Below are 57,671 nucleotides of genomic sequence, written 5' to 3' on the forward strand. Positions count from 1 at the left end.
GCGCCAAGACCAACAAACCCTAACAGCATGTTCTTACCTCGTTGAGTAAATTGCCGGGGCATAACGCCGCCCCGGCAAGCCAGAGGTTTATGAGGCGTTAGCTGCCGGTTTAGTCTGCGCATTTTCCAACATGCGGCGTACCGGAACAATGAGGACGATCAGTACCGCGGCACAAATCAGCAGCGCGACAGAGCAGCGCGCAAAGAGATCCGGCAGCATATCCAGCTGGTCGGCCTTCACATGGCCGCCAATCAGACCCGCCGCCAGGTTACCCAGCGCGCTGGCACAGAACCACAGCCCCATCATCTGACCGCGCATTCTCTCCGGCGCCAGCAGCGTCATGGTCGCCAGGCCAATCGGGCTCAGACACAGTTCGCCGAGCGTCAGCATCAGGATGCTGCCCACCAGCCAGAACGGCGATACGCCCGCCCCACCGCTGCTCAGCACGTTCTGTGCCGCCAGCATCATCAGGCCAAAGCCCGCTGCGGCACACAAAATACCGATAACAAACTTGGTGATGCTGCTCGGGCGAATGTTCATGCTCGCCAGCTTCGGCCACGCCCAGCTGAACACCGGTGCCAGCAGGATGATGAACAGGGCGTTGATTGACTGGAACCACACCGCCGGGATTTCGAAATCGCCGATCATGCGGTTAGTGTAGTCGTTGGCAAACAGGTTGAACGAGGTTGGCTTCTGTTCAAACGCGGACCAGAAGAACGCCGCGGAGATCAGCAGAATAAAGCAGACCAGCAGTCTGGCGCGCTCTTTACGGTTCAGGCCCGCAAAGACAAACAGATAGATAAAGTAGAGGGCCACGGACGCCGCAATCACGTAGACCAGCACGCTGGCTACCGCGACCGGGTTAATCACAATCACGCCCTGCGCAATCAGCGTCACGAGCGTTGCCACGCCTGCCGCCAGCGCCAGCAGCCAAACGCCCACTCCGTTACGCTTCACCACCGGGCTGTTCCAGGTGGAGTCGAGGCCGACTTCGCCGTCATAGCGTTTCATGGCCGGAACGGCAAACACGCGGAAGATAATCAGCGCCACCAGCATCCCGATACCGCCAATACCAAAGCCCCAGTGCCAGCCGTGGGTTTTAATCAGCCAGCCGGAAATCAGCGGCGCGATGAGCGAGCCCATGTTGATACCCATATAGAACAGCGAGAAACCGCCGTCGCGACGCGCGTCGCCTTTTTTATACAGGGTACCGACCATGACTGAAATACAGGTCTTGAACAGCCCGGAGCCGAGCACGATGAACATCAGGCCGATAAAGAACAGGTTGTTGCCCATCACCGCCGAGAGCGCAATCGACAGGTGACCGAGCGCAATCAGGATCGAACCGTACCAGACGGCTCTCTGCTGACCGAGCCAGTTATCCGCCAGCCAGCCGCCCGGCAGTGCAGCCAGGTACATGGTACCGGCAAAGATACCGACAATCGCCGAGGCGTTTTCACGCGCCAGGCCCATCCCGCCGTCATAGACGGTGGCGGCCATAAACAGGATCAGTAACGGACGAATGCCGTAAAACGAGAAACGCTCCCACATCTCGGTGAAGAACAGCGAACCGAGCGGATACGGGTGGCCGAAGAACGTTCGGCTCTCTTTTTGATTAACAGTGGATTGCATAATTCTCCCGAAAGGTATGTCGTCGTGCTTGTAAACACCAGCAGGTACGCCGGCCAGTTACGTATCTGGCCGATTTTTTACATGCGGCGAAAAGTTAGTTAACCATTTGATAACCAGGCGCTAGTTTTGTCTAGTACCGGACCCTGGACTTTAAGATGAAAATTCGACGATTGTCTACTTTCTTAGATTTAAACATGGTTAAAAGTGAATAGTGATTGACTTCACACAGGGAAAACCGGCGGTATGATTGGGCAAAAAAAAGCCCGCGATCATCGCGGGCTTTCGTGAGAGCAGCAAAGCTTATTTGCTTTTCTTAATGTGAAAAACCATTAAAACAACAAACTATTATTTTTAATGCATTTTTAAATTCTTATCACATGTATGTGTACACCCTTGGGTACACAAAAAAGGACCATCGATAACTTTTAGAGGTCTAGTTGACCGATGACACCGTCAGTCCGTTAAGAGCGAGGAGCGGAAGTTCGCAAGGCATTACTTATATCGCACCGTCTTGATCAACTGGGAGCAGGTCACATGCAAAACAAGCACGACAATGCTTTCAACTCCATAGCTTAAACAGGGGAAAGGGTATGGTGGTTATGAAAAAGATGCGACAGGCAGAAGCCTCAAGAACAAATCCCCGCCGCAGCGGGGAACAATACATACTCTCGCGGAAAACCAGGGCGGTTAACTAAATCCTCCCTGCTCACGTTAATCAATATTCAGTTCAATGGGCAGAATGCGGAAACTTTTGCTGGTCGCATCGTAGCGTGCTACCAACCCACGCCAACGCGCAATAACGTCACTCAGATACGCTTCCAGGCGCGGGCACTCCACCGAACGTTCATACGAACGGTCTTCATAAGGCACCAGCTTATTGAACTGCAGCTTACGCCAGCGTTCACCGTCGTAGATGCTGGCAAGGTAGTAACCCGAATAGCCCCAGTTGGTATGACCGCCCCAGCGCGCTTGCTTGCCCGCGCGGTCATCGCGGCGATAGACGCGAATCGCCCCTACTGCAGTATGAAATTCATCGCGAACCATCTGGCCACTGACCACAATGCTGTCAATTTTATTATTCATGTTCACTCCTTATTGACTGAAAGAAAATGCCTTTATTGGCGCCTCGCTTTATAGTGGTAGTTTTATCCATCTGGGCCGATGCGTCTGCCGCGAAATTGGGGTAAGCGATGTTCAAACCACCTAGCATGCTAGAAATTATTGCCGCGCTATATGACTCTCTGGATGTGGCACAGAAGCTGCCGCGTCATGAAAAGCTGGCATACAAAGATCACCGTACGCTGCCCAGGCATCAGTTGTCCTACGCTACAATGACGCCACGTCTGCTTTCTTACCTTGTGCATGAGGAACATGCGGGCTTAAAAAATTATCTTGGCAACGTGCAGCGTTTTTTCTGCACGCTGAATGAAGCCGCCTATGAAACCGATCTGGAACCGGCTAGGGCGTTGGAGGTTTACTGGCAGTGTGTTTTCGGGCCGATGCTTGCCGCGCTGCTCTACCATTTTCGCAACGAACGCAATCAGCCTTATGCCATCCATCATATCGGCACGTTATTGTTGAGTTGGGACGTGCAGGAAGCGCCCGCGGAACGTGCTCGTTGGGCAAAAGAGGCCATAAAATCCCAATATGAAGTGAAGGTGCCGCAGTTCACGCAGGCGGTAAACAATATTCGTGGCGATAACATTCAAAGCCGGAGGGTGATTAACAACAATCTGGCGATCCTTGACTTGGAGCTGCAGGCTTTATCACATCCACAACACGAACAAATTCTGGCGGCGGTCTCTGCCCGTTATAACGCGGTGATGATCATCAGGCGTCTCGAAGAGGAAGGGAAAAGTGAATATCTTTTGCAGGTTAGTGAGCTGTTGCAGGCATGTAGCCAGAACCCAGCCAGTGATTTAATGGTCCTGCATAACCGTATCGCGGCTGTTTTACTGCAGGATCACAGCACGAGTTTCTTCCAGTGGACGGGGCATGAGCTGTTATTAGCGCTGGATGAGCATATTGTTCCTAACCTGCAATCGCTTTATCCGGGTATTTTGGATGTCGCCGCAGAGTTTGGCGTCGATGCAGAGTGGCCGGAAATCGAAGCACTCGATGACTTCCTGTTTGAAATCGAGATTTTTGCCTCCGATTTGTCCCTGCTGGGTCATGGATTTATGCATTACTGGTTAATGCATCATTATATTGAACATGGTGATTTAGAAACGGCATTTCGCTTCAGCCAGAAGTTTGAACAGATTGCTGAACAGGTGCATACGGGGCGTTTCCGCGCCTACAACCTATTACATAAAATTGTCCTGCATTGGGCGATAGAAAGAAAAATGCAGCATAATCAATTTGATAATGATGTCTCGCAGTTGATAATGACGCTTCCTGATGAGATATTCTTCCTGTCGTTAAAGAGTGAGAAAGGATTCACATTTTTTTCCCGGCTGGATGACAATGAGCAAATGCTATTACGCCTGTTCAGGGAGTTTAACCTGCACCATGTCAACCATCAGGTCGACCCGTTACAGAAACTGACGGAAATAATGCAAGTGGCGCTGACTGTCTGCGAAGACAATCGCAGCACCACAACGGAGTTATTCCCCGCTTTTAAAAAAGGGTTGAGTAAAAACATCCTACGTACGCAACATGCCCTGCCTTTCACCAAGCGGTTAACCTATAGCGATGCGGTTGAGATACTGGAAGATCTTTATTTCCTGGCGGGGTTAAACCTTGATGACACGATCATGAGATTTCAGCGCGATCCCCGCTGCAAAGAACTGGTTCTGGCATTAGGTAGTCAGTAAATGCGCGATTTTATATTCCCCTTTTGTGGCAATCAACTGCTTATTATTTGGAAATTTAATGACAGGATTTTATGCGGCCACTGAAATTCATCTCAGCATCACTACATCCAATCCCTAAATATTGGTAAAGATGGGGTCAGCTTGGAAAATGGAAAATATCCTATGTTAAGCATGTTTCTTAAGCAGGAATAACAGATCGGTTTGAGCGAAGAGCGGAAGTAGTCACTTTTATGGTCTGCTCTCACGAAAGTGACTACAGAAACAGTTGCAATTCATAGTGACTTATCAATCAGTTGTTGTATTATCGGGTCACTCAAAGCTTCATTATGTAAATAGTTATTGTATTCATTAGATTTCTCTATTTCTGAGAACATATCCCCAAAGATCAAGCCTGCTGTATCCACATTTGGTAATAATTTATCTAGGTACAACTTCGTAATCCCCATACTATTTGTTATCAATTTTTGAGTTTCAATTTTCAGATGAGGATACCCATCTGAAATAAACACAATGAAGCTATCCAGCAAGTTGAGTGCTCTAATCGTGGGATGAGGATGCCAGTTCTTTTTGGTATAAAATTCCATCGGGTTAGGTTTAAGAGGTTCTTGCCATTGCCCAACTAAGCCATAATTGAACAACACTCTAGTAATAAATAAACTACCTAATGCACAATATATTAATGCTAAAAACTCACCATCACTTCGAAAGCCAAACTTTCTAAGAATACTTGCAGCATATAGCACAACTTTGTTAGCGGCACTTTTATCAGCATCGTATTCTAGAATATGTTTTTTAAGATCGAAAGGTCGTTCAAAACAATTCTCTGTAAGATGATTGTCTGTTTTATCTTTGATTGCATTAAACTGGAGTAAATGACGAAATTCATGATGGAACGTAAAGTGAATTGAGCAATCAAGCATGAACTTACTAAATGAGAAGTTTTCGTTTTTATATAACGATGCAAAGCCATCTGAAACACTTTCATTATTTAAAAATGCAGCAAATATTAAACTATCAAAAAAGTCTTTCTTGAATTTATTTCCAATAAGAATAGGATAACCTTTAGTGATTCCCATAATATTATAACCATTACGTTTTGTAGCAAAAGCGTTACATGTCGTAGAGTTATCTATATAAAAAATGACAGGTTCTATCCCATAGAGTTCAGCATTTGTACTGATAAGTTTCTCAAACTCACCTTCGAAATACTTGTATACTTCGAAATTGTTGCCTTCATACTCATTGATATTTAACGTATCCAATCCCAACCCTTCGATAATTTCATTTTTGCTCTTAATCAAAGTTTCACCATTTGAATTTGTCAATAAAGAGAACAGTTTGTTCGTCAGTGTGCGTGTCTGTCTCATTATATCAGAGATCACGAAAGCAGTTAACTTTTTGCATCAAGAAATCGTCAGACCTCTATAAAGCATACTGCTTGAAAATGAATGGTCAGTTATTTCCTTTACTAACTTAGCATCGCACACATATATATGTTTAGTAATACCATTAAATATAATGATAGCACTATTTCTGGCCCCCTCGGATTTCTTGACACTAGTTCTGCGACACGTGCTATCAGTGCATCAATTCAAGCCATTAACGCCTCATAATGTAGCGCTGACCAGCTACCCGTTGATTAACATATTGTGATGCCTGCAATGTCTGCTCATGGCACAGAGCGGACATGTGCATTCCAGCAATCTAAACTAAGCGTTAACAGGTGTTGAAGACGTTCTGTTCCTGTTTGAGACGTTCCGGAACGCAAACTTCAGGTCCCACGATCAGCGGGTTGAATCCGAACCCGTACGGAACGGGTTCTGAGAGATGAACGGAATAGGACGAGGGCAAACGAGAACCACCTTCTTTTTCTTAGCTGCCCGCCCGACCCGACATCAGCTGTCTCTGGATTCAGTCATCAGCACTCTGACGATTTTGTCCACCAGAAAAGGCATCGCCTGATTCAGCTCCGGATCGCTTAAAAGCTTCCCGGCGACCCTTAATGCAAAATGGCGAACGGCATCGTTGTTTTTGCTGCACGGTGTGCGGCTGTAGTCTTGATGCGAATCCCGTAAGCCGGGAAGCGTTTGGCTGTTGTCCTTTGGTACCACCCGCTTAACCCTGTCAGGAAACGGAATCACCGCCATGCACACTCTCCATGCAGGAATAGACTTTGAATTTCACCCATCCTAGTAGTAGGATGGGTGCATGTCAATCCTGCCAGCCGCCTATATCGGGGTCGTGGTCCTCCGGGCCTGTGATTTGACCATCTAGCGTCTTGTCTGCAGGCCATCCCGGCAGGATGCTATCAGACACTGCCCCCCTGTTTCACAGGGTTAAAGACTGGAGACTGAAATGAGCGAACGTTCGCCGAAAGCGCGAGAAATTATGGCAAACACCCGGCAACTGCTGACAGCCGGAGGGTATAAAAGCTTCAGCTATGCCGATCTTGCTGAGCGTGTCGGTATCCGCAAAGCCAGTATCCACCACCATTTTCCCGGCAAGGAAGATTTAGTGAAGGCGGTTGTGCAGGAGTACCGCGCAGAAGCCCTGGCGGGTATGGCGGCCATGGATCGGCAAATCGACGATCCCCTGGCCAAAGTGAAAGGATATGCCGACTTCTGGTCAGCGTGTATTAAGGATGGCACTTCGCCATTTTGCATCTGTGTAATGCTTGCCGTTGAGCTTCCCACCTTGCCTGCTGAAATAGCCGCCGAAGTCACCGGCCATTTCAGCGATCTCTCTGACTGGCTCGCCACCTTACTGAGGGCCGGCGAAGCCCGTGGCATTTTCCTGCTAAATGAAACGGCGGAAGCCGAAGCCCGGACGCTGATGGCGGGCATTCATGGCGCCATGCTGGCCGCACGCGCGTTCAATAATCCGGCGGTGTTTGATCAGATTGCCTCGCCGCTGATTAACAAGGTGGTCAACGTCGCCTGACGGTAGCCCGGTTTACCTGCCGGGCCGCTTTTATTTCAACTCGTCCCCTCCTCTTCCGTCCCCGGACGATCCTTTTACGAATTCACAGACTCGCACGAAAACAGGTTGATCTTTTACCTACCTACTAGTAGGTTTACTGACAAAGAGAAGCTCACGCCGATGCTTCGTTTGTTCAGCCTGCCGGGTTGAGAGGGTTAACATGTCCGATAATCATTACTATGTGCACCAGCAGCACTGGCTCCAGCACTATTATTTTATCCGCACCGCCTTCTCCGTTTTATGGGTGGTTGCCGTGTTTTCCGTGGGCCAGTCTTCACTTGTCTGGACGTCGGTACTGCTCATTCTTTACCCCGCCTGGGATGCAATGGCTAATTATATGGATGCCCTTAAAAGCGGTGGATTCGGCCGCAGCCGGATGCAGACCGTCAATATTATCGTCAGTACCCTCACCACACTGGCCGTGATGGTGAACATAGACAGCATGTATGAGGTGATCCGTATATTTGGTGGCTGGGCAATACTGTCCGGTCTGCTGCAACTGGGGGCGGCGGTACAGCGCTGGAAACATTATGGTGCGCAGTGGAGCATGATTTTAAGCGGCGCGCAGTCTGCACTGGCGGGCGCCTTCTTCCTCGTTCAGTCCCGGCTACCGGAACCCCCGTCGGTAAACACTATTGCGGGCTATGCGGCGTTTGGCGCCGTCTATTATTGTCTGTCCGCCGCATCGCTAACGGTTCGAAAACAAAATGAGCTCACCCAATGAAAATCACATCGCAGATAAACAGAAAGACGCTGGTGCGCCTCGCACTGGTAGGCCTGATCCCCCTGATACTGTGTTTATTATTTCTGTGGACTGGCGGCTGGTTTACGCCCGAACGGCTGACGTCGGATAAGCTCGTCAACGTGTTGGAACAGTCGGGTGGAATTCATGAAGGCTATCGCCGAAATCACGCGAAGGGCATGTGCGTGCTGGGCACCTTTGTCTCGAACGGCAATGCCAGCACGCTGTCGCGAGCTTTAGTGTTCAGCAAAGGTGAAACTGCCGTAACAGGCCGATTTGCGATTGCTGGCGGTAATCCGGGGGCGCCGGATTATGCCGTTCCCGTCCGGAGCATGGCGCTGTCCTTTCAGCAGGCTAATGGTGAGCAGTGGCGTACCGGCATGAACGCCATGCCCTTTTTCCCCGTCAGCTCCGTTGAAGGTTTCTATGAGCTCCAGAAGGCCACCCTGCCGGATACGGCCACCGGAAAACCGAATCCGGAGAAAATGGGGGCCTTTGTCATGAAGCATCCGGAGATAAAACCGTTTTTTGCCTGGGCCAAACAAACCGTTCCCTCTTCCAGCTGGGCCAGCGATCGCTTTAACAGTCTGAATGCGTTTCGCCTGATTGATAAGGCCGGCAATGCACACCTGGTACGGTGGAGTATGGTGCCGCATGCAGCGTTTACGCCTGTTACCGATCCCGATAAACAGAACAAGGATTTTCTGCAACAGGATCTTCAGCGTCGTCTGGCGCAGGGCCCGCTGAAATGGGATCTGGTGTTCACGCTGGCTCAGGCGACGGATAACGGTAACGACGCCTCAAAAGCCTGGCCAGCCGACCGGAAGACGATGACGGCCGGCACGTTAGTCCTGACCAGCGCTGTCCCTCAGCAGCAAGGGCCATGCAATGACATCAATTACGATCCGTTAATTTTGCCCGACGGCATCGCGGCATCTGATGATCCGATACTTAACGCGCGCTCATCGGCTTATGCCAAATCCTACAATCTGCGCACCCATGAACAGGCACAACAGTCAGGAGAACATCTATGAAAAAGGTCGATTATTTTCATCCGGTCCTGCGCGTCCTGCACTGGCTGATGGCCACCGCGATCTTCATCATGTTGTTTATTGGTGTGGCGATGGTATCAACCGTTTCCTCCCTGCACAGCCTGCTGGTGTCGATCCACAAGCCACTGGGGGTGATGATCCTGCTCCTGGTCGTCGTTCGCGTGTGGGTACGCTTCACCACACCGGCCCCCGCTTTACCCGCCTCACTACCGGCCTGGCAGCGCGGGATGGCCCATCTTTCGCACTGGGCGCTCTATCTGCTGATGCTGGCCCAGCCGCTGACTGGCTGGGCCATGCTCTCAGCTGCCGGGTATCCCGTCACACTGGGTTACGGAATCGTCCTGCCCCCCATCATGGGCATGAATAATGACTGGTATGCGGTACTGCGGCCGCTTCACACCTGGGTTGCGCTGGCGCTGTTCGCGACCGTAATGCTTCATCTTGCAGCCGCGCTGCTCCATGCTTTTGTGCTGCGCGACGGCGTGTTCAGCAGTATGGCAGGCATCCGCAAAAAATAGATTTACGTCGCGGCCGTCGCCGGATCGGCAAACATCGCATCGGCGATATCCAGCATGACCCGGAGTCTGTCCATGTGCCGGAGGTCGGAGTGATACCCCACCCAGATATCTTTGGAAGGCGGGGGTTCCGGCATGCTGATGGGCTGCAATCCGGGGATGGCATCGCCAAGCGGGCGTGGCAGCACGGCAATGCCCATGCCCCGCTGACACATTTGCGCCTGGACGGCGCGGCTGGTGCTGGTGAACACTCGTCGTGACTGCGGAAACCTGTCGAGCAGCCAGGCGACGTCAGAAAAGTGGGACTGCGCCGTGTTCATCAGAATCAGCCCCACGGCGGCCGGGTCGCGCTGCGCGACATCGGCGATTTCCGGTACGCCGTACAGCGCATAGGGAATTCGCATCAGACGACGCTGAACAATATCCGGTTCGGTAAAAGGAACAATACGAAACGCGATATCGGCATCGCGGCGCGACAGATTGAGCAAGCGGTAGCTCGCGATGATTTCCGGTACAATCGCGGGATGACGTCGCGTCAGTTCGCTCAGAACAGGCGCCAGAACGTAGTTAGCAAACCACTCTGCGGAAGAGATCCGCAATAACCCTTCAAGACGGTCGTGATTCCCGGCCAGACGACGCTCCATCGCCAGCGCGGAGTTTTCCACGGCCTCTGCCAGCTTCAGCACCCTGTCGCCAGCGTCGGTGAGCACGAGCCCCTCCTTTGTCCGGCGAAACAGGGCTTGCTGCGCCTCATCCTCCAGCGCCTTTATCCGGCGTCCGACCGTCGGATGGCTCACGCCGAGACTGCGGGCCGCCTCCCCGAAAGACCCCTTACGCATCACTGCCAGAAATACCCGCACGTCGCCCCATTCCATACTGTCGCCTCACCGTACAAAAATGAACATCCAATATACAAAAGTGTCAGTTCCCAAACAACTTTGTCGGCTTCACTATAGCGTTCTCAACCCAATCCGCCCCCGGCGGGGATTTCAGGAGGCCTGCGCCATGAAAAAATTACACGACAAAGTTGCCATCGTAACCGGTGGATCCAGCGGTATCGGAGCCGCCATTGCCCGACAGTTGGCGGCTGATGGCGCAAAAGTCATTGTCAATTACACCTCCGGCAACAGCCGTGCCGGTAAGGTTGTCGCCGACATCGAGGCCGCTGGCGGGCACGCCGTGGCGTTTGCAGCGGATGTCACTCGCCAGGCGGACGTCAGGGAACTGATCGCCTTTGCCATCGACCACTACGGACACCTGGACATTGTGGTGAACAACGCCGGTGTCTACGAGTTCGCCCCGATAGAAGAAAGCACCGAAGCGCGCTACCGCAGGCAGTTTGACATCAATGTCCTGGGCCCACTGCTGGTGGCTGGCGCCGCCGCGCCGCATCTGACGAAAGGCAGCAGCATCATTAACATCAGTTCGTTCGTCACCCGCGTCTTTATCCCCGAGAGCGCCATCTACAGCGGCACCAAAGGCGCGATGGACGCCATCACCGGCGTGCTCGCGCGCGAGCTCGGGTCACGGGGCATTCGCGTTAACGCCGTCAACCCGGGCCTAATCGAAACGGAAGGGAGTCACAGTGCGGGCGCGATGAACTCGGACTTCCAGACATGGAATGAAAAGCAGACGCCACTCGGCCGCATCGGGCAGGTGCAGGATGTTGCGCCGATCGTTGCCTTTCTCGCCTCCGAGGACGCGGGGTGGATCACCGGCGAGGTGATTGTGGCCGCTGGCGGCATGCGCTGACATTCTCTGCATGACCCTCTGCCCAAACTGACCGAATACGTTCCTTACCCGGGACAGAACCGTTATCTGGAGTGTTCTATGTCAACACAACATCGCCCAGCGCCGAGCCCCGTCGCTGGGCGATGTTTATCATCCTGCTGGTGGGCGCGTTTTTGCCCCCGCTCGATTTTTTTATCGTTAATGTGGCGCTGCCTGCCATTCAGGGCGAGCTAGGTGCCTCTTCGTCCGCGCAACAGCTTGTCATTTCATCCTATGCTGCCGTCTACGCGGTCACGTTAATCACCGGCGGTCGACTGGGTGATATTTACGGCCGGGGGAAGATGTTCTTTCTTGGACTTATCGGTTTTGCTGCAGCATCGTTGTTGTGCGGCGTGGCCTGGTCGCCGTGGGTGCTGATTGCCGGGCGCGTGTTACAGGGTGCCACCGCAGCCATTATGGCACCCCAGGCACTGGCCTCCGTACAGGCGATTTTTCCGGAAGCGGAAAAACCGCTGGCGCTGAGCCTCTATGGCGCCGTCTTTGGTCTGGCCTCCGTTATCGGGCAGATACTGGGTGGCATTCTGATTTCTGCAGATCTGTTTCATCTGGGCTGGCGTGCGATTTTTATCGTTAACCTGCCAGTGGCGCTGCTGGTCATTCTCTTCGGTCTACCGCTGCTGAAAGAGACGCGGGCGCAGTCGGCACAGCGACTGGATCCCGTCGGCATGCTGCTGGCCACCGTCACCCTTAGCGCGCTGATTGTGCCATTAATTGAAGGCCGTGAAGCGGGATGGCCCTGGTGGACATGGGGATCATTTCTTGCGTTCCCGCTGCTGGTGCTGGGGCTATGGCGTTATGAACGTCGCCTCAGTCAGAACGGTGGTTCGCCGCTGCTCGATCCGACCGTCTTACGCGCGCCGGGACTGGGTCAGGGTCTGGCGATCGTATTGCTGTTTTATTCCATCGGTGCCTTTTTTCTGTTGTTTTCTGTTTATCTTCAGGATGCGTTGCATTTAAACGCCCTGACCGCAGGCCTGATTTTTCTGCCCTTTGGCATCGGCTTCCTGATTGGGCCGTTGCTGACACCCTACTTCAGGCGGTTTGCCGGAAATTACCTGAGCGCAATCGGAATGGGATGTGAGACGGCGGGTCTGGCGGGCCTTGCCGGGCTGATTGCCAGCACGCTGACGGGCACTCCTCCGGCCACGCTGCCGCTCGCGGCACTCCTTTTTATCACCGGTCTGGGTCAGGGGCTGGCGATGCCAACGCTGGTGAGAATGGTGACCGGCCGCGTAGCGCCCGCTTTTTCAGGCATGATTGCCGGCGTGACCAGCTCGACGCTGCAAATCAGCACTGCGCTGAGCGTCGCCGTCATCGGCGGCATTTTTTACAGCATGCTGGGGGGCGATAAAAGCGGCGCAACGATCACGCATGCCTTTATTGTCTCGCTGCTGACAATGGCGGTATGCCTCGCGGCTGGTGCCGGACTGAGTATCCGGCTTATCCGACGCGCCTCCGGAATAATTTCTGCTGCGGCCCGCCTTTCCATCAAGTAACGTAACGGGCGGCTGGCCGACCTGGTCTGCACGACATGGCTCATGTGCTTCCCCGGGTATGAGATGTGGCCGTTGCCTTTTTCCCGTGCTCATCCATTTGAGAAAAAAATATGAAAAAATCGATCGTTCCAGAAGCCTTTCAGCATTATTACGATGACTGGCACTTCTCTCCTGTCATCGATGCCGATGGCACCGTGTATCTTTCGGGCGTTACGGCAGCCCGAAAGGACAAACCCATCAGCAAGGATCCTGAAGAACAGTTTCACGATGCGTTTTATAAGCTGGGTGTGTACCTGAATGCCGCAGGCTTAGGCTATGACAATATTCTTGAGATGACCACGTTTCATATTGACCTTAAAACACATATTGACGTTTTTTCTCAGGTAAAAGATGCGTATATCAAGGCGCCCTACCCGGCATGGTCTGCCATAGGCGTATCGGCATTCATCCCGGAAAATGCCCTTGTGGAGATGCGGGTTGTGGCCAAAAGGTAGTCTTTGCCACATGTCTCAAAAGGATTATAACGTCCCCTACCGATAAAGAGCGGCCTGCCCTGCATGCAGTCAGGCCCGCTGCGTACGCATAGCGGACGCTGGCTTATACCCTTCCCCAAAAAGCCGGAATTATCCAGATGTAGGTTTGGGTAAAAATGGTGTCTCAGATTTTGCCAGGTAGAATATTTCAAATGCGGCGCAAGGAGAAGACGGGTTGACCCGGAGTAATAGTTTGTGATCTTCAGACTGAAGCAACTATAACTTAGACTGCCCTGCTCCGTTCCTCCCACTCATCCTGCCTTTGTGGGGGTAGCAGGAGCTTTAGACCAACCAGGCTAATAGACTGCTGCCATAGGTCAGCCTGGTCACCACACACTTTTGCTTTTTTCCCCGCTAAAACCTTAACATGCCTTAACATCACCACTTTACACTTTTCCACTAAGTCCTGACTTAATGCGGCTTTCAGCGTGGTTTACACTTTTCATTTTTTTGCGCAAAAACCTTAGCATTCCTTAGCATGCCCACTTGACACTTTTCTCCTGAAAGCCGCCTTTGACCTAAATAATTCTGTATATTTTAGGTTCGTATTTTTCATGGAGACCGCGATAGCAAGAGTAAAAGAATAGGTTTACCACTTTGGATGGGCGTTTTGATTGAGGCTACTCAGAGTTAAAACCTTTCCCCCTGGGTAATGGCTTACAGCGTACATTTCAACACTAACTTTCATCCTTCCCCATGTGTTCGTGGAAGCGCTTTAAACGAGCTTCATCTGTTTCAGTCGGCGTACACAATGCCTTCAGCCCCTTCAGTTTGACGAGAGTAATACTCCGCTGTAAGTTTTGAAACGTGCATAGCGTTCTTTTCAGCTTCAATTTTTGCTATCGCCTCAGCCTTGCGTTGTTGCTTCTCTGCAGCCACGTCATGCCTAAGAGCGACACGTGCTGCAAGTTCTTTAGCAATCTCCCTTGCTTTAGCAAGCGGGATAACACATAAGAACCAATCATCAAGGTCCGAGGCTTGCCGGTAAGTTTGTATCGAAAACACCAGTATGGAGTTTTGTCTTCTTTGCGAAAGCGGAGATAAAGTCCTTCGCCATCGGACCTCCCCTCGAATCGTTCGCCACTCTTGAACCACGCTCGGATCTGCATATCGGTAAGTTTTGGCATGCACGTATACCTGGCAATCTACTCGTACATCTAAAAGTGTACCCAAAACGACATAACAGAATGCTGGGTACACCTAAAGGATGCACTTTCTTGTACTTTTATGACAGCTCCTGAAAACAAAAAAGCCCGAAATATTCGGGCTTTAGGATGCTTATAATAGCTAGCAAATCACTATGAAAGCTTATTTGCTTTTCTTAATGTGCTTAATCAGGCGCTTACGCTTACGCATCTGGTTTGGCGTCAGGGTGTTGCGCTTGTTGGCGAACGGGTTTTCCCCTTCCTTGAACTGAATACGGATAGGCGTGCCCATCACGTCCAGCGATTTACGGAAGTAGTTCATCAGGTAGCGCTTGTAGGAATCCGGCAGGTCTTTCACCTGGTTACCGTGAATCACCACGATTGGTGGGTTATAACCACCGGCGTGGGCGTATTTCAGCTTCACGCGACGACCGCGCACCAGCGGCGGCTGATGGTCTTCCGCAGCCATATTCATGATACGGGTCAGCATGGCGGTGCTCTGACGACGGGTGGAGCTGTCGTAAGCTTCGCGGACGGATTCAAACAGGTTACCTACGCCGCTGCCGTGTAGCGCAGAGATGAAGTGCACGCGAGCAAAGTCGATAAAGCCCAGACGGAAGTCGAGGGTCTCTTTCACCTGCTCACGAACCTCGTTGCTCAGGCCATCCCATTTGTTGACCACGATAACCAGTGAGCGCCCACTATTGAGGATAAAGCCGAGCAGAGAGAGGTCCTGATCGGAGATCCCTTCGCGTGCGTCGATAACCAGCAGCACGACGTTGGCATCTTCGATCGCCTGCAGGGTTTTGATAACGGAGAATTTTTCCACCACATCGGTGATTTTCCCGCGCTTACGCACCCCGGCAGTGTCGATGAGGACATACTCACGCTCATCGCGCTGCATCGGGATGTAGATGCTGTCGCGGGTGGTGCCCGGCATGTCGTAAACGACCACGCGCTCTTCACCCAGAATACGGTTAGTAAGTGTAGACTTACCTACGTTTGGACGGCCCACGATAGCCAGCTTGATCGGCAGATCCTGCGGGTTGAAGTCATCTTCAGGCTCTTCTTCTTCGCCCTCTTCTCCGTCTTCAAACTGCGCCCAGTATTCAGCGTCTTCGTCCACCTCTTCCGGCGGGTTCACTTCGTCAACCCACGGCAGCAGAACGGTTTCCAGCAAGCTGGTAACGCCACGGCCATGCGATGCCGCGATAGGGTAGATTTCACCCAGGCCCAGAGACCAGAAATCCGCGATGGCCTGATCGGCATCGATGCCGTCGGTTTTGTTCGCCACCAGGAAGGTTGGCTTTTCGCGTGAACGCAGGTGTTTAGCGATAGCGGAGTCCGCCGGCATCAGGCCAGCGCGTGCATCCACCATGAACAGCACCACGTCCGCTTCTTCAATCGCCAGCAGCGACTGTTCCGCCATGCGGGTTTCCACGCCGTCTTCTGTGCCGTCAATACCACCGGTATCAATACAGATGAACTCGCGTCCTTCCACCTCTGCACGACCGTACTTACGGTCACGCGTCAGCCCCGGGAAATCCGCAACCAGCGCATCACGGGTGCGTGTTAAACGGTTAAAAAGAGTGGATTTTCCAACGTTAGGGCGCCCGACAAGCGCGACCACAGGTACCATGTTTGAAGCCTCATAAAATTCAAAATAACGTCGCTTTCGCGGCGTTTTTAAAAATGTCAAAACGGCTCCTGAGTGAACAGGAGCCGTTTAGTATACTACAACCGCCGGGTAATTAACGCGTGATCGCGTACAGCGTGCCGTCTTTTGCCTGAATCAGCAGTTTGCCGTCGGCCACAACCGGGTCGGTCAGGAAACCGGAGCTGTCGACTTTTTGCTGCGCAACAAAGCGGCCGTTATCCGGATCGATCCAGTGCATATACCCTTCGCTGTCGCCCACAACCAGGCTACCGTTGTACAGCGCTGGCGCAGTCAGCAGACGGTGCAGCAGGTCGCTTTGCGTCCACAGCGTCACGCCGCCTTCGGTACTCAGGGCCAGCAGACGGTCGTTCTGGTCAACCATATAGATGCGGTTACCCTCAACGATGAAATCATTTACCGAGCCCAGCTCACGTTTCCACATGATCTGGCCGCTGCGCAGATCCAGCGCGGTCAGGTTGCCGTTGTAGGCCAGCGCGTAAACCACACCGTTAACGATAACCGGTGTTGTGTCCACGTCGCTCAGACGGTCAATTTCCGTTGAGCCAGTGGCCTGAGAGATACGCTGCTGCCAGATCATCTGGCCCTGCTGCATCAGCACGGCACTCACGCGACCGTTGTCACCGCCCACAATGGCAGCACCAAATGCGGTAGCCGGGGCAGATTCGCCACGCAGAGAGAGCGCAGGCATATCCAGGTTAACGGTCCATTTCACCAGGCCGTCCGCTTCGTTCAGCGCCTGCAGCTGGCCGTTGCTGGTATGAATCAGCACCAGGCCGTCGCTCACTACCGGACGCGACAGGGATTCACCCGCCACGGTTGTTTGCCAGGCAATGGAGCCGTCGCTGCTGTTCAGGGCATAAACCTGCGCTTTTTCGCTGCCCACGTAGACGTGACCACCGGCAACGGTCAGGCCGCCAGACAGCAGTGCAGGCTTACGGGAGAACCAGCCGTCTTTTTCCGCCAGGTTAACGGACCACACTTCTTTTCCGTCATCCGCGTTCACCGCTTTCACGGTACCTTTGCGGTCAGCCGCATAGACAACGCTGTCTGCATACGCTGGATGAAGGTTGGAATAGAAATCACCAATCCCATTGCCCACGGAGACATCCCACGCGGTGGATGGGGTAAACTGGTTTTCAACCGTCGGCAGTGGGGACATTTTCACAACGTCTTCTTCGCCACTGAACAGTGAACAACCACTCAATAACGTAACAGAAAGCAGTCCTGGCAGAAGTAATTTACGCAATTGCATCGGGTCCCTCTCAGACGGACAAATTATTTATTTTCATCTGCATCATTTCGCTCAGCGCAGGTGAAGCATTGCTCTCTACGCCAGCTTGCCACGCTTTACGCGCGCCCGCTTTGTCACCTTTGCTCAGCAGTGCTTCACCGCGGAGATCGGCAACGATGGCAGCAAAACCTTCGCCTTTGATGGTATCGAGCGTTTTCAGCGCATCGTCAGCTTTCTTCTGCTGAACCTGAATACGTGCCAGGCGCAGATTGATCACCGCTTTCAGGTTTTCATCACTGGCGGCAGCAAGGCCCTGAGACAGCTGTGCTACGGCTTTATCCAGTTCGTTCTTATCAACGTACTGCTGAGCCACTTCCAGCGCAGCCAGTGCACCGTAGGTGTTTTTGTTGTCAGCCGCAAATTTTTCTGCCGCCGTCAGCGTTTGCGGCTGATCGGCACGAATTGCGCTCACGGTATTTTCATAGGACAGGGACGCGCCGCGCGCGGAATCCGCCTGATGATTGTTCCAGTAACGCCAGCCTACCAGCGCACCGACACCTAAAATAACCCCAACAACCAGCGCTTTGCCGTTTTCAGCAAAGAAGCGTTTAATCGCGTCGACCTGATCGTGTTCGTTCTCGTAAATTTCCACGCAGTCCTTCTCCTTAGCCCAATAGAGTGCGCAAGTGCGCCGCAACGCCGTCCTGCGTTACCGTTGTCTGCTCACCAGAGCGCAGGTCTTTCACCACCACTTCGCCGTTGGCCACTTCGGACTCACCCAGCACCAGTGCGATACTTGCGCCCCACTTATCGGCACGAGCAAACTGTTTTTTGAAGTTGCCGCCGCCATGGTTGGTCATCAGCTTAACGCCCGGCAGCGCATCGCGCACACGTTCGGCAAGCTGCATTGCCGCAGACTGCGTTTCCGCGCCTGAGGCCACCAGGTATATATCGACAACGGAATCTGCTTTAAATTCCGGATTAACTGCCTGAACCAGCAAAACAAGTCGCTCAAGACCCATCGCGAAGCCTACAGCAGGTGCTGCGCGACCGCCAAGTTGCTCAACCAGACCGTCATAGCGACCGCCCGCGCACACGGTGCCCTGAGAGCCGAGGCTCGTGGTCACCCACTCAAACACGGTACGGTTGTAGTAGTCCAGACCGCGTACCAGGCGCTGGTTTACGGTGTAGGCGATGCCAGCCGCTTCAAGCAGCTTGCACAGGCCCGCGAAGTGTTCGCGAGATTCTTCATCCAGATAATCACCCAGCGCAGGCGCATCGTTCAGCAGTGCCTGAACATCTGCGTTTTTGGAATCCAGCACTCGCAGCGGGTTGCTGTACATGCGACGTTTGCAGTCTTCGTCCAGCTTCTCTTTATGTTGTTCCAGGAACGCCACCAGCGCATCGCGGTAGTTAGCGCGCGCTTCCAGAGAACCGATAGAGTTCAGCTCGAGGGAAACGTGATCGGCAATACCGAGCGCACGCCACCAGCGGGCGGTCAGCATAATCAGTTCAGCGTCGATGTCGGGGCCCTGCAGGCCAAAGACTTCCACACCCAGCTGATTGAACTGGCGATAACGCCCTTTCTGAGGACGTTCGTGGCGGAACATCGGGCCGATATACCACAGGCGCTGCTCCTGATTGTACAGAAGACCATGTTCGATGCCGGCGCGTACGCAGCCCGCCGTACCTTCCGGACGCAGGGTCAGGCTGTCGCCGTTGCGGTCCTCAAAGGTGTACATCTCTTTTTCAACCACGTCGGTAACTTCACCAATCGCGCGTTTGAATAACGGGGTCTGCTCTACAATCGGCAAACGGATTTCGCTGTAACCGTAGCTGCCGAGCACCTGCTTCAGCGTGCCTTCAATGCGCTGCCAGATGGCGGTTTCGCCAGGCAGATAATCGTTCATGCCGCGGATGGCTTGAATGTTTTTTGCCACGTTTATTCTCTTTCTATATACAAAAAAAACCCAAAGAATGGGTTCAATCATACATGGGAAGCTCGCGGCTTCCCATCACGTTATTTTTCAACCTGCTGAACGTTAATACGCTGTGTCTCGTCCATCATGGCGGCTTTCGCACGGATGCGGGCTTCAAGCTGGTCGATCATGTCGCTATTATCCAGACGATCTTTACGAACGCCATCTTCATAGAGACCACTTTTCTTGTTACCGCCGGTCACGCCCAGGGTTGACACCAGTGCTTCACCCGGACCGTTCACCACGCAGCCGATGATGGAGACGTCCATCGGGGTGATAATGTCTTCCAGACGTTGCTCCAGGGCATTCACCGTCCCGATCACATCGAACTCCTGACGCGAACAGGTTGGGCAGGCAATGAAGTTGATCCCACGCGCGCGAATACGCAGCGACTTCAGGATATCGAAACCGACCTTGATCTCTTCGACCGGATCGGCCGCCAGCGAGACGCGCAGGGTGTCACCGATCCCTTCAGAGAGCAGCAGCCCCAGACCGATCGCGGATTTTACCGAGCCGCTACGCAGGCCGCCCGCTTCGGTGATCCCGAGGTGCAGAGGCTGATCGATCTGCTTTGCCAGCAGGCGGTAAGATTCTACGGCCAGGAACACGTCGGAGGCTTTTACGCTGACTTTGAACTGATCGAAGTTAAGACGATCGAGATGATCGACGTGACGCATCGCGGATTCGAGCAGCGCCTGTGGCGTCGGCTCACCGTATTTTTCCTGCAGATCTTTTTCCAGCGAACCGGCGTTAACGCCGATACGGATAGGAATATTTTTATCGCGGGCGCAGTCCACAACCATGCGGATACGCTCTTCGTTACCGATGTTGCCCGGGTTAATACGCAGACAATCGACGCCGTATTCGGCCACTTTCAGTGCGATGCGGTAGTCGAAGTGAATATCCGCCACCAGCGGAACGCTGACCTGCTGTTTGATCAGTTTGAACGCCTCAGCGGCATCCATGGTCGGGACGGAGACGCGAACAATATCCGCGCCTACACGTTCTAATGCTTTGATTTGATTGACCGTCGCTTCCACATCGGTGGTGCGCGTGTTGGTCATCGACTGAACGGCGATAGGTGCCCCATCGCCGATTGGCACATTCCCAACGTAAATCCGTTTCGATTTTCTACGTTGAATCGGAGCCTGGTTATGCATGAAAAATCTCCCGCGTTGCCCGTCTGTTACTGTGCTGCTGATTGTTCGGCATTAACGGTAAGACGTGCAACCTGGTTAGTTCTGATAAAGCGGCTCAGGTCGACAGGTTTTCCTTGATACTGGATCTGTACCGCTGCCGGAGCGCCGATTTTAAGTTTATAGGGAGCCTGGCCTGTTAGGTTTAACGTGCCATCTTTGCGCTGCAGGCCGCTGAACAGTTTTTTACCTGTCGCGTCAGTCACTTCCAGCCAGCAGTCGGCGCTGAAGTTCATTACCAGCGCATTAGGGTCGGCTGCTGCGGTCGCCGTACCCGCCGGGCTGGTTGGCAGAGACGCTGCGGTATTGTCTGCAGGCTGAGTAGCTGCAGGCGCGTTCGCCGCCGTATCAACATTTGCCTGAGAAGGGGCAACCACCGCGTTTTGATCCTGAGCCTGCGGCGCAGCGGTGTTAGCCGTTGCTGCCGGGGCCTGTGCTGCACCAGTCGCCGATGCGTCTGGCGCTGCGGTCTGTGGCTCGCTGGAGGACGCCGCACCGTCGGTATTCAGCGGCACGCTCTGGGCGTTATCATTTCCGGCCTGGTTGAGTTCGGCGGAGGATTGATCGGCCATGGTGGTGATCTCTTCCTGCTGCGCCTTGTGGTTTTGCCACCACCATGCACCGGTCAGACCGACCACCACAAACAGCACCAGCCAGGTAAAGCTCATCAGCCAGCCATCACGTTTTTTACGACGTTTCCCCAGGGAGAAGGTCTGCATCGGCGCAACTTTTGCTGCACGGACCGGCGCCTGCTTCTCCATCATTGGCAGTAATTCGTTTTCGGGGATGTGCACCAGTTTTGCGTAAGAGCGGATATAACCGCGCAAGAACGTTGAAGCCAGATCGGCAGGCGCCTTATCTTCTTCAATATCGCGAACCGTGGAAACCTTCAGGCACAAGCGTTCCGCAACGGCTTGCTGGCTGAGTCCGAGTTGTTCACGGGCGTTGCGAAGACGAACGCCAGTGGAGAGTGCTTCATGTTGGTCGTGAGTGGCTTCAGTATTCATTCGCTACAACTACTGGTACGTGAAAAATAAGGGTTCAGGCGCCGGTGAGTCACAATGCCACCCGCACCGCGAAACTTCTGGTCAGTTAACCTTGAACAGAGAGTATAAGACTGTCAGCCCGGAGATGACAGTACAGCCCTGCCCGTACGGCTAAACTGTTGTTACGTCGTTACATACTGCCCGAAAGTCGGATGAAACGCACCGTAATTATTGATCAGTCTTCACGAATCTGACTGATTATTCAGTAAGGTTATGTCTCACGGCGCAGATAATGCGCCGCGAGTGCATAATAATCAAACAGCTTTAACCGCGATCGTCTCGCCCTGCATGCGTTTACGCAGAGTACGCTTGGTACGGTCAATGACATCACCAGCCAGCTGTCCACATGCGGCATCAATATCATCACCACGCGTTTTACGCACGATGGTGGTGAAGCCATACTCCATCAGCACCTTGGAGAAACGGTCGATACGGCTGTTCGAGCTACGGCCATACGGCGCGCCCGGGAACGGGTTCCACGGGATCAGGTTGATTTTGCACGGCGTATCTTTCAGCAGTTCAGCCAGCTGATGCGCATGTTCGGTGCCGTCATTGACGTGGTCCAGCATCACGTACTCGATGGTCACGCGGCCCTGGTTGGCGTTGGATTTCTCCAGGTAACGACGTACGGCGGCGAGGAAAGTTTCGATATTGTACTTTTTGTTGATCGGCACAATTTCGTCACGAATTTCATCGTTTGGTGCGTGCAGGGAGATCGCCAGCGCGACGTCAATCATGTCGCCGAGTTTGTCCAGCGCAGGCACAACGCCTGAAGTCGACAGCGTGACGCGACGCTTGGACAGGCCAAAGCCAAAGTCATCCAGCATGATTTCCATCGCCGGAACGACGTTGGTCAGGTTCAGCAGCGGTTCACCCATCCCCATCATCACCACGTTGGTGATAGGGCGCGTGCCGGTGACTTTTGCCGCGCCCACGATTTTCGCAGCACGCCAGACCTGGCCGATAATTTCTGAAACACGCAGGTTACGGTTAAAGCCTTGCTGCGCGGTTGAGCAGAATTTGCACTCCAGCGCACAGCCAACCTGGGAGGAGACGCACAGCGTCGCGCGGTCTTCTTCCGGGATGTAGACGGTTTCAACACGCTGATCGCCGACCGCAATCGCCCATTTGATGGTGCCATCCGCGGAGCGCTGCTCTTCCACCACTTCCGGTGCACGGATTTCTGCCACTTCTTTGAGCTTATTGCGCAGGACCTTGTTGATGTCAGTCATGTCATCAAAATTGTCGCTGCAGTAATGGTACATCCACTTCATGACCTGATCGGCACGAAACGGCTTTTCGCCCATCTCTTTGAAGAAATCGCGCATCTGCTGACGGTTCAGATCCAGCAGGTTGATTTTTCCATTTTTATTGGGAACCGCAGGAATGGCGACTTCGGAGGTATTCACTAATTCAGACATAATATTTACCGGCCTCGTTGTTACACGTTATGGCCCATGGAGGGTTGAATAGAAACGCCCCGGAAAGCGGTCTGCTCGTCCGGGGCGTTGCATTGTACAAAGTCTGGCGCAGGGATGCCACGTCTGGACGCGGCATTTACGAAAATAATGTGTAAACGAAACCGTTAAATTAACGGGTACGTGGACACACTTCGCCTTCTGCGAAGAAGAAAGCGATTTCGCGTGCGGCAGATTCAACAGAGTCAGAACCGTGGGTGCCGTTCTCGGTGAAGCTGTCAGCGTAGTCAGCGCGCAGAGTTCCTGCCAGCGCGTTGTCCGGGTTGGTTGCACCCAGCAGGTCGCGGTGACGCTGTACGGCGTTTTCGCCTTCCAGTACGGATACCACGATTGGACCGGAGGTCATGAACTCAACCAGGCCGTCAAAGAATGGGCGACCTTCGTGCTCAGCGTAGAAGCCGCGCGCCTGCTCAACGGTCAGGTGCAGCATTTTGGTGCCAACAATTTTGAACCCTGCAGATTCAAAGCGAGCGAAGATACTGCCAATAACGTTTTTTGCCACCGCGTTTGGTTTGATGATGGAAAAAGTACGTTCAATAGCCATGATAACCTCTGTCAATGTTCTGTTGTTTTGCATACCTGAGTATGGTGTGGCGCGGATTATAATGAGCAATGGCGCCATTGCCTATGGATTCAGGTAACATTTTTTTAAAATAAGACGAGTTTTAGCAACAGCTCACATCAGAAAGCTGTTTTCAGGTCACTGAAGCGTAAAATTCACCGTCGCGACCTGCCCGGTCTCATCCATAACGAGTAACTGATAATCGCCCGACTTATCAAGCTCTAATGTGTAAACGCTTCCTTTCACATTCAGCGGTTCACCGTTCAAAAACCACCAGCGCTCACCGCTGTTGCCGGTCGCCTGAAGCGGCAGCGAAACGCGGGATTCCCCCGGCAGACGTTTAATAACGGCCCCTTCACGCACGCCGGTCAGAATGAGTGGCGCAGGTGCGTCCTGCAAGAGTGGAGGACAAATTCTTGATGAAGGCGGAATCCGTACCGCACGACGCTCGGTTGCAGGCAGCCACGGCTCCAGCGGCAGCGGCCATACATCCAGGACTTTTTCAGTAGCATCCGGGCAATCTGCGGCCACGCGTTTGCCGGTTTTATCCAGCCAGACCGGGAAACGGATCCCGCGTATGCCCTCCTGTTCGGGCAGGAGCAGCGTGGGCGGTTCACTGCCTTCCAGCAGCCAGGTCGACAGGCGACGTCGACAGTTTTCGCTGCCTTCCGGTAGCGACTGGCCGCCCGGCCAGCAGATCACGCCCCGCCCGACGCTTGCCGGACGCGGATCGCGCGGCAGGCGGGCTTCGTCTACCGTTGAGCGCGACTGAAGCAGGTTATTGACCTGGTTTAACAGCGGAACCGCGCTGGCAAACCCAAACTGTCCCGCCACGGGCGTGCCGTCCGGTCGTCCGGTCCAGATGCCTATCACATAACGGGCATTCAGACCGATGGCCCAGGCATCACGGTAGCCGTAGCTGGTACCGGTTTTCCACGCCAGCGGCGCAACCTGCGGTAGCGCATTATCCGGTAGCGGCTGCGCTTCATTGGCCAGAATACGGCGAATAATCCACGCCGAGCCCGGTGATAACAGCGGACGTTCAGTCAGCGGATCGCCTGGCTGCAGGCGCAGCCTACCCGCCTTACCGTGTCGGGCAAAAGCACTGTAGGCCGCAGCAATATCTGCCAGCCGCGCGCCTGCCCCGCCGAGGATCAGAGACAGATTCGGCTGCGCCCCCGCAGGCAGGATCAGCGGCAAGCCTGCGTTGCTCAGCATCCCGGCAAATCGTTTTGGTCCGTAGGCTTCCAGCACCTGAACGGCAGGCAGGTTGAGGGAGCGTACCAGCGCTTCACTCATGCTGACCGGTCCATGAAATCCGCTGTCAAAATTCCCGGGCCGATAATCACCGGTTTTTCTGGGAACGTCCTGAAGCAGCGAGGCGGGATGGATCAGGCCATCATCCAGCGCCATGCCGTAGATAAAGGGTTTTAACACCGATCCCGGCGATCGGATCGCATTGACCATATCCACATGGCTAAAACGCGTGTCATCGTTGATATCTACCGATCCCACCCAGCCGCGCACTTTCATATCGGTATGATCGACCACGATCATCGCCAGCGAGCTGCGTGCCGGCAGGCGGGATTTCCAGTTCATCGCCAGCTCTTCCAGCTGCCGCTGCAGTCCGGCATCCAGCGTGGTGACAATTTTCGTGTCGCGACTTTTGCCGAGCATCATCCGAGCAAAGAGCGGTGCCAGCTGCGGCATCTGCCGGGGCGCCAGCCATACTGATTCTTCACGGGACTCTTTGACCTGCTTTGTGGACCAGACGCCCTGCGTCGCCATGCGGTCGAGCACTTTATTGCGCGCCGCTTCGGCCCGTTCAGGCCAGCGATCCGGGCGTAAACGACTCGGTGCCTGCGGCAGCACCGCCAGCAGCGCCGCGTCGGAATAGCTGAGCTGCGACGGCGGCTTGCCCAGATACGTCCAGCTTGCCGCTCCCACGCCCTGCAGCGTACCGCCAAACGGCGCGCGGTTGAGATAGAGCGTGAGGATTTCGCGTTTGGAAAGATGCCACTCCAGCTGCATGGCACGCCAGAGCTGGCGAATTTTGCCGCCAAAGGTGCGCGGATGCGGGTCCAGCAGTCGCGCGACCTGCATGGTGAGCGTGCTTCCGCCAGAGATGACTTTCCCGGAACTGAGATCCTGCCAGGCAGCGCGCAGGACAGAAAGCGGGTTTACGCCGGGGTGATCCCAGAACCAGCGATCTTCGTACTGGATCAGCGCCTCAAGATAACGGGGAGAGACCTCTTCGATCGTCACCGGATAGCGCCAGATCCCGTCGCTATCGGCAAAACGCCAGAGCGGCGTGCCCTTCTCATCCACCACCACCCGGGCAGGGTTAACCTCTTTCAGCGGCAACGGCCACAGGCGGTCGGCGGCGACAATCAGCCCCCATAAAACGAGAAGCGCTCCCGCCAGCCACAGCCAGCGGGAGCGTGTCAAACGTGCCATTCTCATATTACGGAACAACAATCAGCGGGCCACTGGCCGCACCCGTTGCCCGCCACTGCGGCACATACATAGACTCGACCATCGGAACCGGCACCTGGTAGGTTCCCGGCGTCACGGCGCGCGCCAGATAAACCAGCGTAACCGGCTGACCTTCATTTACTGGCACGGCCGCCACAAAGCGGTCGTCGCGGAATTCCATATGCTGAATGTCCGCCTGCTGCATCTGGCTGAGCAGGTTCTGCACTTCGCTACCGCTGTCCTGCAGGCTGGCGCTGCTGCTTGCCAGGTTCTGGTTTTCCAGCTCCAGACCCGCAGGGAGGAGATCCACCACCAGCGCGTCCGGCACGTTCTGGCTGGCTTTGACTTCCAGCCATACCAGCACCAGCTCACCGCTCTTCAGCGAAGAGAGCGATTTCGTGCTGCCGTCCGTTGCCAGAATATGGCGTTCAACCTGCAGCACGTTCGAGCTCGGCTGAGGAGCATAGTCAGGATAACCGGTGCTATCAAGGCGTACCCACAGCGGTGAAGTACCGGTATTGGTCACCTGCAGCGCGCCAAGCTGGTCGCCGCTCACGTTTTGTACCTGCGCTTTATCGCCACCTGATGCGGAATCTGACAGGGAGGTTTTCGCCTGCCACGCACCCGACAAGGTTTGCAGCGAACGACCGGCCAGGAACAGCGCATTGCTCTCCTGAGTGGACAACCAGCGCTGGCTGAAGGCCTGCTCAGACAGGGCATTCAGCAGCGTATTTTGCGCATCCGGCAGAAGTTTGTACTCCTCCAGAAGAGAGAGCATCAGCGCGTTATCGCGAAGCTGGCTACCGTAATCGGCCATCCAGCTTTTGCTGTCGTTGCGCGGCGTTTTGAGCGCCAGATCCAGCGCCTGCTGGCTGCGCGGGGCATCGCCCATCAGCTTGAGCGCCATGCCCAGCTGCATCAGCGGCAGGCCGGACGCCGCCTGAGCGTGACGATCCCAGATTTCACGCAGCGCGCCCAGCGGCGCTTTTTGCTGACGTGCCAGCACCAGCGCGGCATAGGCCTGCACGGCGAACTTGCTGGCCTGCGTATCGTCGCTGTAGCGAACAGACATCATGCCCGGGTCCTGCAGGTAGCGCAGCAACCGGCTATTGGCATTATTCACCGCATCGGCAGGCACGCTGTAGCCCTGCTCGCCCGCACGGACCAGGAAGTCGGTCACGTAGGCCGTCAGCCAGTACTCTTCCGGACCGTTTTTATCCCACAGCGCGAACCCGCCGTCTTCACGCTGCATCTGCAGCAGACGGGAAATACCGATATCAATGGCGGCACGGCGTTTATCGTCCGTATCACCTTTGATGCCAAGCGCCGTAAGCTGCGCCGCGTTGGTATAGAGCGATGGGAACAGACCGCTGGTGGTCTGCTCCAGACAGCCATACGGATAGGCCTGCAGTTCGCGAATATAGCGCGCCAGGTTGAGCGGTGGTTTGCCGCTCAGCAGCAGTTGCCCCTGCAGGGTGGCAGGAGAGAAACCATTGCTGTGCTGCGCCGGTGCGGTCCACGATTCGCCAGGGTTCAGCATGGCACCGGTATTGACCGTCTGCGCCGGGAACGCCGGACGCACGCCGATTTTCCAGCTCTTCTGCTGCGGGGCGAAGGTCTCGCCTGGAAGCTGCAGGCCGGTCACCTGCGCGGTCACTTCACCGTCACCATAACCGTCCAGCGCGCGCACCGGAATAAACAGCGTGCTGCGCGCCCCCGCTGGCAGCTGAACCGGCTGAGGCTGCGCGCCTTCCAGCGCCAGTTTGCCTGTCGCGTTCAGGGCGATATTCAGCGTTTGCGGCTGGTCGGTCAGGTTAGTGATATCCAGCGTCAGCCGCGAAGTATCTCCGCTTGCCAGGAAGCGCGGGGTATTCAGCTCGGTAATGACCGGCGCGGCCACGATAATCTTGCTTTCACTGCTGCCGAAATCCTCTTCCGTCCAGGCCTGCGCCATCAGACGCAGCTCACCGTTGAAGTCTCCAATCGGCAATGTAATTGTGCCTTCCCCGTTGGCATCCAGCGTAACCGGCTGTGCCTGCTGGGCAATGATGGTGACGTGGTTCACTGGCGGTTTGCCGCCGCGCTTCAGTTCATCCCCATCGCCACCAAAGCGCAGCGCGGTCAGACGGCCCTGCCCTTCAATGACCTGGCCGTATATATCGTAGATATCCGCGCCGTAACGCTTCTGACCAAAGAAAGCCTGCCACGGATCCGGCGTGACGTAATCGGTAATATTCAGCACGCCGCTGTCCACCGCCGATACCAGGACGTTCACCTTCTGCGGCACGGCCCCCTCTTTCACGCTGGCTTTCACCTTCACCGAGAGCGTCTGGTTTGGACGCATTTTCTGCGGGTTATTGAGCGCAATATTCAGGCGGCGATTTTCGTCACCCATCGGCAGATGCAGCAGGCCGACCGCGCGTTTCGGCGTGGCGGATTTGGATTTATCTCCGGGACGTACCACCAGCGTACTCAGGTAGAGGTCGTGACGCTTCCAGGCCTTGTCGACCGGGATAGCGAGATCCAGTCCGTTTGCCGGTACGTCGATCTCTTTCCACCACAGCGGCCCTTCGCTGGACTCGATCATCGCATAGCCCTTGCCTGCGGCTGGCGCGGCAATGTGCAGGTTGATGGTGTCGCCTGGCTGATAGGCTGGCTTATCCAGTTTCAAGGTCACACGGTCAGGGCGTGCCGCGCCGGTGCCGTCGCTGTTATCCTGCCAGCTGTACCCCGCCCAGAAGCGCACGCTGCTGACCATCTCATCAGGCGCTTTCACCTCCAGACGATAAGAACCCCATTCCACCGGGAAGGTGACTTTACCCGTTTCATCGGCCTTAAGCGTCAGCTCCTGCTCGCCTTCGACCAGATCTTTCTGATCGAACTGAGACTGCCAACCTTCGCTCTCAGACCAGTTCCAGAAGTAGTCCCGACGCTCGCGAATCAGACGAACCTGTAACCCGGAAACGGCCTTTTTCGCGCCGCTGGCATCGGCATACACGATGTCGAAGCTGGCGTTGCCGTTCTCATCAACAATCGGTTGGTTGACGGTCGTATCGGTACGGTAGTCGTAAACGGCTTTACTGGCGAACTGAGGGCGAATACCCGGCAGCTCAGCCGCCGGCCAGATCGCCTGCTCAGCACGACGCGTCACCGGACGACCGCCCGACTCCAGCAGGCTGGCCTGCAGGATCAGTTGCAGCGGAGAGTGCACCTCTTTCCACTGGCTTTCGGTAGAAACCTGCCCACGTCCCTGCTCGTCCAGCGTAAGCTGCACTTCATCCAGGCTGCGGCTCAGGTTCTCTTCGGCGATATCACCAAACTGGAAGCCCGGCAGCGCGGCCACCGCGTCACGCAGCGGACGCAGGAAGAGCTGGCCCTGCAGAGAGTTACCGTTGGCCGGAGCACCATACAGGTAATAGCCGACCACGTTAAAGTCCACGTTATCCTGCGGTGAAACCGGCGTTTTTTGTCCGCTCAGGTTGAGCGCCATACGCTCTGGCATGAAGTCTTCAACGTGGAAGTCCCACAGACGCTGCAGGTTATCGCCCGTGTTGGCGCGGATATGCCACATGCCGGTCTGCGCCCCGCTGTCCAGCGGATAGTTGAAGCGATAGAGTCCGTTCTCCGGCTTGACGACGATCGTACGCGCGACCTGTCCATCCGGACGCAGCACGTCAAGCTTCACGGGCTGATCGGGAAGTGGCTTACCGTCACTGTCGCGCAGCAGGCCGTTGAGGATCACCGTTTCGCCCGGGCGGTAGAGATCGCGTGGGCCAAACATAAAGAACTGCTTGCTGTAGCCCGGACTCCCTGCGATATCAAACTCCGCCAGATCAAGAGCCGGCAGCTTGAGGTCAAGCAGCGTGGTCTGGCCGTCTTTACTGGCCAGGATCAGCGCGGCCTCTTTGTCGGTCTCAAGCTTTGCGTGGCCATCGCCGTCGCTTTTCGCTTCGGCAAGCGTCTGCCCTTTATCGTTCAACAGGGTGACGGTGACGCCAGACTGCGCCGCACCGTTCTCCAGACTCTGGGTGAAGATGTCCAGACGATTATGATAACGGTGAGCGGACAGTCCAATATCGCTTAAGGTAAAGAGTGTCGCGGCGTTGCTGTAGTTGTAGTGCCCGGCCTGGTTCATGACCGCGATATAAACGCCAGACTGCTGGAGCGGTTTAATATCCTTCAGGGGCAACAGTAATTTTTCGCGCGTGTTGCGCGCCGGATTAAGATCGAATCGACCGGTATAAACCAGCTCCGCCATCTTCAGCAGGTTGTCGGATTCCCAGTTGGTCAGCGAGTTACGGTACTCCCACTGGCTGACAAGGGAAGCCAGCGATTCCGGCTTCACGCGGTAGAAGTTGACGTCAACATTGTTGACGTTGAGCGCCATTACCGGCAACCCTTCCACCACCTTCCCCGGCAGCAGCGAGCCGCGGCTGGCAAAACCAACGGTGGGTTCAACGTCCCGGGTGGTCAGGGCTTTCTCATAATCAATGCCGAACGTCGCCTTGTTCAGCGCCTGCAGGCCCCGTTCAACGGTGACGACCAGGTTGCGGTTGGGCTCCAGATGGCGCAGGCGAAGCTCTTTCAGGTTAGGCGCAAGTTCCCACGCCCCGTCAACTTTGCCGCTTTTTTTGTCCACGACATGCACGGTTTTCGCGAAATCCTGATCGGGATTCAGCGGAACCGAGAATGTCAGCACCAGCGTGGCGGCACCGTCGAGCTGAACTTCAGAGGCATCCAGCAGGGTCAGCGCTTTTCCCTGACTCTGGGCGGCGAGCTTAGCCAGCGTTTCAGCATTTGGCTTTTCCGCGGCTTTCGGTGTGGATGCGGTGGATGCCGCGGGAGCCGCAGCCTGAGATTTATCGTCGCTGTTATCACAGCCGACAAGCGTAAACGTGGTAAGCAGCGCAAGGGAGAGCGCGGCTAAGCGAAACGGTTTCATCCTTTGTCCCTGGCCCTGAGGGGGCCTGTTGGTCGTCGTCCGGATAAGTATTATCCGCAAGTTTCATTAATTCAAAAAGTCCAATTTTAGAATCTGGAAAGCGCCTCGCAGAATGGCAACACGCCGCTACGCCGTGATGGAACCGCGATCACAGCCCCAAACGTCACATGTTACCTTTCACGTCATTTGTTTTTAAAACAAGAGGATAGCTGGATAAGCGTCCCTGAAGGCTGCTAGTTTTATAACCATGACGCACCCCGAGTGCGCGGTTCAATAAGAGAGAAAGCCATGAAACGAGCCGTGAACGCCCTACAAAATTTCGGAAAATCATTGTACGGACCGGTGCTTATCTTACCGATCGTCGGTCTGTTTATCGCCTTTGGTAACGTGCTGGGTAACGGTAATCTCGCTGAATACCTGCCCTTTCTTGGCCATCCGCTGATTCAGCATCTTGGTCAGCTTATCGCGAAATCGGCCGTGTCGGTGCTGGTGAACCTGGCGCTGGTGTTTGCCGTTGGTATTCCGATTGGTCTGGCGTCGCGCGATAAAGGCTATGCTGCGTTGATTGGCCTGGTCACCTTTGTCGTATTCATCAACGCCATGAACGTCACGCTGCAGCTGCAGGGCGCGCTGGCGCCTGCAGCCGAAATGAAGGCGGCCGGGCAGACCATGGTGCTGGGCGTCCAGGTGCTGGAGATGGGCGTTTTCGCCGGGATCCTGACCGGGGCGCTGTCGGGATACCTGTACAATAAATATTCCGGCGTACAGTTTAACGGCGCGATGGCGATTTACTCCGGCCACTGTTTTGTCGCCATCGTCATGCTTCCCGTCTCCATGCTGCTCGGCGTAGTGATGAGCGAACTGTGGCCGTTTGCCCAGCACGGCATTAGCGCCCTGGCGCTGGCCATCAAAGGCTCCGGACCGTTTGGCGTGGCCATCTACGGCTTCCTGGAACGCATTCTGGTCCCCACCGGCCTTCATCATCTGGTCTATACCCCGTTCCTCTATACCGAACTCGGGGGCACGCAGGAGGTCTGCGGCACGGTGTATCAGGGCGCGCGCAATATCTACTTCGCTGAGATGGCCTGCCCGGACGTGAAGCAGCTCAGCAGCACGGTGGTGTGGGACGCCCGCGGCATCAGCAAGATGTTTGGCCTGCCCGCCGCGGCGCTGGCGATGTATATGACCGCCAGGCCAGAGCGTAAAGCGGCGGCGAAAGCGATTCTGATCCCGGCGGCGCTGACCTCGCTGCTGGTCGGCGTCACCGAGCCGATTGAGTTCTCCTTCCTGTTCGTCGCCCCGCTGCTGTTCGTGGTGCATGCGGTGCTGACCGGCATTGGCATGATGCTGTTCTCCCTGCTGGGCGTTCACGCCATCGGCGCCAATGGGATTATCGACTTCATCCTCTACAACCTGCCGCTCGGCACGACCAAGTCCAACTGGCCGATGTACATTCTGGTCGGGCTGATCATGTTCGCCCTCTACTTCGTGGTGTTCCGCTTCCTGATCCTGCGCTTCAACATGAAAACGCCGGGCCGTGAAGATGAGGACCAGGAGACGCGCCTCTACAGCAAGCAGGAGTACCAGGCGAAGGGCAATAACGACGGTCTGGGCGAGTCCATCGTGGTGGGGCTGGGCGGCCGGGAAAATATTGAAGTGGTGGACAACTGCTACACCCGCTTACGCGTCACGGTAAAGGACGTCGCCATTATCGACGAGCCGCGTCTGAAGGCGACTGGCGCGAAAGGGATTATCAAACAAGGTAACAACGTTCAGGTGGTCTATGGGCTGCATGTCAAAAAAATGCGAGAAGCCGTTGAGACGTTTCTCTGAAAGGAGCTAAAGATGTTTACACCCCCATTCATTCTGTCGATTGCCGGCGGCGGCAGCACCTACACGCCGGGCATTGTGAAAAGCCTGATGGTGCGCCTGCAGGATTTCCCGCTGGCCGAAATTCGCCTGTACGATATCGACGAGGCGCGTCAGAACACCATTGCGCCGGTCGTCGAGAAGGTCATTCGCGACCACAGTCAGCACATCAAATTTACCGTCACCAGCGACCCGGAAGTGGCCTTCAGCGGCGCCCATTTCGTCTTTGCCCAGATGCGCGTCGGTCAGTATAAGATGCGCGAGCAGGATGAGAAGATCCCGCTGCGTCACGGCGTGGTGGGCCAGGAAACCTGCGGCCCCGGCGGGCTGGCCTACGGACTGCGCACGATCCTGCCGATGGTGGAGCTTATCGATCTGGTGGATCGCTACGCGCATGAAAAAGCCTGGATCGTGAACTACTCCAACCCGGCGGCGATCGTCGCGGAGGGCGTGCGCCGTCTGCGGCCAAATGCGCGGGTGCTGAACATCTGCGATATGCCGGTGGCCGCCATGCGCAATATGGGGGCGATTCTGGGTGTCGATCGCCGCAGGCTGGAAGTGGACTACTTCGGCCTGAACCACTTCGGCTGGTTTACCCGCGTGCTGGTGGACGGCGAAGACAAGCTCCCGGCGCTGCGTAAGCATATCGCTAAGTTTGGCCTGCTGACGGAAGATGCGGCTAAAACCGATCCGCAGCATTCTGACCCCTCCTGGGTGAAAACCTGGCGCAACATCAAGCCAATCATGGACAATTTCCCCGAGTATCTGCCGAACCCGTATCTGCAGTATTACCTGATGCCGAACCAGATTGTGGCGCACCAGAACCCGGACTATACCCGCGCTAATGAAGTGATGGACGGGCGCGAGAAAAAGCTGTTCGCCGCCGCCGAAGAATATCAACGCACCGGAATTTTACCGGATGCCTTTCACGTGGGCGTCCACGGCGAGTTTATCGTCGATGTGGCCTGCTCGCTGGCCTTTAACCTGCGAAGCCGCCATCTGGTGATGGTGGAAAACCGCGGGGCGATTACCAACCTGCCGTACGATGCGGTGGTGGAAGTTCCCGCTTATATCACCTCCGAGGGCCCAGAACCGATCCGTATTGGTCAGGTGCCGCTGTTCCATCAGACGCTTTTGCAACAGCAGCTCGCATCTGAACAGCTGCTGGTGGAGGCGACTATCGAAGGCAGCTATGAGAAAGCCTTGCAGGCGTTTACCCTCAACCGCACCGTGCCGACCATGGAACATGCAAAAGCCATTCTGGATGAGATGATTGAGGCCAACCGCGACTACTGGCCAGCGCTGCAAAAAGCCTGGCAGGACGGCGAACCGGTGAAAAAATAGGGGCCTGCTCGCGAGTTGAACGTGGTTTGCTTGTCGGTGTCAGAAAAAACACCGACAATCCTTTTTTACGGAAAAGAATGGAGGCAACCCATGTCCACCTCATATTTTGTCGCTGCCGACTGGCTGATTGAGCACGGCGACGATCCGGAAGTTCAGATTATCGACGCGCGTATGGCCCCTCCGGGACAAGAGCATCGTGACGTGCCCGGTGAATACCGTGCCGGGCATCTGCCGGGTGCGGTATTTTTTGATATTGAAGCCCTCTCCGATCACACCTCTCCCCTGCCGCACATGCTGCCGCGCCCGGAAGCGTTTTCCGTGGCGATGCGCGAGCTGGGCATCAGCAAAGACAAACACCTCGTTGTCTATGATGAAGGGAACCTCTTCTCCGCGCCGCGCGCGTGGTGGATGCTGAAAAACTTCGGCGTGGAAAAAGTCTCGATTCTTGCCGGCGGGCTGGCGGGCTGGAAGCGCGACGAGCTGCCGCTTCAGCAGGGTGACGTCACGCTGCCGGAAGGTGAATTCGACGCGACCTTTGACACCCACGTGGTAAAACGCCTGACCGACGTGCTGGTTGTGAGCCATGAAAAAACGGCGCAAATCGTCGATGCCCGCCCTGCTCCTCGCTTCAATGCCGAAGCGGATGAACCGCGTCCGGGGCTGAAGCGCGGACATATTCCGGGCGCGCTGAACGTGCCGTGGGGCGATCTGGTATTTGAGGGCGAGCTGAAAACTACCGACGAACTGCGCGCCATTTTTGACCGGGCAGGGGTTGATTTACATCGTCCAGTGATTGCCAGCTGCGGTTCCGGCGTAACGGCCTGCGTGGTCATTCTGGCGCTCGCCACGCTCGGCGTAAGCGACGTCACGCTCTACGACGGCGCCTGGAGCGAATGGGGTGCGCGAGACGATCTGCCTGTCGAACCCGCGAAATAATGGATAACCGCCTGGCCACGCTGTTAACACGCGGAGCGTCATTGACCCGCGCGGAGTATCGCGTCCTCGCCCACCTCACGGAGCATCCGCTGCTGGTGGGCAATATTACGGTTCGCGAGCTGGCACAGGCGACATTCGTTTCTACCGCCACCATTATGCGGCTGTGCCAGAAGCTGGGGTTCAGCGGCTTTAGCGAGTTTATCTGGCACTGCAAGCAGCTGCTCACCGACACGCCGCACATTGCCGTTCAGGGGCAATCGCCCCCTGAGCTCCCGGCGCTGTTTAATCAGTTTATCGCCAACTATCAGCACACCTTTCAGTGGGTCACCCAGGACAAACGCCAGCAGTTTGCTAACCTGCTGCGCCAGAAAGAGAGTTTCTTTCTCTACGGGGCCGGGTTCTCTTATCTGTTTGCGGAGTACCTGACCAAGAAGCTGCAGGTGCTGGGCAAAACGGCGTTTATCTCCGGACCGGGCGACAGCCGGAACATTTTTCTCAGCAATGCCGCCCGCTATCAGGTGTTTATTGCCGTCTCGCGCAGCGGCGAAACGGAGCAGGTGCTGGATAAAGCGCGGATAGCCAAAAACGTCGGCATGACCATCGTCGCGTTTACCCGCGCCTCGGCCAACACGCTGGCGGAGATGGCCGACGTTCACTTTGCGCTCTATGACGAAGCGGTACACTTCGCTGCCGAAGCCGCAGGGGTGACGTCGTTTGAGTCGAATCTGGTGCTGCTGATGGATTTACTGCTGCTGGAAGCAACGGGGTGATATTCACCCCGCTGAAATCAGATGATGCGGTTGGTTTTGAGATCGCGCAGGAAGCCCCCCCAGCGACGCTCATAGAACGGCGTGATGTGCTCGGTAATAAAGTGGCTGATGCCCTTCTCACCGTTTTTCACCTGACAGATATCAATTGGTTCATCGCCCGGTAGCGTGTCGGTCGCCACGCTGCCCGCCGCCTGAACGATCTCGTCGAAATCGCCATCGGCTTCAATACCGATCAACAGCACCGGCTTTTCGTCGGCGCGCTCTTTGATGGAGCAGAGAAACGCGCGCCTGACGGGCTTGAGCGTTTTGAACAACGTCGTCAGGGAATCAATCATCTGCGCGGGTGGCTCGGCCACTTCAGACAGCAGCAGCGTTTCGCCCCCTTCCAGCACTTCCTGCGTGCTGAGCGGGTTGCCCTCTTCGCCAATCAGGTGGCTGATTTCACGCGGCGTAAACTCTTTCCCGGTCGGCAACTTGGCGTTGAGAAACAGCGTCTGGCCGAGCGTCATTTCAAACAAGGTACGCACCGGCATCACCACGAACGCCTGTTCGTCTTCAACCGCTTCCTGCAGCGCTTCCAGCGAGGTAAAGAACGGGATCACCGACGTGCCGTCGTCTTTCTCCCAGTGCAGCAGATCCAGCGCGCTGTCTTCTACGACCTGCTCACCTTCCGCGGCGGTGCCCGGCACCCAGACGGTGGACTCCAGCAGCGTGCGGAAAAATGCAGGACGGTGGGCGGGCTCGGTCGCCGCCTGCTCCAGCAGGGTCTCTAATTCGTTTTTGGTATCTGACATAGTTTGGCTACTTCAAAAAATGCCGGGTGGCGCTTCGCGTACCCGGCCTACAAAACCGTAGGCCCGTGCAAGCGCAGCGCCGCCGGGCAATATGATGACTCCGAAGGGGCGCATAAGCGTAGCGCCACCCGGCTAAAAAGATTACTCAGCCGTCAGCAGGTTCGCTACGGTACGCACGCCCAGACCGGTCGCGCCCGCGGACCACTGCTCAACCGCCGCTTTGCGGTACGTTGCGGAGCAGTCAATGTGCAGCCAGCCTTCATGGTAGTTCTCAACGAAGTGAGACAGGAAGCCTGCTGCGGTGCTTGCACCCGCCGGGTACGCCGCGCTGGCGGTATTGTTCAGTTCGGCAAAGTTGGACGGCAACTGGCTACGGTGGAACTCGGCCAGCGGCAGACGCCAGAACGGTTCGTTTTCCGCCGCAGCGCTGGCCAGCAGGCGTGCGGCCAGCTTGTCGTCAAAGCTGAACAGCGCGTGGTAGTCGTTACCAAGCGCGGTTTTCGCCGCACCGGTCAGAGTCGCCATGTCGATGATCAGCTCAGGCTTCTGGGCAGACGCGTCGATCAGGCCATCGGCCAGCACCAGACGGCCTTCGGCGTCAGTGTTCATCACCTCAACGTTTTTGCCGTTACGGTAGCGAATGATGTCGCCCAGCTTGAAGGCGTTACCGCTGACCATGTTGTCCGCACAGCACAGGTACAGCTTCACGCGCTTTTTCAGACCGCGGGTGATGGCAAACGCCAGCGCACCGGTGATGGTGGCCGCGCCGCCCATGTCGGACTTCATGGAGTCCATGAACGCGCTCTGCTTCAGGCTGTAGCCGCCGGTGTCGAAGGTGATGCCTTTACCTACCAGGCAGGCAAAGACAGGGGCGTCTTTATCGCCGGTTGGGTTGTAGTCCAGCGCCAGCAGCACCGGTGGACGCTCAGAACCACGGCCCACGGTGTGGATACCCATGTAGTTCTGCTCGCGCAGGTCTTCACCCTTGGTGATGCGGTAGGACATCTTGTCGCCCGCCACGCCGCACAGCAGGTCAACGGCGCGCTGCGCCAGCTGCTCAGGGCCTAACTCTTCCGCCGGAGCGTTAATGGTGTCGCGTACCCAGTCGATGATTTGCAGACGGCTTTCCAGCTCTTTCTGACCGGCTTCGTCGAGGTTCGCCCACTCAATTTTGCGGGTGCCTTTCGGCCCTTTGTAACCCGCCCAGAACGCCCAGCTGCGGTCGGTGTCCCAGCCTTCGCCTTCCAGCGAGACATGCTTAATGCCCAGACCGTCAATTTTACGCGCGGCGCGCTGGATCAGGCCCAAATCATCGTTGCCCGTCAGGTGCAGGGTAATACCGTCGTTGTTGATGCTGTAGCTGGCTTTCTCGCCCCAGCGTGCGTCAGCAGGCTGGGTAGAGAGCGTAATCTTCATCGCTTCGGTCATTTTATTTTTCCTTATTAGCAACTAGCAAACGGGCCGCCTGAAGGCAGCCCGTTTTGTTATTTATTCTGCTTCATCTAACCAGACTAACAGAATCGCCTCCAGAATTTTTTCATTGGATGCGTTTGGATCGTCGTCGAAATCCTCCAGATCGCAGATCCACTGATGCATATCGGTGAATCGTACGGTCTTCGGATCGAGATCCGGGTTCGCGTCGTAGAGCGCTTCACCGATTTCACGGCTGTCTGTCCACTTCAGTCCCATATTAATGCTCGCGTGCGTGGTTGATGGTGTAGCGTGGGAACTCCACGACCAGATCTTCATCGGTCACCGCAGCCTGGCAGCTTAAGCGGCTGTCTGGCTCCAGACCCCATGCTTTATCCAGCATGTCGTCTTCGTCTTCGGTGCTCTCGGCGAGAGAGTCAAAACCTTCACGCACGATGCAGTGGCAGGTGGTGCAGGCACAGGATTTTTCACAGGCGTGTTCCACTTCGATACCTGCACGCAGGGCAACATCGAGAATGGTTTCACCGGTCTTCGCTTCCAGAACAGCGCCATCCGGACAGAGGTCCGCATGAGGCAAAATTACAATCTTTGGCATATTAAACCTCGTCCACGGACTGGCCTTTCAGCGCGACGCGGACAGATTTGTCCATGCGGCGAGCAGCAAAGTCCTGGGTTTGTTTATCAACGTTTTTAATGGCTTCTTCTATTGCGTCAGCGTCATTACCTTCGGCCACGGCGCTTAAGCGCGCGGCGGCTTCGTCAATCACCTGGCGCTCAGCGGCGCTTAACAGCGCGGCGTCGGCAGCGAGCGCGCCGTTAAGGCTCTCCAGCACGCGTGCGGCTTCCACTTTTTGTTCCGCCAGCATACGCGCCTTCACATCCTGCTCGGCGTAGCTCATTGAGTCCTGAATCATGGAGGCGATTTCGCCATCGGTCAGGCCGTAGGACGGCTTCACCTGGATGGACGATTCCACGCCGGTGGATTTTTCCATCGCCGTGACGCTCAGCAGGCCGTCGGCATCCACCTGGAAGGTGACGCGAATATGCGCCCCGCCCGCAGGCAGCGCCGGGATACCGCGCAGCGCAAAGCGCGCCAGAGAACGGCAGTCCTGCACCAGCTCGCGTTCGCCCTGCATCACGTGGATGGACATCGCGGTCTGACCGTCTTTAAAGGTGGTGAACTCCTGCGCGCGCGCCACCGGAATGGTAGTGTTACGCGGGATCACTTTCTCCACCAGGCCGCCCATGGTTTCTAAGCCCAGCGACAGCGGGATGACGTCCAGCAGCAGCATTTCGCTGTCCGGCTTGTTGCCGACCAGAATATCGGCCTGGATCGCGGCACCTACGGCAACCACTTTGTCCGGGTCGATGGAGGTCAGCGGCGTGCGGCCAAAGAATTCGCCCACGCGCTCACGCACCAGCGGCACGCGGGTCGAACCGCCCACCATGACCACTTCCAGCACCTCGTTCGCCTCAACGCCCGCATCTTTCAATGCGCGACGGCAGGCCAGTAAGGTGCGTTTCACCAGTGGGGCGATCAGATCGCTGAACTGGTCGCGGGTGATGTCACCCTGCCAGCCCGCAACATTGACGGTAACCGTCTGCGCATCGCTCAGGGCGATTTTGGCGTCGATGGCCGCATCCAGCAGTTCACGCTGTACGCGCGCATCGCTGCGATCGCTGATGCCCGCCTGCTCGCGGATGTAGTCCGCCAGCAGATGGTCGAAGTCATCACCGCCCAGCGCGGAATCCCCGCCGGTCGCCAGCACTTCAAACACCCCGCGGCTCAGGCGCAGGATAGAGATATCAAACGTCCCGCCGCCGAGATCGTAAACCGCGATCACCCCTTCCTGACCGGAATCGAGGCCGTAGGCAATCGCCGCCGCCGTCGGTTCGTTCAGCAGACGCAGCACATGCAGGCCCGCCAGACGCGCGGCGTCTTTGGTGCCCTGACGCTGTGCATCGTCAAAGTAGGCAGGAACGGTGATCACCACGCCGTCCAGATCGCCACCGAGCGTTGCCGTAGCACGCTCAGCCAGCGCTTTGAGGATGTCAGCAGAAACACGAATCGGGTTCAGCAGACCGGCCGCGGTCGCAATCATCGGCAGGCCGTTTTCACTTGCCTGCAGCTGATACGGCAGATGCGGGTAGCAGGTCTGAATATCGGCCAGCGAGCGGCCCATCATGCGCTTGACGGAGCTGATGGTATTCGCCGGATCGCGCGCGGCATTAGCGCGGGCGTCATAGCCTACCGCGTGACCCTGCTGCTGGTAGTGGACCACGGAAGGCAGCAGATGGCGCCCCTGCTCGTCAGCCAGCGTTTCCGCCTGGCCGCTGCGCACGGTCGCCACGAGGGAATTGGTGGTGCCCAGGTCAATACCCACCGCCAGACGACGCTGGTGCGGTGCGGCACTTAAGCCAGGCTCACTAATTTGTAATAAGGCCATAATTGCTTCCGAAATTAAAAATCGAGCAGCTTTTCTTCGAGTTGTTCAGCACTGCTTCGCAGTTTATCGAGAAAACGGAGTTTGCGCACAGTATCTGCCGCCACGTCCCAGGTCTCGTTGTTCAGTTGCTCCACCATCTGCTGATGGCGGGTATCGAACATGCCCTTTACGCGCGTAATAAAGCTTTCCAGACGCGCTTCGTCTTTGGCCTGTTCAATCTCATCGAGCTCTTCGCGAAGCTCCAGCTGCTCCATCAGAAACGCCGTGTCACGCACGGTATGCTGTTCGCTCGCCAGATCAAAACCGTGGAGCGAGAGCAGATATTCAGCGCGCGCCAGCGGATGGCGCAGCGTCTGCCAGGCCTGGTTGATGGTGGCAGAGTGAGAAACCGCAGCCAGCTGCTCTGCCTGAGTACCGCTCGCGAATTTGTCCGGATGGTACTGACGCTGCAGATCCTGAAAACGGATCGTCAACGCCTGGAGATCAATCGGGTATTGAGCGGGTAGTCCGAAGAGAGTGAAGTAATCCATAACAATCTCAGGGGTAGCCTGTTAAAACAAACCCCACGCGTAGCGGGTAACGCCACGGTGGGGTTTCGGATGACGCGCGGTTAAACGTGGAAGCTTTCGCCGCAACCACACTCGTCTTTGACGTTCGGGTTCGTGAATTTGAACCCTTCGTTCAGGCCTTCTTTAACGAAGTCCAGCTGAGTGCCGTTGAGGAATTGCAGGCTTTTGCCATCGACCACCACCTTCACGCCCTTGTCTTCAAACACGGTGTCGTCAGACGCCGGTTCGTCAACAAACTCCAGTACGTAAGCCATACCAGAACAGCCGGAGGTACGTACGCCCAGTCGCAGGCCAAAGCCTTTACCACGGTTCGCCAGAAAAGAGCTTACTCGCGCGGCAGCGCTGTCGCTAAGGGTAATCGACATACTCAAACCTCAATTATTTTGCTTCACGTTTGCTTTTGTAATCCGCAATGGCGGCTTTGATCGCGTCTTCTGCCAGAATTGAGCAGTGAATTTTCACCGGTGGCAGTTCGAGTTCTTCAGCAATATCCGTGTTCTTGATTGCCTGTGCTTCGTCCAGAGACTTGCCCTTCACCCATTCGGTAACCAGGGAGCTGGACGCAATTGCAGAACCGCAGCCGTAGGTCTTGAAGCGCGCGTCTTCAATGATACCTTCATTGTTGACTTTAATCTGCAACTTCATCACGTCGCCACACGCTGGCGCACCGACCATGCCGCTACCAACAGATTCATCACTGTTGTCAAAAGAGCCAACGTTGCGTGGGTTTTCGTAATGATCGATGACTTTTTCGCTGTATGCCATGATTGAATTCTCCTTATGTACCGATTAGTGATGTGACCATTCAATGCTGTTCAGATCCACGCCCTGCTTGAACATTTCCCACAGTGGAGAAAGGTCGCGCAGACGGCCAATGGAGTTGCGAACCAGCTTGATGGTGTAGTCAATCTCTTCTTCGGTAGTGAAACGACCTAAAGAGAAACGGATAGAGCTGTGTGCCAGCTCGTCAGTCATACCCAGCGCACGCAGCACGTAGGATGGCTCAAGGCTTGCAGACGTACAGGCAGAACCGGAAGAAACCGCCAGGTCTTTCAGCGCCATGATCAACGACTCGCCTTCAACATAGTTGAAGCTGACGTTGAGGATGTTCGGAGCACCCTGCTCGAGATCGCCGTTCAGATACACTTCTTCCATATCTTTAACGCCGTCCCACAGACGGTTACGCAGCGTGCGCAGGCGTGCCATCTCGGTTTCCATCTCTTCTTTTGCAATGCGGTAGGCTTCGCCCATGCCCACGATCTGGTGAACAGGCAGCGTACCGGAACGCATGCCGCGCTCGTGACCGCCACCGTGCATCTGCGCTTCGATGCGGATACGTGGTTTACGACGAACGTACAGCGCGCCAATCCCTTTCGGGCCATAGATTTTGTGGCCGGAGAAGGACATCAGGTCCACTTTCAGCTGGCTCAGGTCGATAGGCAGTTTGCCCACGCTCTGGGTCGCGTCCACGTGGTAGATGATACCGCGCGCGCGGCACATTTCGCCGATGGTCGCGATGTCTTGTACCACGCCGATTTCGTTGTTGACGTGCATGATGGAGACCAGAATGGTGTCATCACGCATGGCCGCTTCGAGCTCTTTCAGATCGATGATGCCGTTGCTCTGTGGCGCCAGGTAGGTGACTTCATACCCTTCACGCTCCAGCTGACGGCAGGTGTCCAGCACGGCTTTGTGTTCGGTTTTGCTGGTGATGATGTGCTTGCCTTTTTTCTGATAAAAGTTGGCTGCACCTTTGATCGCCAGGTTGTCGGATTCGGTCGCACCGGAGGTGAAAACAATCTCACGCGGGTCGGCACCCACCAGGTCAGCAATCTGATTACGGGCGATATCAACCGCCTCTTCAGCATGCCAGCCAAAACGGTGTGAACGGGAAGCTGGGTTACCAAAGTTTCCGTCCAGGGTCAGACACTGCATCATTTTCTCGGCAACACGCGGGTCCACCGGCGTGGTTGCGGAGTAGTCGAGATAAATCGGTAATTTCATTGCTCTATAAACTCCGTACATCGCTTCAATGCAAGGAATCAGGCAACCGGCTGGATGTACGACCGAGTACACGGGGCGAGTCTTCGCCCCGGCCTGATTCTGAAATACTTATCGTTTTATTACGCGCGTAATTTGACGTCGATAGCGTCCTGCGCGCGGGTGCTGCGTTGGGAATCATGGCCGTGCTGACGGCCCGATACGTCCAGAACTTCCTGGTTATTCACCAGCTCACCGAGGGTGATGTTGTTCAGGAAGCCGGTCAGACGGTCGCTCAGATCGCGCCACAGCGCGTGGGTCAGGCACTTATCGCCGCCCTGGCAGCCGCCTTTACCCTGGCAACGGGTCGCGTCAACGGATTCGTCAACTGCGCTGATCACTTCGCCAACTGCAATACTGCCCGCGTCTTTACCCAGCAGATAACCGCCGCCTGGGCCACGAACGCTGGAAACCAGTCCATTTTTACGCAGTCTGGAGAACAGCTGTTCCAGATAAGAGAGGGAGATCCCTTGTCGTTCAGAAATATCAGCCAACGGAACCGGGCCCGCTTCGGAGTTGAGCGCAACGTCCAGCATCGCGGTCACGGCATAACGCCCTTTAGATGTCAGTCTCATGTCTTACTTAACCTCAAACTCGCCCCTGCCCGGGGTTTTTTATTGTAAAATGGGGTATTGCATAGCAGGGCCAAGTCTGACATTCCTGACTAAAATGGTCAACTATTTACTTGACTGTTTTAGTCAGGTATTTAACCTTCTGTGCCGTTTTTTGTCGGGTGGCGCTTCGCTTACCCGACCGATGGTTTTGTAGGCCGGGTAAGCGTAGCGCCACCCGGCGAACAGACGACACTACTCTTTATTCTTCTGCTCAATCGACGCCAGGATCCCGCGCAGGATGTTCAGCTCCTGGCTTTCCGGACGCGCGCGGGTGAACAGACGGCGCAGCTTATTCATTACCTGACCCGGGTGGCCTTCGCGGATAAAGCCGGTCGAGAGCAGCGTCTGCTCCAGGTGACCGTAGAAACGCTCAAGGTCGTCCACCAGCGGGTAAGCCGTCTCTTCTTTAGGCTCAACCTCTTTTTCCTGCGTTGCCAGCCACGCCATACGCACTTCATAGGCGATAACCTGCACCGCCATCGCCAGGTTCAACGAGCTGTACTCCGGGTTTGCCGCAATCGCGACGTGATAATGACACTTCTGCAGTTCGTCGTTGGTCAGGCCAACGCGTTCGCGGCCAAACACCAGCGCAACCGGTGCCTGTTCTGCTTCCGAGACACTTTTCAGGCCGCATTCACGCGGATCGAGCATTGGCCACGGCAGCGTGCGCGAACGCGCGCTGGTGCCGACAACGAGGCTGCAGCCAGCCAGCGCTTCGTCAAGGGTATCGACGATCTGGGCATTGCCGATCACGTCGCTGGCCCCGGCCGCCAGCGCAATAGCCTGCGAGTCAGGTTTCACCAGCGGGTTAACCAGCCACAGGTTCGTTAAGCCCATGGTTTTCATAGCGCGGGCAACGGAGCCCATGTTGCCGGTATGCGATGTTTCGACCAGCACAATTCGAATGTTTTGCAGCATAATTTTTAATGTCTGAATTCAGTGTCTGAAGAATATTCGGGCATATTATCATAAACGGGAGACATAATCCGATCCCGCTGCTATACTCTGCGCCGATTTTCCTGTTCTTTAACATCCAGTGAGAGAGACCGATGCATCCGATGCTGACCATCGCCGTGCGCGCAGCGCGCAAGGCGGGTAATGTAATTGCCAAACACTACGAAACGCCAGACTCCGTAGAAACCAGCCAGAAAGGCAGCAATGATTTCGTGACAAACGTCGATAAAGCCGCAGAAGCGATTATTATCGAAACGATCCGCAAATCTTACCCACAGCACACCATCATCACCGAAGAAAGCGGTGAACATGAAGGTACCGATCAGGATGTTCAATGGGTTATCGATCCACTGGATGGCACCACCAACTTCGTCAAACGCCTGCCACACTTCTCTGTGTCTATCGCAGTACGCATTAAAGGCCGTACTGAAGTCGCCGTTGTGTACGATCCAATGCGTAACGAACTGTTCACCGCGACCCGCGGTCAGGGCGCGCAGCTGAACGGCTACCGTCTGCGCTGCAGCAACGCACGCGATCTGGACGGCACCATCCTGGCGACCGGTTTCCCGTTCAAGGCGAAACAGCACGCGACCACCTATATGAATATCCTGGGCAAACTGTTCACCGAATGTGCGGACTTCCGTCGCACCGGTTCTGCTGCGCTGGATCTGGCCTACGTGGCAACCGGCCGCGTTGACGGTTACTTCGAACTCTCACTGAAGCCATGGGATTTTGCTGCGGGCGAGCTGATCGCGCGTGAAGCAGGCGCCATTGTGTGTGACTTCACCGGCGGCCATAACTATATGTCTACCGGCAACATCGTTGCGGGTAACCCACGCGTTGTTAAAGCCATGCTGGCCAACATGCGTGATGAACTGAGCGATGCGCTGAAGCGTTAATCCAGTTTGTTAAGCCCGGTGGCGCTACGCTTACCGGGCCTACATAATCCCTCAGTACGCTAGAAAGGCCGTAATCCCCTTCCCACCGGTACCGCACTCATCCACATCGTCACCGCCGCCACCAGCAGAATCACCCCACCCGCCAGCGCAAGCGTGGTCCACCCTATCTGTCGCCACAGCACCGGCGTTTTATTGCCGCTGAGTTTGACCGCCAGCTGACGGAAGCTGTGTACCAGCAGCGCTAAAGACGAAATGGTGAGAGAGGTTCCAGCCGCCATCGCCAGCGCGGACAGCATGCCCCAGCCGAACACGCCGATGACCTTACTGAACAGCAGCACCATGATGGCACCCGAGCACGGGCGCATGCCCATCGAAAGAACAATCATCAACCTCGCGCGCCAGTCGTCGCCGTTCTGTAATTGTTCCTGCGTGGGCAAATGCTGATGTCCGCAGCCGCAGTGTTCATCATGAACGTGGTGCGGCGTAAAGGCTTTGAATGTCGGTTTTTGCAATAGCACGCGCAGCTTTTTCAGCGCCCGCCAGCACAGGATCAGCCCCAGCACGCCCACCAGCGCGTAGCTCCCTTTCTCCAGCCAGAAGCTGCTCATGTGCAGCTGGCGCGCCGGAAGCTGCAAAAGTGAAAGCACAACAACGACCAGCGCAATCGCCACGCCGCCCTGCAGCAGCGAAGAGGCCAGCGTCAGGCCGATGCTCGATTTCAGCTTTGACGGATGGGTGGCAAGCCAGGTGGTAATCACGATTTTGCCGTGCCCCGGCCCCAGCGCGTGCAGAACGCCATAGACAAAACTGAACGCCAGCAGGGATCCGCCCGCTTTGGTCGGGTTCTCCGCCACCGCCTTCAGCAGTCCGCTCATCTGCTGGTTGACCTCACGCTGCCAGATAATGCTTTTCATCATAACCTGCGGCCAGGCCTGCCACAGCCACAGCGCGCCGCAAACCGCTAACAGCAAAAAGAGCGCCAGCGGCCAGAGATGCAGCCAGCGGCGAGGTTTCCGAACCGGAGAGGAGATCACTGACATTGTAACGTCACCTCCTGTGCGAACTGTTTACCCAATTCCATATCCTCGGGTGGGGCATCGTCCTTGTCGAGTGAGACCGCAAAGTTCAGCATCTCTTCGCTGGGCTTCGGGGTATGAACGCCAATTTTGCAGCTTTTTTGCAGCGCGTCCGGCAGCCGTACGTCGCTGTCTTTGTCATAGCGCATATCAACATAGTAAGTGGGATCAAAAGTGGAAAACGTGTACGTTTGCCCGGCCAGCGGCTGAGGATGCGCCAGCGGAAGCACGAACGTCAGCACCGCCTGGTGCCCTTCACGCGTCATCCCGTATTCCGTTGGTCGGTTCAGAAATTTGACCTTTTGGCCGTTATGCCAGAACTCGGTGAAGTAGTGCTGGCCGAGCACGTTGGCCATTACTTCCGCCGCCAGCTTTTTCCAGATTTCGTCACCGGGCTTCGCGTTTCCCGCGTCATAGAGCAGGTCAGCCGAGGTGATTTCATCCATCGTCCAGCGCATTTTCAGGCCGCTCAATTGCGTGCCGTCGGTGACCAGCTCGGTTTTGAGGTCAATAAAGCTGTGAGGGTGTGCGCTGGCAGTTAAGCTGATAACCGCCAAAAATAACGCCATCGCACATTGTTTAACTGTTTGCATCAATTCCTCACGTCAAAAATTCTGTGATGTTCCCCAGCAATCCTGAATGAAAGGCCTGCCGGCGCGCTTTTCAGCGCTCATCCTTTAGCTATTCTTATCAAACATTCACACTGGATACCCGACAGATGATGACGACGCTTGAAATTCCATCTGTGCTTTCCAGTTCGCAGCGCCGCTGCCAGGTGCTTTTGATGCTTTACCTGCCCGATGCTGCCGTCACCGCACAGAGCATAATCGCTGCCAACGGCGTGGACGACGCGATGGCACGGCAAGATATAGCCGAGACGCGCGATGAAATCCAGCGCTATCACCGGCTGGATATCGTTACGCACCACGACGGCTGCTACCGGATTGAAGGCACAGCCCTGAATCAGCGTTTATGCCTGCTGCACTGGCTGCGCCGGGCGCTACGGCTTTGCCCGCAGTTCGTCTCGCACCAGTTTACCCCCGCATTAAAAACCGCGCTTAAACAACACGGCATCGCGCGCCCGCTTTACGACGATGCGAACCTGCGGGCGCTGATCGGTTTCTGCTCACGCAAGCTCCAGCGCCAGTTTGAATGCCGCGACGTCCAGTTTTTACAGCTCTATCTGCAATACTGCCTTATTCAGCACCAGCTCGGGAATACGCCGCAGTTTTCCCACGTTCAGCGCAGCTGGACCCAGTCGAGAGGGGAGTATTTTACGGCGCAGGAGATCGTGCGCCACTGGAGACGGCGCGTCCCGCAGGGGGCCCACGGGGATGAACAGCTGTTTCTGGCGCTGCTGTTTATGATGCTCCGCACCCCCGATCCGGTGCTTGATAAGCACCAGCAGGATCAGCGTCTGCGCCGGGCCATCGTGCGCATGGTGGCCCGCTTTCGTTCGCAGACCGGGATGAACTTCAGCGATGAACAAGGGCTGACCGATCAGCTGTATATCCATCTGGCTCAGGCGCTTGACCGTTCGCTGTTTGAGATCGGCATCGACAATAGCCTGCCGGAGGAGATCCACCGCCTTTATCCCCGACTGTTACGCACTACGAAAGAGGCGCTGTTTGAGCTGGAGGCGGAATTTGGGCTACGTTTTTCCGATGAAGAGATGAGCCTCGTGGCGGTGATTTTTGGGGCCTGGCTGATGCAGGAGACTGACCTGCATGAAAAACAGGTGATCCTGCTGACGGGAGAAGACAAAGCCTGTGAGGAGCAGATCGAACAGCAGCTTCGCGAGCTGACGCTGCTGCCGCTCAACATTCGCTATCTGACGCTGCAGGCTTTTCAGAAAGAGGGGGCACCGCGCGAAGCCGCGCTGGTTATCACCCCCTACCCGACTGCCCTGCCGCTGTTCTCGCCGCCGCTGATCCATGCCGTTGAGACACTGAACGCGCAGCAGCAAGAACATATTCGCGCCATGCTAGAATCATAGCGACGCGCGTGCGGCCACTTTCGGTCGAACAAACATTGCCGGTAGCGCCACCAGAGCCATTACCCAGAACACGCCATGCCCCAGATGCTGGTAGAGGAACCCTGCAAAGACCGTCATGATCGCGATACTGCCCCCCATTGCCACTGCCGAATAGACGGCCTGCAGGCGAATCACGTCCCCGCCCTCGCGTGCAGCGATATAGCGCATGGCCGCCAGATGGCACACGGTAAAGGTGCCGCAGTGAAGAATTTGCGCCACAATCAGCCACGGCAGATCGGTCGTCCAGCCCATAATCCCCCAGCGCGCCACGCCGCACACGGCGGAAAGGAGCAGCAGGTCACGCGCGCCAAAGCGGCGGAACAGTTTTTTGCTCAGGGCAAAGATAATGACTTCGGCCACCACGCCCAGCGACCACAGATAGCCCACGGCGGAAGCGGAATATCCTGCGCCTTGCCAGTAGATGGCGCTGAAACCATAGTACGCCGCATGTGCCCCCTGAAGGAGGCACACGCACGCCAGAAAACGCCAGCTCTGTGCGACCAGGCTCCGCCATGCGGGCCAGCCAGCGCTCTCCTGATGGCGGCTTTCCCCTTGCGGCATCACCGATGGTCGCAGCAGCATGCCCAGCAGCATCGAGGCAATACCGATGCTCAACAGGGCAAGAATGGCGCGGTAATCGTACAGGCTGACCAGTTTGCCCACCAGCGCCGAGCCAATCACAAAGGCGATAGAGCCCCACAGGCGCACGCGACCGTAGTCCATGGTGATCTGCTTTTGCCAGGTGTTCGCCAGGGCATCCGTTAAAGGCACCAGCGGTGAGAAGAACAGGTTAAAGCCGACCATCACCACCATCAGCCAGGCAAACTGGTGGCTGACCCAGAAGCAGGCCACAAAGACCAGGGTCAGCAGAGCAAGAATACGCACGGCCTTGATCAGTAAGGAGGGATCGCTGACGCGCGGAGCGATCAGCAGGCTGCCGAGGAAACGCGCCACCAGCCCGGCTCCCAGCAGGACGCCGATGGTCTCGGGCGTCAGGCCGATACCCTTAAGCCAGACGCTCCAGAAAGGCAGAAAAATGCCGTAGCTAAAGAAATAGGTGAAATAACTGAGCGCCAGCCAGCGCGTGGAATGCAAGACCATGAATCCCTCCCGAAATCGAGGCCATAGTCTGGCGAGAATATAAAAATTAAGCAAGTAGATAGCCTGCTATAAATTAACGAAAATTTAACATCTTGTGCAATCGTCTGGCTTATGGCAGGGAATGAAAATATGTATTACGTTTAAATTACTCCACTTGCAGAGGTTTTTCTGCCATGAACTCACTACGTTATCTCGATTTCGGCCAGTCACGTCACCTGCTGCTGCTCATTGGCCGCATCGCACTTGTCGTGCTGTTTATTATCTTTGGTTATCCAAAACTGACGGGGTTTAGCGGCACCGTACAATACATGACCTCGCTGGGCACGCCGATGCCCATGCTGGCGGCCATTATTGCGGTAGTCATGGAAGTGCCTGCCGCCATTCTGATCGTACTGGGGTTTTTCACCCGTCCTCTCGCGGTACTGTTTGTGTTCTACACCCTCGGAACGGCGGTGATTGGGCATCACTACTGGGATATGACCGGCGATGCGGTCGTACCGAATATGATTAACTTCTACAAGAACGTCAGTATTGCTGGCGCCTTTATTTTGCTGGCGATTGTGGGGCCAGGCGCCATCTCCCTGGACCGGCGTTAGCCATAAAAAAAGGCCGCATGCGCGGCCTTTTTTATTTCTGCAAAGCAGAGGAATTATGCGTAAACCGGGAAGCGTGCGCAGATATCCAGAACTTTACCTTTAACGCGCTCGATAACCGCTTCGTCATTGATGTTGTCCAGAACGTCACACATCCAGCCAGCCAGCTCTTTCACTTCTGCTTCTTTGAAGCCGCGGCGAGTCACGGCCGGAGAACCGATACGGATACCGGACGTCACGAACGGGCTCTTCGGATCGTTTGGCACGCTGTTTTTGTTTACGGTGATGTTGGCGCGGCCCAGGGCTGCGTCAGCTTCTTTACCGGTCAGGTTCTTATCAACCAGATCCAGCAGGAACAGGTGGTTTTCAGTCCCGCCAGATACCACTTTGTAGCCACGGTTCAGGAACACTTCCACCATCGCTTTGGCGTTCTTAGCAACCTGCTGCTGGTAAACCTTGAACTCTGGCTCCATCGCTTCTTTCAGCGCGACCGCTTTTGCCGCGATAACGTGCATCAGTGGGCCACCCTGCGCGCTTGGGAACACCGCGGAGTTCAGTTTTTTGTACAGCTCTTCGTCACCGCCTTTCGCCAGGATCAGACCACCGCGTGGACCCGCCAGGGTTTTGTGGGTGGTGGTGGTCACAACGTGAGCGTGTGGAACCGGGTTCGGGTAAACGCCTGCAGCGATCAGACCCGCAACGTGCGCCATGTCAACGAACAGGTAAGCACCGATGCTGTCTGCGATTTCGCGCATTTTTGCCCAGTCAACGATACCGGAGTAAGCAGAGAAGCCACCGATGATCATCTTCGGTTTGTGCTCTTTAGCCTGCTTCGCCATGTCTTCGTAGTCAATTTTACCGGACTCATCAATACCGTAAGGGATGATGTTGTACAGTTTGCCGGAGAAGTTAACCGGGGAGCCGTGAGTCAGGTGGCCGCCCTGCGCCAGGTTCATACCCAGAACGGTATCGCCCGGCTGCAGCAGCGCGGTGTAGACCGCGAAGTTAGCCTGAGAGCCAGAGTGCGGCTGGACGTTTGCATAGTCAGCGCCAAAAAGTTCTTTCGCACGATCGATAGCCAACTGCTCAACGATATCAACGTACTCGCAACCGCCGTAATAGCGTTTGCCCGGGTAACCTTCAGCGTATTTGTTGGTCAGCTGAGAACCCTGCGCCTGCATAACGCGCGGGCTGGTGTAGTTTTCGGAGGCGATCAGTTCGATGTGCTCTTCCTGACGTACTTTTTCCTGCTCCATAGCCTGCCACAGTTCGGCATCATAATCGGCAATGTTCATTTCACGCTTTAACATCCGCATCTCCTGACTCAGCTAACAAGTAAATTTTGGCCTGAAAAGGCAGTCCTGTTGGAGGACGGGCAACAGTATAACTGATTAGTTCTGTGATAACAGGTCTTGACAAACGATTTTACGCAAACGTTTTCCTACCCGCCACGCAAGGGTTTGAGGAATAAAGCTCTCGCCCTTTCCAGCGGATTTCTTTTCAGGTTTGTGATGCATATTTTTCATCTTGCAAAGAACCATTTACAACGCAGGGGTATTTTTTATAAGATGCATTTAAAATACATCATTAAAGTGACATCAAAAGGACGCGCTCATGCTCGACGCTCAAACCATCGCTACCGTAAAAGCCACCATTCCCCTGCTGGTGGAAACCGGCCCTAAACTCACCGCTCATTTCTACGATCGCATGTTCACGCACAACCCGGAGCTCAAAGAGATTTTCAACATGAGCAACCAGCGTAACGGCGATCAACGTGAAGCGCTGTTCAACGCCATCGCGGCGTACGCCAGCAATATTGAAAACCTGCCAGCGTTGCTGCCTGCGGTGGAAAAAATCGCGCAGAAACATACCAGCTTCCAGATCAAACCCGAGCAGTACGACATCGTGGGTGGTCACCTGCTGGCAACGCTGGACGAGATGTTCAGCCCGGGCCAGGAGGTGCTGGACGCGTGGGGTAAAGCCTACGGAGTGCTGGCAAACGTGTTTATCAACCGTGAAGCGCAGATCTACAGCGAAAACGCCAGTAAGAACGGTGGCTGGGAAGGCACGCGCGCGTTCCGCATCGTTGAGAAAACGCCGCGCAGTGCGTTAATCACCAGCTTCGAGTTTGAGCCGGTGGACGGTCAACCGGTGGCCGATTACCAGCCAGGGCAGTATCTGGGCGTGTGGCTGAAGCCTGAAGGTTTCCCGCATCAGGAGATCCGTCAGTATTCTCTTACCCGCAAGCCAAACGGTAAAGGCTACCGCATTGCGGTGAAGCGTGAGGACGGCGGTCAGGTTTCCAGCTGGCTGCACAACGAAGCGAACGTGGGCGACGTGGTCCATCTGGCCGCGCCAGCGGGCGACTTCTTTATGGCCGTTGAAGCCCATACGCCGGTCACGCTGATCTCTGCGGGCGTCGGCCAGACGCCGATGCTGGCGATGCTCGATACGCTGGCAAAATCACACCACGGTGCACAGGTTAACTGGTTCCATGCCGCCGAAAACGGCGACGTGCACGCCTTTGCGGATGAGGTGAAAACGCTCGGGGCCTCCCTGCCACGTTTCAGCGCGCACACCTGGTATCGCCTGCCGACGGAAGCAGACCGCGCAGCTGCCCGCTTTGACAGCGAAGGTCTGATGAATTTAAGCCAGATGGAAGGGGCGTTTAGCGCGCCGGACATGCAGTTCTACGTCTGCGGGCCGGTGGCGTTTATGCAGTATGCCGCGCAGCAGCTGGTGGGGCTGGGTGTGAACAAAGACAGCATTCATTACGAGTGCTTCGGCCCGCATAAGGTGCTGTAATCGCCCGGCGGCGCTTCGCTTGCGCGGGCCTACGAAGAGTTTTGTAGGCCGGGTAAGCGCAGCGCCACCCGGCAAGAACGTTAAATCGCAGCGTCGTCTTCTTCGCCGGTACGGATACGGATCACGCGCGCCACGTCAAAGACGAAGATTTTACCGTCGCCAATTTTGCCGGTTTGCGCCGTGCGGATAATGGTGTCCACGCAGGTGTCCACGATATCGTCGCTGACCACGATTTCAATTTTCACTTTCGGCAGAAAGTCGACCATGTATTCTGCGCCACGGTAAAGCTCGGTGTGACCTTTCTGACGACCAAAACCTTTCACTTCCGTCACGGTCATCCCGGTGATGCCGACTTCCGCCAGCGCTTCACGCACATCATCCAGTTTGAAAGGTTTAATAATCGCATCAATCTTTTTCATGGTGGGTCCTTAAACTCTTGCCTGTAAGCTGCCTCGTAATCGATTGCTCACAGTACCATATTCAGGCGAATTTTGCGGTACTACTCTTTAAAATCGTTCGCTTCCAGCTCGTGACGCGAGAGTAGCTTGTAAAACTCGGTGCGGTTGCGCCCGGCCATCCGCGCCGCGTGGGTCACGTTGCCTTTGGTGATCTGCAGCAGCTTGCGCAGATAGTTCAGCTCAAACTGGTTACGCGCTTCGGCAAACGTCGGCAGCGCCGTGTTTTCCCCTTCCAGCGCCTGCTCCACCAGCGCGTCGCTGATGACCGGTGAGGAGGTCAGCGCCACGCACTGCTCAATCACGTTGACCAACTGACGCACGTTACCCGGCCAGCTTGCGGCCATCAGCCGCTTCATCGCATCGGTGGAAAACGCACGCACGAACGGTTTATGACGATCGGCCGCCTGACGCAAAAGATGGTTCGCCAGCAGCGGGATGTCTTCCGCACGTTCGGCCAGCGCCGGGATCTTCAGGTTGACCACGTTCAGACGGTAGTAGAGATCTTCGCGGAACTCGTTGCGGGCCATCACTTTTGGCAGATCGCGGTGGGTAGCGGAGATAATTCGCACGTTAATATCGATATCGCGGTTGCTGCCCAGCGGGCGCACTTTGCGCTCCTGCAGCACGCGTAGCAGCTTGACCTGCAGCGGCGCGGGCATGTCGCCAATCTCGTCCAGGAACAGCGTGCCACCTTCCGCCGCCTGGAACAGCCCCTCCCGGCTGCTTACCGCGCCAGTGAATGCGCCGCGGGCATGACCAAACAGTTCGGATTCAAGCAGTTGTTCCGGGAGCGCGCCGCAGTTAATCGCAATAAAGGCGTTCTTGCTGCGCGGGCTGGCGTTATGAATCGCCTGCGCGAGGATCTCTTTCCCGGTTCCGCTCTGGCCGTTGATGAGCACGCTGACGTCAGACTGCGCCACCATCCTCGCCTGTTCCAGCAGGCGCAGCATCACGGGGCTGCGGGTGACGATAGGCTCCCGCCACGCTTCATCCCCCGCCGGAGCGGCATGTTCCAGCGCGCTGTCGATAGCCTTATACAGCGCGTCTTTGTCCACCGGCTTGGTCAGGAAGCTGAATACGCCCTGCTGCGTCGCGGCAACCGCATCCGGGATCGACCCGTGCGCGGTCAGGATAATCACGGGCATCCCCGGCTGCTGCTTCTGGATCTCCGCAAACAGCTGCAGGCCGTCCATTTCATCCATCCGCAGGTCGCTTATCACCAGATCGATTTTCTCGCGGCTGAGAATTTTCAGCCCCTCCAGCCCGCTTTCCGCGGTCACGACGCTGTAGCCTTCACTCACCAGACGCATCCCCAGCAGCTTTAACAGACCGGGATCGTCATCCACCAGTAAGAGATGGGCTGGTTTACGGCTCGTCATGCTTCACATCCTCTTGTTTCGGCGTATCGCTGTCCGGCGCAGCGGATGAACTCCCCGGCTGATATTTACGCGACGAGAGCTGTCTTTCGATATCGGTCAGGTTCTCCAGCTTACGCGTCGTGGTATCCAGCTGCGTACGTAAATGTTGCTGCTGTTGGCGCAGTGTATCAAGCTCGCTATCGGTTGACTGTTGCAGCTTGCTGTAGCGGGAGCGCTCTTCAGAAAGCTGAAGCTGTAGCGTCTGTCCCTCGCGCCAGAGCTGGTATACAGGGCGGATCTGTACCGGGAGATTGACCACAAACGTGTCCAGTCGGGTCACGTTGGCGCGGCGTTCAACGGGAGTGATTTTCGCATCCGCCAGCAAAATCCCACGCTTGAACGCGTCCTGCCAGGTATCATCATCCAGCATCGCCGCTTTCGCGCGGGCATCAACCGGCGCCAGACGCTGGGCGCAGTCTATCCCGCGCAGCCAGAACAGCGGGTTACTTTCGACGTCATGCCCCGACAGGTTCCAGATGTCGTCACAGCGGGTTGAGAGGAAATCGGCCAGCTGGTTATCGGGCCATTTATCTTCTTGTTTATCGCTAATCGCACTTTGCGGCACATGGGAAACACACCCAGCCAGAAATAAACAGGGCAGGCTCAGGCGAAGCGTGCTGCGGGAAAACACCGCGCGTACGGCGCGGGAAAAGACGTGTGACATACTCACCAGACATAGATTCATTTTATTGATTTTTCCGGCTCAGGGGCAGTTCAATACGGAAGCAAACATCCGAACGTTCGTCCGTGGCAATGTTTAGCTCACCCTGCATGCGTCGTATGCAGTCCCGGGCGATGCTTAAGCCCAGACCACTGCCTTTCACCGCACCTTTCCGCTGATGACTCCCCTGGAAAAAGGGCTCGAAGATCATGGTTTTTTCGTCATCGGGGATCGGGGTGCCGGTGTTAGCGACGTCTATAAACACCCGGGAACCCTTCATATAGCTTCGGATATAAATGTTACCGGATTCAGTACCATAGTGCACCGCATTGGAATAAAGATTATCCAGCACGCTCATTAGCAGCATGGGTTCAGCGAGACAGGTCGGCGCATTCAGCTCTACACCGGTATGCATCATTTTAGCTCTTGCTGGCAAGCTATGGGCGGAGATCACCATATCCACCAGCGGTTCAATGTCGACGTTTTCCAGTACAACCGCCCCGTCAGCCAGCTTGCGGTTGTAATCCAGCAGTTGCTCAATCAGCTTCTGCAGATTGCGGCTGCTGTTATCCAGGATCTCGACAATTTCTTTCTGTTCGGGCGTAAGCGGCCCTGCCACTTCGTCCGCCAGCAGTTCCGTCCCTTCGCGCATGCTGGCCAGCGGCGTTTTAAGCTCATGGGAGATATGGCGCAGGAACTGATGACGCTGTGATTCAAGCCACGCCAGGCGCTCGGACAGCCAGATAATACGCTGACCGACGGAACGCAATTCGCGAGGGCCTTTAAAAGCGACCGTATCACCCAGTGATTTTCCCTCCCCCAGGCGGTTGATCATCCGCTGGATCCCCTTCACCGGGCCGATGATCATGCGGGTAAAGAGCAGAACCAGCCCGAGGCTCACGAGGAACAGCACCAGCGCCTGCCAGCCGAAGAACTGGCCGCGCTCGGCGATCTCCTGCTGAAGCTGCTGGCCGCGCGAGAAAATCACCGTGCGGGTTGACTGCACCATCTCGGTGTTGGCGTTGGCGAAGGCTTCCAGGCGCGCGGCGGCAGCGGAATCCGGACCGCTGTTACTGCACTGCAGCTGCGCGAGATCGTTCAGATCCTGACGTAACGCCTGATACAGCTTGTCGTCAGGCAATACGCCGGCGTGGGCATCCAGCATTTCGCTGTAGCGCTTGCGCTGACTCTGGTACACCTTTTCCAGCGTGCGATCGTCAAGCACGCAGTACTGACGATAGCTGCGCTCCATCTCCAGGGCGGCGTTGGTCATGGCCTCACTGCGCCGGGCGTCAATGAGCGTCGTGCGGTTGGTTAATGCCGCCTGCGCGCTCAGCGCGTTCAGGCTTTGCCACGCCTGCCAGGCAAGGATCAGCAACGGCAGCAGGATCAGCAGAAAGGCCATCATGACGAGCTGTCGCAGGGAGCGGGGAAAAACGGGCCAGCGTTTCAACGCATTACTCTCTTAATGGGGTTTACGCAGAGCGTAACTGAGTCTGCCCTTCAGATACAACAAAGCCGGGTAAAAACCCGGCTTTGTCATGGAATGAGGCGGTGCCTAACTCGACG

51 protein-coding genes and 1 pseudogene (1 of these 52 only partly in view) are annotated in these 57,671 nt (G+C 56.0%); 16 read left to right on the forward strand and 36 right to left on the reverse strand.

What is annotated here, in order from left to right; all coding sequences use genetic code 11:
- From ACMWJS_RS03735 to ACMWJS_RS03745, 3 genes are all read right to left on the reverse strand, one after another.
- Positions 1–29 carry the 5' portion of a Gfo/Idh/MocA family oxidoreductase gene (locus tag ACMWJS_RS03735; RefSeq protein WP_414746632.1) on the reverse strand. Its footprint begins 1,006 nt before the window's first position, so only the first 29 of its 1,035 coding nucleotides appear in the window; the start codon lies at positions 27–29; its stop codon lies beyond the left edge, outside the window.
- A 58-nt stretch (positions 30–87) separates the two neighbouring features.
- Positions 88–1,632, reverse strand: a complete 1,545-nt coding sequence (locus ACMWJS_RS03740; RefSeq protein ID WP_414746633.1) for a peptide MFS transporter — start codon at positions 1,630–1,632, stop codon at positions 88–90.
- A 711-nt stretch (positions 1,633–2,343) separates the two neighbouring features.
- The gene (locus ACMWJS_RS03745) at positions 2,344–2,715 is read right to left on the reverse strand and encodes a hypothetical protein (protein WP_111967345.1); all 372 of its coding nucleotides are present in this window, start codon (positions 2,713–2,715) and stop codon (positions 2,344–2,346) included.
- 107 nt (positions 2,716–2,822) lie between these two features.
- On the opposite strand from ACMWJS_RS03745, the gene ACMWJS_RS03750 reads away from it, so the two are divergent.
- Complete coding sequence (locus tag ACMWJS_RS03750; RefSeq protein WP_414746634.1) at positions 2,823–4,448, forward strand: hypothetical protein; 1,626 nt, start codon at positions 2,823–2,825, stop codon at positions 4,446–4,448.
- Between the two features lie 272 nt (positions 4,449–4,720).
- Here the strand turns inward: ACMWJS_RS03750 and ACMWJS_RS03755 are convergent, their stop codons facing one another.
- Both ACMWJS_RS03755 and ACMWJS_RS03760 read right to left on the reverse strand, forming a co-directional pair.
- The gene (locus tag ACMWJS_RS03755; RefSeq protein ID WP_414746635.1) at positions 4,721–5,749 is read right to left on the reverse strand and encodes a hypothetical protein; all 1,029 of its coding nucleotides are present in this window, start codon (positions 5,747–5,749) and stop codon (positions 4,721–4,723) included.
- 594 nt (positions 5,750–6,343) lie between these two features.
- Entirely contained in the window at positions 6,344–6,595 is a 252-nt protein-coding gene (locus tag ACMWJS_RS03760; RefSeq protein ID WP_414746636.1) for a hypothetical protein, read from the reverse strand.
- Between the two features lie 208 nt (positions 6,596–6,803).
- On the opposite strand from ACMWJS_RS03760, the gene ACMWJS_RS03765 reads away from it, so the two are divergent.
- From ACMWJS_RS03765 to ACMWJS_RS03780, 4 genes are all read left to right on the forward strand, one after another.
- On the forward strand, positions 6,804–7,388 hold the full coding sequence (locus ACMWJS_RS03765; protein ID WP_063427870.1) for a TetR/AcrR family transcriptional regulator: 585 nt from the start codon (positions 6,804–6,806) through the stop codon (positions 7,386–7,388).
- Between the two features lie 199 nt (positions 7,389–7,587).
- The gene (locus ACMWJS_RS03770) at positions 7,588–8,151 is read left to right on the forward strand and encodes a DUF308 domain-containing protein (RefSeq protein ID WP_414746637.1); all 564 of its coding nucleotides are present in this window, start codon (positions 7,588–7,590) and stop codon (positions 8,149–8,151) included.
- Positions 8,148–9,203: a catalase family peroxidase gene (locus ACMWJS_RS03775; RefSeq protein WP_414746638.1), complete on the forward strand. Its 1,056-nt coding sequence runs from the start codon at positions 8,148–8,150 to the stop codon at positions 9,201–9,203. Before ACMWJS_RS03770 ends, ACMWJS_RS03775 begins: the two co-directional genes overlap by 4 nt.
- Positions 9,200–9,739, forward strand: coding sequence for a cytochrome b (locus ACMWJS_RS03780; protein WP_414746639.1), 540 nt, complete (start codon positions 9,200–9,202; stop codon positions 9,737–9,739). The genes ACMWJS_RS03775 and ACMWJS_RS03780 overlap by 4 nt, the downstream gene beginning before the upstream one ends.
- A gap of 2 nt (positions 9,740–9,741) precedes the next feature.
- Here ACMWJS_RS03780 and ACMWJS_RS03785 read toward each other — a convergent pair whose 3' ends face one another.
- Positions 9,742–10,611 (reverse strand): LysR family transcriptional regulator, encoded by an 870-nt coding sequence (locus tag ACMWJS_RS03785; protein WP_414746640.1) that lies wholly within the window; start codon positions 10,609–10,611, stop codon positions 9,742–9,744.
- Between the two features lie 130 nt (positions 10,612–10,741).
- Here ACMWJS_RS03785 and ACMWJS_RS03790 point away from each other — a divergent pair, with 130 nt between their 5' ends.
- The 3 genes from ACMWJS_RS03790 (at position 10,742) to ACMWJS_RS03800 (ending at position 13,517) form a co-directional block, all read left to right on the forward strand.
- Positions 10,742–11,488, forward strand: coding sequence for an SDR family NAD(P)-dependent oxidoreductase (locus tag ACMWJS_RS03790; RefSeq protein WP_414746641.1), 747 nt, complete (start codon positions 10,742–10,744; stop codon positions 11,486–11,488).
- 122 nt (positions 11,489–11,610) lie between these two features.
- On the forward strand, positions 11,611–13,023 hold the full coding sequence (locus tag ACMWJS_RS03795; RefSeq protein ID WP_414746661.1) for an MFS transporter: 1,413 nt from the start codon (positions 11,611–11,613) through the stop codon (positions 13,021–13,023).
- Positions 13,024–13,133: 110 nt separating this feature from the next.
- Positions 13,134–13,517, forward strand: coding sequence for a Rid family hydrolase (locus tag ACMWJS_RS03800; protein WP_047070708.1), 384 nt, complete (start codon positions 13,134–13,136; stop codon positions 13,515–13,517).
- Between the two features lie 810 nt (positions 13,518–14,327).
- On the opposite strand, the pseudogene ACMWJS_RS03805 reads toward ACMWJS_RS03800, so the two are convergent.
- The 11 genes and pseudogenes from ACMWJS_RS03805 to ACMWJS_RS03855 all read right to left on the reverse strand — a co-directional run.
- Positions 14,328–14,683, reverse strand: a pseudogene (locus ACMWJS_RS03805) (Arm DNA-binding domain-containing protein); the annotation flags it as partial.
- A gap of 181 nt (positions 14,684–14,864) precedes the next feature.
- The gene (gene der, locus ACMWJS_RS03810; RefSeq protein WP_024908655.1) at positions 14,865–16,340 is read right to left on the reverse strand and encodes a ribosome biogenesis GTPase Der; all 1,476 of its coding nucleotides are present in this window, start codon (positions 16,338–16,340) and stop codon (positions 14,865–14,867) included.
- Between the two features lie 112 nt (positions 16,341–16,452).
- Positions 16,453–17,631 carry an outer membrane protein assembly factor BamB gene (bamB, locus tag ACMWJS_RS03815; protein WP_008502135.1) on the reverse strand — a complete coding sequence of 393 codons (1,179 nt, stop codon included), beginning with the start codon at positions 17,629–17,631 and terminating at the stop codon, positions 16,453–16,455.
- 10 nt (positions 17,632–17,641) lie between these two features.
- Entirely contained in the window at positions 17,642–18,262 is a 621-nt protein-coding gene (locus ACMWJS_RS03820) for a YfgM family protein (protein WP_008502136.1), read from the reverse strand.
- Positions 18,263–18,275: 13 nt separating this feature from the next.
- On the reverse strand, positions 18,276–19,550 hold the full coding sequence (hisS, locus tag ACMWJS_RS03825; protein WP_032622984.1) for a histidine--tRNA ligase: 1,275 nt from the start codon (positions 19,548–19,550) through the stop codon (positions 18,276–18,278).
- A gap of 80 nt (positions 19,551–19,630) precedes the next feature.
- Positions 19,631–20,749, reverse strand: a complete 1,119-nt coding sequence (ispG, locus tag ACMWJS_RS03830) for a flavodoxin-dependent (E)-4-hydroxy-3-methylbut-2-enyl-diphosphate synthase (RefSeq protein ID WP_008502138.1) — start codon at positions 20,747–20,749, stop codon at positions 19,631–19,633.
- Positions 20,750–20,775: 26 nt separating this feature from the next.
- On the reverse strand, positions 20,776–21,792 hold the full coding sequence (gene rodZ, locus ACMWJS_RS03835; protein ID WP_063622264.1) for a cytoskeleton protein RodZ: 1,017 nt from the start codon (positions 21,790–21,792) through the stop codon (positions 20,776–20,778).
- 293 nt (positions 21,793–22,085) lie between these two features.
- Entirely contained in the window at positions 22,086–23,252 is a 1,167-nt protein-coding gene (locus tag ACMWJS_RS03840) for a bifunctional tRNA (adenosine(37)-C2)-methyltransferase TrmG/ribosomal RNA large subunit methyltransferase RlmN (protein ID WP_414746642.1), read from the reverse strand.
- 169 nt (positions 23,253–23,421) lie between these two features.
- Positions 23,422–23,853 carry a nucleoside-diphosphate kinase gene (gene ndk, locus ACMWJS_RS03845; RefSeq protein WP_003860625.1) on the reverse strand — a complete coding sequence of 144 codons (432 nt, stop codon included), beginning with the start codon at positions 23,851–23,853 and terminating at the stop codon, positions 23,422–23,424.
- 156 nt (positions 23,854–24,009) lie between these two features.
- Positions 24,010–26,334: a peptidoglycan glycosyltransferase PbpC gene (gene pbpC / locus ACMWJS_RS03850; RefSeq protein WP_414746643.1), complete on the reverse strand. Its 2,325-nt coding sequence runs from the start codon at positions 26,332–26,334 to the stop codon at positions 24,010–24,012.
- Position 26,335: 1 nt separating this feature from the next.
- A complete protein-coding gene (locus ACMWJS_RS03855) occupies positions 26,336–31,288 on the reverse strand; it encodes an alpha-2-macroglobulin family protein (RefSeq protein WP_414746644.1) in 4,953 nt (1,650 codons plus the stop codon).
- A 288-nt stretch (positions 31,289–31,576) separates the two neighbouring features.
- On the opposite strand from ACMWJS_RS03855, the gene ACMWJS_RS03860 reads away from it, so the two are divergent.
- The 4 genes from ACMWJS_RS03860 (at position 31,577) to ACMWJS_RS03875 (ending at position 36,207) form a co-directional block, all read left to right on the forward strand.
- A complete protein-coding gene (locus ACMWJS_RS03860; RefSeq protein WP_414746645.1) occupies positions 31,577–33,121 on the forward strand; it encodes a PTS transporter subunit EIIC in 1,545 nt (514 codons plus the stop codon).
- A 12-nt stretch (positions 33,122–33,133) separates the two neighbouring features.
- Positions 33,134–34,501 carry a 6-phospho-alpha-glucosidase gene (locus tag ACMWJS_RS03865; RefSeq protein ID WP_167211940.1) on the forward strand — a complete coding sequence of 456 codons (1,368 nt, stop codon included), beginning with the start codon at positions 33,134–33,136 and terminating at the stop codon, positions 34,499–34,501.
- 90 nt (positions 34,502–34,591) lie between these two features.
- Positions 34,592–35,437: a 3-mercaptopyruvate sulfurtransferase gene (gene sseA / locus ACMWJS_RS03870; protein ID WP_032675337.1), complete on the forward strand. Its 846-nt coding sequence runs from the start codon at positions 34,592–34,594 to the stop codon at positions 35,435–35,437.
- Positions 35,437–36,207, forward strand: a complete 771-nt coding sequence (locus ACMWJS_RS03875; RefSeq protein WP_048029586.1) for a MurR/RpiR family transcriptional regulator — start codon at positions 35,437–35,439, stop codon at positions 36,205–36,207. Before sseA ends, ACMWJS_RS03875 begins: the two co-directional genes overlap by 1 nt.
- Positions 36,208–36,224: 17 nt before the next feature.
- Here the strand turns inward: ACMWJS_RS03875 and sseB are convergent, their stop codons facing one another.
- The 11 genes from sseB to trmJ all read right to left on the reverse strand — a co-directional run bounded on the left by sseB (position 36,225) and on the right by trmJ (position 45,020).
- A complete protein-coding gene (gene sseB / locus ACMWJS_RS03880; RefSeq protein ID WP_032648693.1) occupies positions 36,225–37,001 on the reverse strand; it encodes an enhanced serine sensitivity protein SseB in 777 nt (258 codons plus the stop codon).
- 141 nt (positions 37,002–37,142) lie between these two features.
- Entirely contained in the window at positions 37,143–38,429 is a 1,287-nt protein-coding gene (gene pepB / locus ACMWJS_RS03885) for an aminopeptidase PepB (protein ID WP_024908644.1), read from the reverse strand.
- Between the two features lie 60 nt (positions 38,430–38,489).
- Positions 38,490–38,690, reverse strand: coding sequence for a Fe-S cluster assembly protein IscX (gene iscX / locus ACMWJS_RS03890; protein WP_003860650.1), 201 nt, complete (start codon positions 38,688–38,690; stop codon positions 38,490–38,492).
- 1 nt (position 38,691) lies between these two features.
- A complete protein-coding gene (gene fdx, locus ACMWJS_RS03895) occupies positions 38,692–39,027 on the reverse strand; it encodes an ISC system 2Fe-2S type ferredoxin (protein ID WP_003860652.1) in 336 nt (111 codons plus the stop codon).
- 1 nt (position 39,028) lies between these two features.
- Positions 39,029–40,879, reverse strand: a complete 1,851-nt coding sequence (gene hscA / locus ACMWJS_RS03900; protein ID WP_414746646.1) for a Fe-S protein assembly chaperone HscA — start codon at positions 40,877–40,879, stop codon at positions 39,029–39,031.
- Between the two features lie 14 nt (positions 40,880–40,893).
- Positions 40,894–41,409 carry a co-chaperone HscB gene (gene hscB, locus ACMWJS_RS03905; protein WP_024908642.1) on the reverse strand — a complete coding sequence of 172 codons (516 nt, stop codon included), beginning with the start codon at positions 41,407–41,409 and terminating at the stop codon, positions 40,894–40,896.
- 80 nt (positions 41,410–41,489) lie between these two features.
- Positions 41,490–41,813 (reverse strand): iron-sulfur cluster assembly protein IscA, encoded by a 324-nt coding sequence (gene iscA, locus ACMWJS_RS03910; RefSeq protein ID WP_003860659.1) that lies wholly within the window; start codon positions 41,811–41,813, stop codon positions 41,490–41,492.
- Between the two features lie 13 nt (positions 41,814–41,826).
- On the reverse strand, positions 41,827–42,213 hold the full coding sequence (iscU, locus tag ACMWJS_RS03915) for a Fe-S cluster assembly scaffold IscU (RefSeq protein WP_003860661.1): 387 nt from the start codon (positions 42,211–42,213) through the stop codon (positions 41,827–41,829).
- A gap of 24 nt (positions 42,214–42,237) precedes the next feature.
- Positions 42,238–43,452, reverse strand: coding sequence for a cysteine desulfurase (gene iscS, locus ACMWJS_RS03920; RefSeq protein ID WP_008502157.1), 1,215 nt, complete (start codon positions 43,450–43,452; stop codon positions 42,238–42,240).
- Positions 43,453–43,571: 119 nt separating this feature from the next.
- Positions 43,572–44,063: a Fe-S cluster assembly transcriptional regulator IscR gene (iscR, locus tag ACMWJS_RS03925; RefSeq protein ID WP_045399615.1), complete on the reverse strand. Its 492-nt coding sequence runs from the start codon at positions 44,061–44,063 to the stop codon at positions 43,572–43,574.
- 231 nt (positions 44,064–44,294) lie between these two features.
- Positions 44,295–45,020 carry a tRNA (cytosine(32)/uridine(32)-2'-O)-methyltransferase TrmJ gene (gene trmJ / locus ACMWJS_RS03930; protein ID WP_008502159.1) on the reverse strand — a complete coding sequence of 242 codons (726 nt, stop codon included), beginning with the start codon at positions 45,018–45,020 and terminating at the stop codon, positions 44,295–44,297.
- Positions 45,021–45,151: 131 nt separating this feature from the next.
- Between trmJ and suhB the strand changes: the two genes are divergently transcribed.
- Entirely contained in the window at positions 45,152–45,955 is an 804-nt protein-coding gene (suhB, locus tag ACMWJS_RS03935; protein WP_003860668.1) for an inositol-1-monophosphatase, read from the forward strand.
- Between the two features lie 59 nt (positions 45,956–46,014).
- Here the strand turns inward: suhB and ACMWJS_RS03940 are convergent, their stop codons facing one another.
- Positions 46,015–46,995, reverse strand: a complete 981-nt coding sequence (locus ACMWJS_RS03940) for a nickel/cobalt transporter (RefSeq protein WP_045908547.1) — start codon at positions 46,993–46,995, stop codon at positions 46,015–46,017.
- Positions 46,986–47,624: a DUF1007 family protein gene (locus ACMWJS_RS03945; RefSeq protein WP_167211952.1), complete on the reverse strand. Its 639-nt coding sequence runs from the start codon at positions 47,622–47,624 to the stop codon at positions 46,986–46,988. Before ACMWJS_RS03945 ends, ACMWJS_RS03940 begins: the two co-directional genes overlap by 10 nt.
- 125 nt (positions 47,625–47,749) lie before the next feature.
- On the opposite strand from ACMWJS_RS03945, the gene csiE reads away from it, so the two are divergent.
- A complete protein-coding gene (csiE, locus tag ACMWJS_RS03950; RefSeq protein WP_069719829.1) occupies positions 47,750–49,027 on the forward strand; it encodes a stationary phase inducible protein CsiE in 1,278 nt (425 codons plus the stop codon).
- On the opposite strand, the gene ACMWJS_RS03955 is transcribed toward csiE, so the two are convergent.
- On the reverse strand, positions 49,022–50,167 hold the full coding sequence (locus tag ACMWJS_RS03955) for a 3-phenylpropionate MFS transporter (RefSeq protein WP_167211955.1): 1,146 nt from the start codon (positions 50,165–50,167) through the stop codon (positions 49,022–49,024). The two genes, csiE and ACMWJS_RS03955, sit on opposite strands and share 6 nt — an antisense overlap.
- A 173-nt stretch (positions 50,168–50,340) precedes the next feature.
- Here ACMWJS_RS03955 and ACMWJS_RS03960 point away from each other — a divergent pair, with 173 nt between their 5' ends.
- A complete protein-coding gene (locus ACMWJS_RS03960) occupies positions 50,341–50,763 on the forward strand; it encodes a DoxX family protein (RefSeq protein WP_008502164.1) in 423 nt (140 codons plus the stop codon).
- Positions 50,764–50,816: 53 nt separating this feature from the next.
- Here ACMWJS_RS03960 and glyA read toward each other — a convergent pair whose 3' ends face one another.
- Positions 50,817–52,070, reverse strand: coding sequence for a serine hydroxymethyltransferase (glyA, locus tag ACMWJS_RS03965; protein WP_008502165.1), 1,254 nt, complete (start codon positions 52,068–52,070; stop codon positions 50,817–50,819).
- 304 nt (positions 52,071–52,374) lie between these two features.
- On the opposite strand from glyA, the gene hmpA reads away from it, so the two are divergent.
- Positions 52,375–53,565 (forward strand): NO-inducible flavohemoprotein, encoded by a 1,191-nt coding sequence (gene hmpA, locus ACMWJS_RS03970; RefSeq protein WP_414746647.1) that lies wholly within the window; start codon positions 52,375–52,377, stop codon positions 53,563–53,565.
- 80 nt (positions 53,566–53,645) lie between these two features.
- Here hmpA and glnB read toward each other — a convergent pair whose 3' ends face one another.
- The 4 genes from glnB to qseE form a co-directional block, all read right to left on the reverse strand.
- Complete coding sequence (gene glnB, locus ACMWJS_RS03975) at positions 53,646–53,984, reverse strand: nitrogen regulatory protein P-II (RefSeq protein WP_003860685.1); 339 nt, start codon at positions 53,982–53,984, stop codon at positions 53,646–53,648.
- Positions 53,985–54,064: 80 nt separating this feature from the next.
- Positions 54,065–55,402 (reverse strand): two-component system response regulator GlrR, encoded by a 1,338-nt coding sequence (glrR, locus tag ACMWJS_RS03980; protein WP_045908542.1) that lies wholly within the window; start codon positions 55,400–55,402, stop codon positions 54,065–54,067.
- The gene (qseG, locus tag ACMWJS_RS03985) at positions 55,389–56,126 is read right to left on the reverse strand and encodes a two-component system QseEF-associated lipoprotein QseG (protein ID WP_023325881.1); all 738 of its coding nucleotides are present in this window, start codon (positions 56,124–56,126) and stop codon (positions 55,389–55,391) included. Before qseG ends, glrR begins: the two co-directional genes overlap by 14 nt.
- Before the next feature lies 1 nt (position 56,127).
- On the reverse strand, positions 56,128–57,555 hold the full coding sequence (gene qseE / locus ACMWJS_RS03990; protein ID WP_414746648.1) for a two component system sensor histidine kinase QseE/GlrK: 1,428 nt from the start codon (positions 57,553–57,555) through the stop codon (positions 56,128–56,130).
- Positions 57,556–57,671 lie beyond the last annotated feature (116 nt).

It is taken from the genome of Enterobacter sp. HK-058-C-ECC, from assembly GCF_047531125.1.
Taxonomy (GTDB): domain Bacteria; phylum Pseudomonadota; class Gammaproteobacteria; order Enterobacterales; family Enterobacteriaceae; genus Enterobacter; species Enterobacter quasiroggenkampii.

Excerpts from the sequence above, each read along its gene's own strand:
- ACMWJS_RS03740 (WP_414746633.1), bottom strand. The coding sequence starts at position 1,632 with ATGCAATCCACTGTTAATCAAAAAGAGAGCCGAACGTTCTTCGGCCAC.
- ACMWJS_RS03745 (WP_111967345.1), bottom strand. The coding sequence starts at position 2,715 with ATGAATAATAAAATTGACAGCATTGTGGTCAGTGGCCAGATGGTTCGC.
- ACMWJS_RS03750 (WP_414746634.1), top strand. The coding sequence starts at position 2,823 with ATGTTCAAACCACCTAGCATGCTAGAAATTATTGCCGCGCTATATGAC.
- ACMWJS_RS03760 (WP_414746636.1), bottom strand. The coding sequence starts at position 6,595 with ATGGCGGTGATTCCGTTTCCTGACAGGGTTAAGCGGGTGGTACCAAAG.
- ACMWJS_RS03765 (WP_063427870.1), top strand. The coding sequence starts at position 6,804 with ATGAGCGAACGTTCGCCGAAAGCGCGAGAAATTATGGCAAACACCCGG.
- ACMWJS_RS03770 (WP_414746637.1), top strand. The coding sequence starts at position 7,588 with ATGTCCGATAATCATTACTATGTGCACCAGCAGCACTGGCTCCAGCAC.
- ACMWJS_RS03775 (WP_414746638.1), top strand. The coding sequence starts at position 8,148 with ATGAAAATCACATCGCAGATAAACAGAAAGACGCTGGTGCGCCTCGCA.
- ACMWJS_RS03780 (WP_414746639.1), top strand. The coding sequence starts at position 9,200 with ATGAAAAAGGTCGATTATTTTCATCCGGTCCTGCGCGTCCTGCACTGG.
- ACMWJS_RS03785 (WP_414746640.1), bottom strand. The coding sequence starts at position 10,611 with ATGGAATGGGGCGACGTGCGGGTATTTCTGGCAGTGATGCGTAAGGGG.
- ACMWJS_RS03790 (WP_414746641.1), top strand. The coding sequence starts at position 10,742 with ATGAAAAAATTACACGACAAAGTTGCCATCGTAACCGGTGGATCCAGC.
- ACMWJS_RS03795 (WP_414746661.1), top strand. The coding sequence starts at position 11,611 with ATGTTTATCATCCTGCTGGTGGGCGCGTTTTTGCCCCCGCTCGATTTT.
- ACMWJS_RS03800 (WP_047070708.1), top strand. The coding sequence starts at position 13,134 with ATGAAAAAATCGATCGTTCCAGAAGCCTTTCAGCATTATTACGATGAC.
- der (WP_024908655.1), bottom strand. The coding sequence starts at position 16,340 with ATGGTACCTGTGGTCGCGCTTGTCGGGCGCCCTAACGTTGGAAAATCC.
- bamB (WP_008502135.1), bottom strand. The coding sequence starts at position 17,631 with ATGCAATTGCGTAAATTACTTCTGCCAGGACTGCTTTCTGTTACGTTA.
- ispG (WP_008502138.1), bottom strand. The coding sequence starts at position 20,749 with ATGCATAACCAGGCTCCGATTCAACGTAGAAAATCGAAACGGATTTAC.
- rodZ (WP_063622264.1), bottom strand. The coding sequence starts at position 21,792 with ATGAATACTGAAGCCACTCACGACCAACATGAAGCACTCTCCACTGGC.
- ACMWJS_RS03840 (WP_414746642.1), bottom strand. The coding sequence starts at position 23,252 with ATGTCTGAATTAGTGAATACCTCCGAAGTCGCCATTCCTGCGGTTCCC.
- ndk (WP_003860625.1), bottom strand. The coding sequence starts at position 23,853 with ATGGCTATTGAACGTACTTTTTCCATCATCAAACCAAACGCGGTGGCA.
- pbpC (WP_414746643.1), bottom strand. The coding sequence starts at position 26,334 with ATGAGAATGGCACGTTTGACACGCTCCCGCTGGCTGTGGCTGGCGGGA.
- ACMWJS_RS03855 (WP_414746644.1), bottom strand. The coding sequence starts at position 31,288 with ATGAAACCGTTTCGCTTAGCCGCGCTCTCCCTTGCGCTGCTTACCACG.
- ACMWJS_RS03860 (WP_414746645.1), top strand. The coding sequence starts at position 31,577 with ATGAAACGAGCCGTGAACGCCCTACAAAATTTCGGAAAATCATTGTAC.
- ACMWJS_RS03865 (WP_167211940.1), top strand. The coding sequence starts at position 33,134 with ATGTTTACACCCCCATTCATTCTGTCGATTGCCGGCGGCGGCAGCACC.
- sseA (WP_032675337.1), top strand. The coding sequence starts at position 34,592 with ATGTCCACCTCATATTTTGTCGCTGCCGACTGGCTGATTGAGCACGGC.
- ACMWJS_RS03875 (WP_048029586.1), top strand. The coding sequence starts at position 35,437 with ATGGATAACCGCCTGGCCACGCTGTTAACACGCGGAGCGTCATTGACC.
- sseB (WP_032648693.1), bottom strand. The coding sequence starts at position 37,001 with ATGTCAGATACCAAAAACGAATTAGAGACCCTGCTGGAGCAGGCGGCG.
- pepB (WP_024908644.1), bottom strand. The coding sequence starts at position 38,429 with ATGACCGAAGCGATGAAGATTACGCTCTCTACCCAGCCTGCTGACGCA.
- iscX (WP_003860650.1), bottom strand. The coding sequence starts at position 38,690 with ATGGGACTGAAGTGGACAGACAGCCGTGAAATCGGTGAAGCGCTCTAC.
- fdx (WP_003860652.1), bottom strand. The coding sequence starts at position 39,027 with ATGCCAAAGATTGTAATTTTGCCTCATGCGGACCTCTGTCCGGATGGC.
- hscA (WP_414746646.1), bottom strand. The coding sequence starts at position 40,879 with ATGGCCTTATTACAAATTAGTGAGCCTGGCTTAAGTGCCGCACCGCAC.
- hscB (WP_024908642.1), bottom strand. The coding sequence starts at position 41,409 with ATGGATTACTTCACTCTCTTCGGACTACCCGCTCAATACCCGATTGAT.
- iscA (WP_003860659.1), bottom strand. The coding sequence starts at position 41,813 with ATGTCGATTACCCTTAGCGACAGCGCTGCCGCGCGAGTAAGCTCTTTT.
- iscU (WP_003860661.1), bottom strand. The coding sequence starts at position 42,213 with ATGGCATACAGCGAAAAAGTCATCGATCATTACGAAAACCCACGCAAC.
- iscS (WP_008502157.1), bottom strand. The coding sequence starts at position 43,452 with ATGAAATTACCGATTTATCTCGACTACTCCGCAACCACGCCGGTGGAC.
- iscR (WP_045399615.1), bottom strand. The coding sequence starts at position 44,063 with ATGAGACTGACATCTAAAGGGCGTTATGCCGTGACCGCGATGCTGGAC.
- trmJ (WP_008502159.1), bottom strand. The coding sequence starts at position 45,020 with ATGCTGCAAAACATTCGAATTGTGCTGGTCGAAACATCGCATACCGGC.
- suhB (WP_003860668.1), top strand. The coding sequence starts at position 45,152 with ATGCATCCGATGCTGACCATCGCCGTGCGCGCAGCGCGCAAGGCGGGT.
- ACMWJS_RS03940 (WP_045908547.1), bottom strand. The coding sequence starts at position 46,995 with ATGTCAGTGATCTCCTCTCCGGTTCGGAAACCTCGCCGCTGGCTGCAT.
- ACMWJS_RS03945 (WP_167211952.1), bottom strand. The coding sequence starts at position 47,624 with ATGCAAACAGTTAAACAATGTGCGATGGCGTTATTTTTGGCGGTTATC.
- csiE (WP_069719829.1), top strand. The coding sequence starts at position 47,750 with ATGATGACGACGCTTGAAATTCCATCTGTGCTTTCCAGTTCGCAGCGC.
- ACMWJS_RS03955 (WP_167211955.1), bottom strand. The coding sequence starts at position 50,167 with ATGGTCTTGCATTCCACGCGCTGGCTGGCGCTCAGTTATTTCACCTAT.
- ACMWJS_RS03960 (WP_008502164.1), top strand. The coding sequence starts at position 50,341 with ATGAACTCACTACGTTATCTCGATTTCGGCCAGTCACGTCACCTGCTG.
- glyA (WP_008502165.1), bottom strand. The coding sequence starts at position 52,070 with ATGTTAAAGCGTGAAATGAACATTGCCGATTATGATGCCGAACTGTGG.
- hmpA (WP_414746647.1), top strand. The coding sequence starts at position 52,375 with ATGCTCGACGCTCAAACCATCGCTACCGTAAAAGCCACCATTCCCCTG.
- glnB (WP_003860685.1), bottom strand. The coding sequence starts at position 53,984 with ATGAAAAAGATTGATGCGATTATTAAACCTTTCAAACTGGATGATGTG.
- glrR (WP_045908542.1), bottom strand. The coding sequence starts at position 55,402 with ATGACGAGCCGTAAACCAGCCCATCTCTTACTGGTGGATGACGATCCC.
- qseG (WP_023325881.1), bottom strand. The coding sequence starts at position 56,126 with ATGAATCTATGTCTGGTGAGTATGTCACACGTCTTTTCCCGCGCCGTA.